Genomic DNA, 56,229 nt, shown 5'->3' with positions numbered 1-56,229 from the left:
GCTCCCGCAGCGTCGGGAGCCCCGCCTTCGCCTGCCGCAGGTCCAGGGCGAACAGTGACGCACCGAGCTGCGAGGCCACGGTGGCCCGCAGCCGCAGGGCCCGTTCCGGGATGGCCGCCGCTTCCCGGCGCGCGAAGAGCAGCGCCACGACGACGAAGACGGCCGACAGCGCGGCGGCCACCGCCCAGCCGGGGGCCGGTCCGCCCGCGGCCTTCACGAGGGGCTGCGCGGCCCATCCCCACGGCCCCGACCACAGGTAAGCGGCACCGAGCCACGAGGGGTACCGCCCCTGGGCCACCGACACCGCCACGACGGCCGCCAGGAGGGCGACGGCCATCCCGGCCGCCCCGAAGATCCGGGCGCCGGAGCGCGCCATCAGCCGGTCCCGGCGCTCCACGGCGGCGCCCGCCGCGGTGCCGGTCAGCGCGGCCACCGCCCCGGCCCACGCCCCGGCCGCGGTCGCCGTGGGCCAGGACGAGGCGCCCGAGGCGTACACCAGGAATCCGAGGACACCGCCCCCGACCGCCCCCGCCGCGCCCGCCACCAGGGCGGACGTCATCAGCCGGGGCAGCAGCAGAGGTGCGCGCGGGATCGGCGCGGGCAGCAGCCAGGAGACCGTCGGCAGGTCGAGGAGCACCGGCCCGCGCCATACGGCGCCGCGCGCCATCAGCAGCACGATCAGCGCCACCACGATCGGCGCGGTCAGGGGCAGGCTGGTCAGGACGTGCGCGGCGACTGAGCCACGGTGCCCGCCCGCGCGGCCGACCCGGGCGGCCGAAATGAGCAGGGGAATCCCCCACGCCGCCCCGAAGAGGGCGATGGCGTAGAGCGCGAACGCCCCGCTCTTGCGCTTCTCCCGCCGGTAGTCGCTGCGCAGGGCACGCAGGTAGGCCAGCGTCTCGGCGGAGGTGTCGTCAGGCCCCTGCCCCTCTGCCGCGTCCGCGGTCGTGTTCCGTGTCAGCCCGGGGATCATCGGGAGCCACGTTCCGACGGCTGCTCCGGCGGTGCGGTGACCGGCACTCCCCCGTCGAGCGTGAGCACCCGGTCGGCGACCGCGGCCAGCGCGCCGTGGTGCGTGGCCAGCAGGACCGCGGTGCCGCGGTCCCGGTGGGCGGCCAGCCGCGCGGCCAGCTCCTGCCGCGCGTGACCGTCCAGACGCTGCTCGGGTTCGTCCAGGACGAGCAGATCATGCGGGCGTACGAAGGCGGCCGCCAGCAGCAGCGCCTGGGTCTGCCCCGACGACAGCGCCGAGGGCACCACGTCTCCGTGCCCGCCCAGGCGGTGCTCTTCCAGCACCTCCTGGACCGTGTCGTCGGCCTCGTCGCCGAGCCCGTGGGCGAGCGCCACCAGCATCAGGTGCTCGCGCACGGTCAGATCGGGGTAGTGCGCGCCGGGATCCATCACCGTGGCGACGCGGGCGCGCGTCACGGCGTCGTCCTCGTCGATCGGCGCGCCGTCGAACAGCACCTCACCCGAGGTCGGCCGTTCCCGTCCGGCGGCCAGCCGCAGCAGGGTCGACTTGCCCGAACCGTTGTCCCCCATGAGCACCACGCACTCCCCGGGCGCGACGTCCAGCGTGACCGAACGCAGCACCTCCCGGTCCCCGTAGGAGCGGCTGACGTCGTCCAGCCGCAGGAGTGCGGCATCGGTCTTCTCCGCCATGCGCGCCGTCACACGGATCCGTGCAGGTCGCCCGGGCCATCGAGCGCGCCGTCCCCGGCCGCCTCGTCCCCGGCCGCCTCGTACACCGACACATGGCGCTGGCTCTGCGGGCCGTACGGCTCGCCCTTCCAGCCGCCGAAACGGTCCACCAGACGCAGCCCGGCCAGCCGGGCCATCAGGTCGATCTCGGACGGCCACGCGTACCGGATGAGTTCCTGGGTCGGGCGCGGCTCCCCGCCGTCCACCACCGTGTGAATGACCAGGATCAGCTGCCGGTCACGCATCACATGGGTGCTGTCGATCATGACCGAGCGCGGGGAGAGGTAGCGCGTGCTGGTCTTCTCCCCCTCCTGCTGGTGGAAGGGGAGGGGGTCGAAGGCCTCGATGACCACCCGGCCGCCCTCGGCCAGCTGCTCCCGCATGCGGCGCATGCACTCCACCTGCTGATCGGCCGATGTCGGCGCGAAGAAGGTGTTGAGCGCGATGAACACGGTGTCGTAGGTCTCGCCGGTGGTGATCGCGGTGAAATCGCCCGCGGTGGTGACGACCTTCCCGTCCGGGTCCCGTTCCGCGAGCCTGGCGAGCATCTGCTCGGAACCGTCGATGCCGTGAACGGTCAGGCCGCGCTCCGCGAGGGGGATCGCTATGCGACCGTTCCCCACCCCGAGTTCCAGTACCCGCCCCGGCTCGGGGCTGAGCTTCGCGATGAAGTCGACTGTGTCGGCTATGTCCGGCGAAGCGACCGGATACATCTGGTCGTACACATCAGCCAAAGCGTCGTAGGTGACGCGCGATTCCATGGTGCCTCTTCCCCCGGCAACGGACAGGTCGTTCATGATCGACGCTACAACGCCCAGGTCAGCGGGTTCACAGCGGGCATGCCGTCAGGAAGGGAATTGGCCCGGGGAGTTGAGGCGGGGCCCCTATTCGTCGGCGGCGTCGCGGGACGGGGCGTCGTGGGACGGGGCGTCGCGGGTCAGGTGGGCGAACGCCTCCAGGTTGCGGGTGGATTCGCCGCGCGACGTACGCCAGGCGTACTCCTTGCGGATGGCGGTCGCGAAGCCCATCTCCAGCAGGGTGTTGAAGCTGCCGTCCGCGTTCTCCAGCACCGTGCCCAGCAGGCGGTCCAGCTCCTCCGGGGTGACGGAGGCGAGGGGGAGGCGGCCGACCAGGTAGATGTCACCGAGCTGGTCGATCGCGTAACTCACCCCGTACAGGCGGGTGTTGCGCTCCAGCAGCCAGCGGTGCACGGCCTCGTGGTTCTCGTCCGGGTGGCGGACGACGAACGCGTTGATCGAGAGCGAGTGGCGGCCGACCCGCAGGGAGCAGGTCGTCGACAGCTTCCGGGTGCCGGGGAGCTTGACGACGTACGTGCCGGCCTCCGGGCTCTCCCACTCAAGCTCGGCGTCGTTCAGCGTCCGCTCGATGACGGTGTGGGAGTCGGCCTGGGGGGTGGTGTCAGCCATGAGCCGATCGTAGGTGACGCCGGTCCCGCATCGCGGCCGCGCGGACCACGGCGTCAGCCAGGAACCGACCGCAGACGACGCCGGTCCCGCATCGCGTCCGTGTAGACCTCCGCGGTGGCCGCCGCGGCCGTGTCCCAGCCGAAGGACTGGGCGTGGTGGGCGGCGGCCGCGCCCATCCGGGTCGCCCGGCCCGGGTCGTCCGCGAAGGGGCGCAGGGCGCGGGCGTAGTCGGCGGGGTCGTGGCCGTCGACCAGGGTGCCGCTGACGCCGTCCCGTACCGCCACCGGGAGGCCGCCCACCGAGGCCGCGACCACCGGGGTGCCGCAGGCCTGGGCCTCGACCGCGACCAGGCCGAACGACTCGCTGTACGACGGCATCACCAGCACCGAGGCCGCCCGGTACCAGTCCGCCAGCTGGTCCTGCGCGACCGGCGGCTGGAAGCGGACGACATCGCTGATGCCCAGGCGCGCCGCGAGCTTGTGCAGCCGCTCGGGCTTCGCGAGGCCGGTGCCGCTCGGCCCGCCCACCACGGGGACCACGATCCGCTCGCGCAGCGACGGCTGCTCCTCCAGGAGGTGGGCGACCGCGTGCAGCAGGATGTCCGGGGCCTTCAGCGGCTGTATGCGGCCCGCGAAGAGGGGTATCAGCGCGTCGGGCGGCAGCCCGAGCCGGGCCCGGGCCGCGGCGCGGCCGTCGGCGGGGCGGAACCGGTCCAGGTTCACCCCCGGGTGGACGACGGCGGTCAGGTCGCGGTCCGCCCCGTAGTGGCGCACCAGCTCCTCCGCCTCCTCGGCGGTGTTCGCGATCAGCCGGTCGGCGGCGCTGACGATCTGCTGCTCGCCGATGACGCGGGCGGCCGGTTCGGGGGTGTCGCCGGTGGCGAGGGCGGCGTTCTTGACCTTGGCCATGGTGTGCATGGCGTGCACCAGCGGCACCCCCCACCGCTCGGCGGCCAGCCAGCCGACGTGGCCGGAGAGCCAGTAGTGGGAGTGGACGAGGTCGTAGTAGCCCGGCCGGTGCCCGGCCCACGCCTGCATCACCCCGTGCGTGAACGCGCACAGCTGCGCGGGCAGCTCCTCCTTGGCCAGCCCCTCGTACGGGCCCGCGTCCACGTGCCGTACGAGCACGCCCGGCGTCAGCTCGACGGTCGGGGGGAGGGTGCCGGTGGTGGCCCGCGTGAAGATCTCCACCTCGATGTCGATGGCGGCGAGGCGGCGGGCCAGCTCGACGATGTACACGTTCATCCCGCCCGCGTCGCCGGTGCCCGGCTGATGCAGCGGCGAGGTGTGCACACTGAGCATCGCGATGCGGCGCGGACGCCGTGGGATGCGCCGAAGTCGCTGGTGGGGCGGGCCGCCGAAGGGCGTATGGGCGCGGCCACGCAGGCCGCCGAGCCGGGACGCGTGCTGGCTCACCGCGCGATACCTCCTTCTTCGGGGCGAGCTTCCCCTGCCAGCCGTCAACACCGGAACTCTTCGTTCCATTTCCGTTTTGCCAAAGTGTGACGTTCAGGGAGCGTTCGCGGGCCGTCCGAGGTAGCCACGCGCGGTCAGAACCCGCCCACGCACCGCATAGGCTGCTGGCCATGTATGCCCGCGTGCCTCCGCCGATCCGCCCCATCGGATCGGCCACGCGCGGGACCACCAACCCCAACCGGCTGCGGCGCATGGACCGGTGGATCGCCGCCGCCCACGGACCCGCGCTGCGCCGCGCCGAGACGGCGGTGGCCGTCGACCTCGGCTACGGGGCCGCGCCCTGGACCGCCGTGGAACTGCTGCAGCGGCTGCGCACGGTGCGGCCCGGCGCCCTCGTGGTCGGGGTGGAGATCGACCCGGCGCGGGTCGCCGCCGCGCGGCCGTACGAGCGGGACGGGCTCGCCTTCGCGCACGGCGGGTTCGAGGTACCCCTGCCGGGCGGCGTGCGGCCCGTGCTCATACGGGCGGCCAACGTGCTGCGCCAGTACGACGAGGACGAGGTCGCCGGCGTCTGGCGGCGGTTGTGCGCGCGGCTGGCGCCCGACGGCGTGCTGGTGGAGGGCACCTGCGATGAGGTCGGGCGACGGCACGTCTGGGTCGCGCTCGGCCCGGCAGGCCCCCGTACGGTGACCTTCGCCGCCCGGCTCGGATCCCTGGAACGCCCCTCCGACCTGGCCGAACGGCTCCCGAAAGCGCTCATCCACCGCAATGTGCCGGGCGAACCGGTGCACACCTTCCTCCGCGACTTCGACCGCGCCTGGGCCGCGGCCGCCCCGTACGCGGCCCTGAGCGCCCGCCAGCGCTGGATCCGCAGCGCCCAGGCACTGCACGCGGCGGGCTGGCCCCTGACGGACGGCCCCCGGCGGTGGCGGCAGGGCGAGGTCACGGTCCGCTGGGAGGCGCTGGCCCCGCGCGGCACCTGACCCGCCCTCGCGCGTCAGGGGGCTTCGCGGGTGCGGGTGAAGACCCGTTCGCGGGCCTCCTCCGTCGCCGTCGCCACCGCTCCCAGCAGGACCGCGTCCTCGCCCAGGGTGCTGGCGCGGACCCTGGGGCGGAGGGGGCCGATGCGGTGGAGGGTCGTGGTCACCGGGCGCAGCAGCAGGTCCGCGCCGCCGCCGAGGCCGCCGCCCAGGACGACGAGGTCCGGGTCGAGGACGGCGGCGACGGCGGCGATCACGTGGGCCAGCCGCTCCGCCTCCTGCCGCACGGCCGCCACCGCCGGTTCGACGCCCTCCCGCGCCGCGTCGAAGACGTCCTTGGCGGAGCCGGGGTGGGCCATGCCCAGTTCGCGCGCGGTACGGACGACCGCGCCACCCGCCACCGCGTCCTCCACGCCGCGCCCCCCGTTCGGCGGCGTCGGCAGGAAGCCGATCTCGCCCGCCGCGCCGTGCGCGCCGGTGAAGAGGCGGCCGTCGGCGACGATGCCCATGCCCAGGCCCGTGCCGACCATGATGGAGACGAAGAGCCTGCTGCCCCGGCCCGCGCCGAAGGCGTACTCGCCGAGCGCCGCCAGGTTCGCGTCGTTGTGGACGGACAGCGGGGTGCCCAGTTCCTCGCGCATCCGGTCCAGCAGGCCCGCCCGCCCCCAGCCGGGGAGGTTCACCGCGTACCGAACCCGGCGCCGCTCCGGGTCGTACACGCCGGGCGCGCCGACGACCGTGTGCACGACCAGCGCCGGGTCCACCCCGGCGTCCGCGACGACCTGGCGGGCGGCGGCGACGGTGAGGTCGGCCATGGCGGCGGCGCTGCGGCCACGGTTGCGGACGTCGGAGCGGGCGACGACGGTCCCGTCCAGGTCGGCGGCGGCCACCCGCAGCCAGGAGCGGCCGATGTCCAGGCCGAGGACGTACCCGGCGGTCGGGTCCGGTTCGTACAGCACCGCCACCCGCCCGCGCTCCGGCGGCGCCTGCCGCCCCGCCTCCCGGACGAGTCCCGCCTCCTCCAGCGCTGCGAGCGCGGTGGAGACGGTCGGCTTGGACAGGCCCGTGTCGCGGGCGAGCTGGGCGCGGGAGGCGGGGCCACCGGCGCGGAGGCGGGCGAGGAGGAGGCGTTCGTTGTTGCTGCGCAGCCGCCGCCGGTTCCAGGGGCGGGGGTCGTCACCGGCCGCCGCGCGGGCATCGTCGTCGGTCAGCTCGTGCACGGCGGACCCCCTTCCCGTACTTCCCGGGCCCTTGACGCCATCAAGTAAGGCTCCTTAACTTAATCCATCCCACGGAGGTGGACATGTCCGGCACCGAGGGCGGATTCGTCCGCCGCATCGGCCTCTTCCAGGCCACCGCCATCAACATGAGCCAGATGTGCGGCATCGGGCCGTTCGTCACCATCCCGCTCATGGTCGCCGCCTTCGGCGGGCCGCAGGCCGTCGTCGGCTTCGTCGCGGGCGCCGTGCTCGCCCTCGCCGACGGGCTGATCTGGGCGGAGCTGGGCGCCTCGCTGCCCGGGGCCGGGGGCAGTTACGTCTATCTGCGCCAGGCGTTCCAGTACCGCAGCGGCAAGCTCATGCCGTTCCTCTTCGTCTGGACGGCGATGCTGTTCATCCCGCTGATCATGTCCACGGGCGTGGTCGGCCTCGTGCAGTACCTGGGCTACCTGTGGCCCGACATGACCCAGACGCAGGGGGATCTGGTCGGGCTCGGCGTCATCGCGCTCGTCGTCGGCCTGCTGTGGCGCGGGGTCGAGCACATCGCGCGGATCACGGCCGTGATGTGGTGCGTGATGATCGCCTCGGTGGTGCTCGTCATCGCCGCCGCGTTCAGCCACTTCGACCCGGGGCTGGCGTTCACGTACCCCGCGCACGCCTTCGACCTGGGCAGCGGCGCCTTCTGGACCGGCTTCGCGGCCGGGCTGACCATCGGCATCTACGACTACCTCGGCTACAACACGGCCGCGTACATGGGCGCCGAGATCAAGGACCCCGGCCGCACCCTGCCGCGCGCGATCGTCGCCTCCATCCTCGGCATCATGGGCATCTACCTGCTGCTCCAGATCGGCACGCTCGGCGTCGTCGACTGGCACGAGATGCTCGACCCGAACTCGGTCGCGTCCCAGTCCGTCGCCTCCGCGGTGCTGGAGGAGACCTGGGGGAAGACCGCGGCGGACATCGTCACCGTCCTCATCCTCATCACCGCCTTCGCGTCCGTCTTCGCCGGGCTGCTGGGCGGCTCGCGGGTGCCGTACGACGCGGCCCGCGAGCGCGTCTTCTTCCGCCCGTACGGCACGCTCCACCCCCGGCACCGCTTCCCGGTGCTGGGGCTCGCGACGATGGGCGTGGTGACCGCGGCCGGATTCCTCATCGGCCGCCACACCGATCTGGCCACGCTCATCCAGCTGCTGACGACCGTCATGGTGATCGTGCAGGCGCTGGCCCAGGTCCTCGCCGTCACCGTGCTGCGCCGCCGCCAGCCGACGCTGCGGCGGCCGTACCGGATGTGGCTCTATCCGGTGCCGAGCGTGGTGGCGCTGGTGGGGTGGCTGGTGATCTACGGCTACGCGGACAAGAACTCCCCCGGGCGGCACCCCATCGAATGGTCGCTGGCCTGGGTCGCGGCGGGGTGCGTGGCGTTCGTGCTGTGGGCGCGGGCGGAGAAGGTGTGGCCGTTCGGCCCCAAGGAGATCAGCGAGGACTACGTGGAAGACGCGGCCGGGGCTCCCGGGGGCGACCCAGGCGCGGCGGACACGCGGGGCGGCGCGGCGGCGGTGTGACGGCCGGGGGCGGCGCGGTGCGAGACGGCCGGGGCGGGCGGCTCGGCACCGGGGGCTTACACCGGCGCCTCCACGCCCGGCTCCGCTGCCAGCCCCGCCGCCAGGGCCCGTAGCCCCTTCTCGCTCGCCGATCCCTTCTCCGCCGTGTACGTGCACAGCACCTGGCCCGGGTCGGCGGGCAGCACGAGCGCCTCGTACGTCACCACCAGCGCGCCCACCTCCGGGTGCTGGTACCGCTTCGTACCGCGCATCCGCTCCCGCACCGCCTGCGCCTCCCAGCGCTGCCGGAACTCCTCGCTCCGTTCCCGCAGCTCATGGACGACCCGGCACAGCCGGGCGTTGCCCGGGGTGCGGCCGATCTCGGCGCGCAGACTGGCCACCGTTTCGTCGGCGACCTCGGACCAGTTCGGGTGCAGCTCCCGGGTCCGGGGGTCGAGGAAGATCAGCAAGGCGCCGTTGCGCTCGTCCTCCGCCATCTCGCTGAAGTCGAGGCCGATGCGGCCGCCGAGCCGGTTCCAGGCCAGGACGTCCATGCCCGGGCCGAAGACGAAGGCCGGGACCATACCGCCGTCCATCGCCTCCAGCAGCCGCAGGACCTCCGGCCGCACGCGCGGGCGCGGGTCCGGGGGCGCGCTGCCGTGCCGCCGCGGCAGGGTGATGTTGCGCAGATACGTGTGCTCGGACGGGGTCATCCGCAGCGCCCGCGCCAGGCCGTCCACGACCGAGTCCGAGACGGCCGGGGCCCGGCCCTGTTCGATGCGGGTGTAGTAGTCGACGCTGATCCCGGCCCGCTGCGCGACCTCCTCGCGGCGCAGGCCCCGCACCCGGCGCCGGACGACGCCCTCCGGCAGCCCCACCTCGGCCGGGTCGAGCGCGGCGCGCCGCGCCTTGAGGAACGCCTTGATCTCCGGTTCGGAATCGCCCATCGGTCCATTATCCCGGGGGTCTGCCCTGGGTGGTTCCGCCAGACCCAGGTTGGGTCGGGCCTGGTCCGGTACTCGTCACGACCGGAGGCTGTGTCCAGTTGCTCCGGACCCCCAGCGGAAGGCACCCCCATGAAGCGCAGGATTCTCGGCGGCACCGGCATCTCGGTCAGCGAATACGCCCTGGGCGCGATGATGTTCGGCGCCATCGCCAACCGGGACCACGACGACTCGGTACGGATCATCCACCGCGCCCTCGACGCGGGCATCAACTTCGTCGACACGGCCGACATCTACTCGCAGGGCGAGTCGGAGGAGATCGTCGGCAAGGCCCTCAAGGGCCGCCGCGAGGACGTCGTCCTGGCGACCAAGGCCCATGGCTCCATGGGCGACGACGACAACCACAGCGGGAACTCGCGTCGCTGGATCACCCGCGAGATCGAGAACAGCCTGCGCCGCCTCGGCACGGACTACATCGACCTCTACCAGATCCACCGCCCCGACCCGACGACCGATATCGACGAGACGCTGGCCGTCCTGTCCGACCTGGTCCGGGCGGGCAAGGTGCTGGCCGTCGGCTCGTCCACCTTCCCGGCGGAGCAGATCGTCGAGGCCCAGTGGACGTCGGAGCGGCGCGGCCACGTGCGGTTCCGCACGGAGCAGCCGCCGTACTCGATCCTGGCGCGGAGCGTGGAGGCGGCGGTGCTGCCGACCGCGCAGAAGTACGGGATGGGCGTGCTGAGCTGGGGCCCGCTGTCGGCGGGCTGGCTCTCGGGCCGCTACACGAAGGCGTCCGACATCGATCTGGCGGGCGGCAGCCGGGCGGCGATGGAGCAGTTCAAGTTCGACCCGTCGCTGCCGGAGAACGCGCGGAAGCTGGAGGCCGTCGGCGAGCTGAGCAAGCTGGCGTCCGACGCCGGGCTCTCGCTGCCGCACCTGGCGGTGGCGTTCGTACGGGCGCACCCCGCCATCACGTCGGTGATCATCGGGCCGCGCACGATGGAGCAGCTGGAGGACCTGCTCGCCGGGTCCGAGGCGGAGCTGAGCGCGGACGTCCTGGACCGCATCGACGAGATCGTGCCGCCGGGCACCGACCTCAACCGGGCGGACAGCTACTACGTACCGCCGTCGCTCGCCGACAAGACGCTGCGGCGGCGCTGACCCCGGCCCTGGCACCCGCACCGGCGCTGACGTGGTGTGCCCGGCCTGGGGCCGCGGCGCAGGGGCCGCGGTCGGTGATGTCCCCTACCCCGCCCCTTCCCGAAACCGGGGGCACAGCCCCCGGACCCCCGACCTCGCCAGGTCTACGGCGGCGGGCTCGCTCAGGGAGGCGTCAGCGCGGTGAGCACGAAACCGGGGGCACGACCACCGGGGCCCGCCAGGGCCTGGGGCGGCCGGGCGCCGGTCAGGGGGTGGGCAGGGCGGTGAGCAGGGCGTCTACGAGGGTGCGGTCGTGGTCGTAGGTGAGGCGGGTGCGGGCCGCGGGCGGGGGGAGCCAGAGCAGCCGGTCGACCTCACGGTTCGGCACGAACGTCTCGTCGGGGAGCGCCTCGGCGGCCCAGTAGCGGACCTCCTTCGGGCGGCCCCTGGCGACGTAGTGCAGGGTGGGCAGCTCCACGCCGGGCGTGCAGCCCATCCCGGTCTCCTCCACCACCTCGCGCACCGCGCAGTGCAGCGCGTCCTCGCCGCGCTTCAGCTTGCCCTTCGGGTGCGACCAGTCGTCGTAGCGGGGCCGGTGGACGAGGGCGATCTCCAGCCCGTCCCCCTGCCTGCCCTTCGGCCTGGGGCGCCAGAGCACACAGCCCGCCGCCAGCACGGTCGTCACGTCGTCCCGCGCATCACTCATCCGGCCGTCTCGCCTCCCCTCGCGTCCGTCTGGCGTCCGTCTGGCGTCCGTCGTCAGGAGGCCTGGCCCACGACCCGCCGCCATATCCGGCCGAACGCGAACCGGGCCGCCTCCACCTCGTGCCGCTGGTCCGCGTGCAGCACGCCGAGCGCGTACGCCGTCGCCGGGGCGATCCGCGGCGTACGGGCCGCCGCAGCCGCCGAGGCGGCCGCCTCGGCGGCGTCGCGGTGCCGCTCCAGCGCCTGCCCGGCGGCCAGCAGCCGGGTGGCCGTGGACGGCTCCGCGTCCGCCCCCGGCAGCTCTTCCAGCACCTCCAGCGCGTAACGCCGCATCCGCACCAGCCGCCGCACCTGATGCCACGGCGCGTCCTGCCGGTCGCTGGCGGGCGGCGAGTCGGCGGCGGGCGTCGCGGCGAGCCCGTGGACCAGCGCCTCCGCGTTGTACGGGTGCCCCGCACGGCCCAGCGGAAGCGCCTCCACCGCCTCCAGCAGCCGCCGGTTCGCCAGCTCGGCCAGTGGCGGCAGCACCTGCTCGGCGGGGCGCGCGGCGGTCGCCTCGTCGAGCGGCACCTCGGAGGCGAGGAGCGCGACGGTGTCGGCGACGGCGTGGAAGCGGGACGAGCCGAGCGCCTGGAGCGCGGCGGTGTGCGCCCGGGTCTTGGCCAGGGTGAGCTGACGTTCCAGCAGCGCCCCGGCACGGGCGGCCCCCACGGTCAGCGCCCCTCCCCGGGCCTCCTCCGGGTCCCCGGCCCGCTGGTGCGCCGTCGTGCGTTCCTCCCCGGCACCGGTACGCCCGTCGGCCGCCGCGCCACCGCGCCGGGCGGTACGGCCCGTACGGCCGGAGGCACCCACATCGCCGCTCGCCTGCGCCGCCGGGCCCGTCCCCTCCTCGTTCCCGGCGGGCTCCACGGTTCCGGCGGGCTCCGCGTCCTGCGCGGCGTGCGCGTCCTGCGCCGAAGGGGCGTCGCCCCACTCCTCGTACGGGCGGCGCGGCACCTCCGCGTCCCGGTCCTGGGCACCGGCCGGGCGGGCCGGACGGCCGCCCTGCGCCTCGTCCGGGCCCGGGCCGCCGCGGGTCGCGCGGGGCGACGGGTCCGGGGCTCCGGTGGCCAGGGAGACGCTGCGGCGAGCGGTGCGGGAGGAGCGCGGAGCCGCGCCGTCGACCCCCGCCGTGACCCCGCCGCGCGCGGTGCGAGCCGCGACGGTCGTGGACCCGGAGGCCCCCACAGCCTCCGGATCCACGCCGGTGGCCGCCGGTTCCCCGGGCGCCGCGTCCCCTGGCGGCGTCCGGTCCGGCGGGCCCCCCGCGCCCGAGAGCCGGTGCAGGGCGTCGCGTAGCCGGGCCAGCCGCCCGGCGTACGCGTGCTCCAGCGCCAGCGTCCCCGACAGCCACGCCAGCTCGGCGCGCAGCTCGTCGGACCAGGCCGTATCGGTGATCGGGCGGTAGACGGAGAGCGCGCCGCTGATCCGGCGCGCGGCCCGGCGCAGCAGGCGGGCGGCCTCGGCCGCCTCCTCGACGTCGGCGCCGCTCTCGCCGTGCAGCCGCAGGCTGCGCAGGAAGTCCCCGGCCTGGGTGTGCAGATAGGCCGACAGCACCTCGCCCGCGGTGGCGGGACCGGCGGTGGCAGGACCGGCGGCAGTCCCGTTCGCGGTACCGGTGACCGGCTCGGACGCCATCGCCACGGGCGGCTCCGTCACCCGGTCCGCCGCGTGCTTCGTCATGTCGTACCCCCCGGGACCCACGGCTGCTGCGGCGGCGGGGCGGGGCGGGATGCCGGGTGACCCGCCGCCCCCGGTAATCCCGACCAGCGGCAGGTCATGTCGTTGAACCACGCCGTCGCCTCCGGGCGTCTATGAGCATCTCCTGTACGTTCCGCAGCGGTGCTCCGTCCGCGTCCGTCGCATGCCGGGTCCAGCCGCCGTCCGAGCCCAGGTGCCAGGAGGAGGTGGAGTCGGACATGCCGGTCTCCAGCAGACGGGTGAGCGAGGCGCGGTGGCCGGAGTCGGTGACCCGCACCAGCGCCTCGATCCGGCGGTCCAGATTGCGGTGCATCATGTCCGCGCTGCCGAGCCACACCTCCGGCTCGCCCCCGTTCCCGAACGCGAAGACGCGCGAGTGTTCCAGGAACCGGCCCAGTATCGAGCGGACCCGGATGTTCTCCGACAGCCCCTCGACGCCCGGCCGCAGCGCGCAGATGCCGCGCACCCAGATGTCGACCGGCACCCCGGCCCGCGACGCCCGGTAGAGCGCGTCGATGACGACCTCGTCCACCATCGAGTTGACCTTGATCCGGACGAAGGCGGGCCGCCCGGCCCGGTGGTGGGTGATCTCCTTGTTGATGCGGGAGACGAGCCCGTCGCGCAGCGACTTGGGGGCGACCAGCAGCCGCCGGTAGTTCTCGCGCCGCGAGTAGCCGCTGAGCCGGTTGAACAGGTCGGAGAGGTCCGCGCCGACCTTGGGGTCGGCGGTGAGCAGCCCCAGGTCCTCGTACAGCCGGGCCGTCTTGGGGTGGTAGTTGCCGGTGCCGACGTGCGCGTAGCGGCGCAGCGTGTCGCCCTCCTGGCGGACCACCAGCGACAGCTTGCAGTGGGTCTTCAGCCCGACCAGGCCGTAGACCACGTGGCACCCGGCCTCCTCCAGCTTGCGCGCCCACTTGATGTTGGCGTGCTCGTCGAACCGCGCCTTGATCTCGACCAGCACCAGCACCTGCTTGCCGGACTCGGCGGCGTCGATGAGCGCGTCGACGATCGGCGACTTGCCCGACGTCCGGTAGAGCGTCTGCTTGATCGCGAGGACGTCCGGGTCGGCGGCGGCCTGCTCCAGGAACGCCTGCACGGAGGTCGAGAACGAGTCGTACGGGTGGTGCAGCAGCACATCGCGCTCGCGCAGCGCGGCGAAGATGTCGGGCGCGGAGGCGGACTCCACCTCGGCCAGGTCGCGGTGGGTGCCCGCGACGTACTTCGGGTACTTCAGCTCGGACCGGTCGGAGGCGGCTATCGCGAAGAGCGCGGTGAGGTCGAGCAGGCCGGGCAGCGGGTACACCTCGGCGTCGGAGACCTTCAGCTCGCGGACGAGCAGATCGAGGACGTACGGGTCGATCGACTCCTCGACCTCCAGCCGCACCGGGGGCCCGAAGCGGCGCCGCAGCAGCTCCTTCTCCAGTGCCTGGAGAAGGTTCTCCGTGTCGTCCTCCTCGACCTCCAGGTCCTCGTTGCGGGTCACCCGGAACATGTGGTGCGCGAGCACCTCCATGCCGGGGAACAGCTCCTCCAGATGCGCCGCGATCACGTCCTCCAGCGGCACATACCGGTGCGGGGAGGCCTCCAGGAACCGGGAGAGCAGCGGCGGAACCTTCACCCGCGCGAAGTGATCATGTCCGCTGACCGGGTTGCGGACCACCACGGCGAGGTTCAGCGACAGCCCCGAGATATAGGGGAACGGATGCGCCGGGTCCACCGCGAGCGGGGTGAGCACCGGGAAGATCTGCTGGCGGAAGAGGGTGAAGAGGCGGGACTGCTCCTTCTCCGTCAGGTCCGCCCAGCGGATCAGATGGATGCCCTCCTCGGCGAGCGCCGGGGCCACGTCCTGCTGGTAGCAGGCGGCGTGCCGGGCCATGAGCTCGCGGGAGCGGGTCCAGATCAGCTCCAGCACCTCGCGGGGCTGCAGCCCGGAGGCGGAGCGGGTGGCCACACCGGTCGCGATGCGCCGCTTGAGCCCGGCGACCCGCACCATGAAGAACTCGTCCAGGTTGCTGGCGAAGATCGCGAGGAAGTTCGCCCGCTCCAGCAGCGGGGTCGCCGGGTCCTCGGCCAGCTCCAGCACCCGCTCGTTGAACGCCAGCCAGCTGCGCTCACGGTCCAGGAACCGGTTGTGGGGCAGCTCGGTGCCGTCCGCGTCCGCGCCGCCGTCCTCTTCCTCGTAGGTGTCCGGATCGGCGTCGAGATCGGGATCCAGCGCCCGGACGGGCGGGGCGGCGACCGCGTGCGGACGGTGTGCCGCGATGGACCCGACCGACGGCTGGGGCTGGGGCTGCGGGACGTTGACCGGTGCCTGACCGCTGGACTCGTTCATGACCTCATTGTTCCGCGCCGCGAGGGAACGCGGCGTGGCGGAAGGCGGCGCGGGTGCGGCACGGAGCCTCCGGTTCGAGGGATCGGGTACAGCGAGCTGCATTCAGTGATGCTTGCAACCGAGATTGAACCGTCGGTAACGGAGACATGGCGCTTAGGAAATCGGGACTCGACCCGCAGGAGTCCCGACCGCCCCTCCCGAATCCCCCGTGCCTCCCCTGCCCTCAGGTTTCGGTTCGATACATCAGATCCGTCTCATGCGTGACAAAGCCGATCCGGTCGTAGACGGACACGGCGGCGAAATTGTCCGCGTCGACGTACAGCATCGCGGTCGGCAGCCCCCGCGCGGCCAGATGCCGGAGCCCGATCGCGGTCAGCGCCCGGCCCAGCCCCCCGCCCTGCGCGTCCGGCCGCACCCCCACCACGTACACCTCGCCGAGCCCCTCCTCGGCGTGCACCTTCGTCCAGTGGAAGCCGACGATCTCGCCCGCGCGCTCGGCCAGGAAGAACCCGGCGGGGTCGAACCACGCCTCGCCCTTGCGGTCGTCCAGGTCGCGCTGGGTGAGCGAGCCCTGCTCGGGGTGGTGGGCGAAGGCGGCGGCGTTCGCGGCCAGCCAGGCCTCGTCGTCCTCGCCGGGCCGGAAGGTCCGTACGGTCACGCCCTCCGGAAGCGTGGGCTCCGGGATGCCCAGCTCGTCCGGCGCCCCCAGCGGCCGCCGCATCTGCCGCAGCTCACGGAAGAGCGTCAGCCCCAGCACCTGCGCCAGATGGCGCGCCGAGGCGTGGCCGCCGTGCGCCCACACCCGCAGCCGCTTCCCGGACTCCTTGAGCAGCGTCACGCCCAGCGCCCGGCCGTGCCCCCGGCCGCGGTGCGCCGGGCGCACCACCAGCTCGGCGGCCGGGGCCTCCACCGGGTCGGTGTCCTCCAGCTGCGCGTAGCCGACCAGCTCCCCGCTCGGCTCGCGCAGCACCAGATGCCGCACCCCCTCCCGGCGCCCCCGCAGCTGCAACCGCCCCTGCTCGGACACCGCCTGCTGGCCGTCGGCGTGCGCCGCCTCGGCGATCAGCCGCAGCACGTCCTCCACCACGGCGGGCGCCAGTTCCTCCAGCACCTCGATCCGGCGGGCACCGGCCGTCTCGTTCACCACGTCATCCATGGGACCGAGCCTACGACCGCCCCTTCCCCGGCAAGCCGCCGGACTCCTCGCCCCTGTGCCGGGTCACCCGGTTGACCACCGGCAACCAGCTCGTAACCTCCATCCCCCTGCCCCGCTACGCGCGTTGACCGTAAGCTGCGGCCCACCAAACACCCACGGGGCACACAAGGGGACGACATGTCAGGGAGACTTGGGCGGCGCGGTGCGGCACGCCGGCTGGCCACGGGAGCCGCGGTGCTGGCCGCCGCGGCCGGGGTGCTGTCCACCGCGGTCCCGGCGGGGGCCGACGCCAAGGGCGCCCAGGAGGCAGGCTCCGAGCGGCACCGGCCCGCCCGCACCGTCGACGTACAGCTGCTGTCCTTCAACGACCTGCACGGCAACCTGGAGCCCCCGCAGGGCTCCTCCGGCACCGTCACCGAAGCCCAGCCGGACGGCACCACCAAGACCATCCCGGCAGGCGGCGCCGAATACCTCGCCACCGCGCTCCGCCAGGCCCGCAAGGGCCACGAGTACTCCGTCACCGCCGCCGGCGGCGACATGATCGGCGCGAGCCCGCTGATGTCCGGCCTCTTCCACGACGAGCCGACCATCGAGGCGCTCAACAAGCTCGAACTCGACGTCACCTCCGTCGGCAACCACGAATTCGACGAGGGCCGCACCGAGCTGACCCGCATGCAGAAGGGCGGCTGCCACCCCAAGGAGGGCTGCTACGAGAAGGGCAAGACCTTCAAGGGCGCCGACTTCCCCTACCTGGCCGCCAACGTCACCGACGAGAAGACCGGCAAGCCCGTCCTCAAGCCGTACACCGTCTGGCGCCACAAGGGCGTGAAGGTCGGCTTCATCGGCGTCACCCTGGAGGGCACCCCCGACGTCGTCACCGCCGAGGGCGTCAAGGGCCTGAAGTTCCACGACGAGGTCCAGACGATCAACAAGTACGCCAAGGAGCTGCAGCGCAAGGGCGTGAAGTCGATCGTCGCCCTCATCCACGAGGGCGGGCTGCCCGCCTCCGCCGCGTACAACGCCGACTGCGACAACGGCGGTGCGGGCAAGGGCATCTCCGGACCCGTAGTCGACATCGCGAAGAACGTCACCCCGAAGGTCGACGCCCTGGTCACCGGCCACACCCACCAGGCCTACGCGTGCACGGTCCCGGACCCCTCCGGCACCCCGCGCACCGTCACCTCCGCCGCCTCCTTCGGCCGCCTCTACACCGACACCACCCTCACCTACGACCGCCGCACGCACGACATCGTGCGCACCACGGTGAAGGGCGCCCACGCGGCGAACCACGTCGTCGACCGTGACCGTCCCAAGGCCGCCGACATGACGTCCCTCATCGGCCGCTGGAACAAGCTGGCCGCCCCCATCGCGGGCAAGCCCGTCGGCTACGTCTCCGCCGACATCAACGGCCGCGGCTCGGGCGCGTACGAATCCCCGCTGGGCGACGTCATCACCGACGCCCAGCTCGAAGCGCTCGCCCCGGACGGCAAGGGCGGCGCCCAGATCGCCCTGATGAACCCGGGCGGCATCCGCTCCGACCTCGCCCACAAGGCGTCCGGCGGCGAGGGCGACGGGGTCGTGACGTACGGCGAGGCGTTCACCGTGCAGCCCTTCACCAACATGATGAACGTCCTCGACCTGACCGGAGCCCAGCTCATCTCCGCGCTCCAGCAGCAGGTCAGCGGCTCCAACGAGGCCTCCCCCAAGATCCTCCAGGTCTCGAAGGGCCTCACCTACACCCTCGATCTGACCAAGTCCGGCAAGGACCGGATCGTCTCCGACACGGTGAAGCTGAACGGTGAGCCCATCGACCCCGCCAAGACCTACCGCGTCGCGATGAACGAATTCCTCGCGGGCGGCGGCGACGGCTTCCCCGCCTTCAAGGACGGCAAGAACAAGCTCGTCGGCGCCTCCGACCTGGAAGCCCTGACGGCCTACCTGGGCGCGCACTCGTCGGCGTCCGCCCCCCTGGACCCGCCGAAGGCGGACCGCATCACCATCGTGAAGTAGTGACGTAACCGCACCTGCGGCCCGGCCCGGCTTACGGACCGGGCCGCAGGCGTGTCTCAGCCCAGCATCTCCTCGATCAGATCCGCGGCCCGCGCCGTCCCGCCCTCGGCCCGCGCCTGATCCCGCAGGTCGGCCGCCCGCCGCGCCACCGCCTCGTCCGTGATGAGGTCGAGCAGCGCGGTGCGCAGCACCTCGGCGGTCGCGTCCGCCGTGTCGACGCGGCGGGCCACGCCGAGTTCGACGAGCCGGTCGGCGTTCATCGGCTGCTCGGCGCCCTGCGGTACGGCGATCATGGGCAGCCCGTAGTACAGGCCCTCACCGCTGCTGCCCATTCCGGCGTGGGTGAGGAACGCGTCGGCCTGCTCCAGGATGGAGAGCTGCGGCACCCACCGGTGGACCTCGACGCCTGCCGGGATGTGCCCCAGCTCCTCCGGGTCGACGTAACGGCCGATCTGCAGCACCACATGCCACCCGGGCAGCTCGCCGAAGGCGGCCAGGCACTCCCGGTAGAAGCCGGGCTGCCGGGTGAAGGCCGAGCCCAGGGAGACCAGCAGCACCTTCTCGGCACCGGCGGGACGTTCCCACCGGCCCTGGTCGGGGCGGTCGCCGAGACAGGGCCCGACGAACGTCACCACGTCCTCGTCCACCCGGTCGGCGTTCGGCTGCATGGCCCGGGGGATCACCGCGACCGCCCGCCCGGGCGGCCCGCAGAAGGCCTGCACATCGAGGGTCGTCGCCCCGCAGCCAGCCAGCCACGCGGCGAACTTCGTCTGGTACGCGTCGGCCCCCGGCAGCGCCATGAGGTGCGCCACGACCTCCTGTTCGTAGCCCTCCCAGGCGACGAAGGACGGCGAGAGCTGCAGCGCCGGACGCCCCTGCGCCTCGGCGAGGACCCGCCCGGTGTACGCGCCGATGTCGTACAGGTAGAGATCGGCGGGGTCGTTGTCGTACGCGGCGCGCAGCTGCGGCAGCGCCTGGATGGCGTCGTCCAGGAAGACGGTCATCGCGGCGATGGGGTCCTCGGGCCAGTCGTTGTCGGCGACGGGCAGGGTCGACTCGTACGGCACCAGCGCGGCGCCGGTCGGCTTGATGACGTCCGCCCGGCAGGCGTCATTGGCGTACGTCACGCGGTGACCGCGCGCCACCAGCTCCCGGATGACTTCGAGGCTGGGCAGAATGTGGCTGATGGCGGGAATGCCGACCATCGCGATATGAGCACGGCGACGGGACAAGAGAGATCACTCGATTCAGGTCTACGGCGAATGGGACACGTCGAACCGGCGCAGCGGCGATCTCACCGGTGCGCTGGAGGGAGCGGCGTGTCAGCCGTAGATCTGAAGAAACGAGTCCATGCGCGCACCGTACCCCGGCAACACGCCCCACCGCGCGCCTTTTTCGCGCCTCCCGCGCGCGGGCTCAGCACGCCATAAGTGCCCGCTCAGCGCCCGGTCTTAGGGTCACCCCTGCGACGGGCCGCCCGTTCTCCCCCTCTCCCGGCGGGCCGTCGCCCTCACACCGCCCCGGGAAATGCCCGGCTCTTTCCTTTCGCGCACGCGCACCTTTCCGGACTGAATGCGACGGCATTTCGCCACGGCCCCGCAAAGCAAGGCGGAAGACCCCGCAGGGTGCGCAAGGGACCCGAGAAGGCTCGCGGAAGGTCAGCAGAAGGCCCGCGGACGCGCCAGGACGGCCCAGAACGGCTCAGCGCGGCTCAGGACGGCCCGGGAGGGGCCGGACAGCAAAAGGGGCCGCTGGACCGTGCGAGACGGTCCAGCGGCCCCTCAGCCGCTCACAAGGTGACGCTTAGGCGTCCTTGCTCAGGTTCGGGCCTCCGCCGGCGGCGGACTCGATCGGCGGGGTGTCCGGCAGCGCCGACTTCTCCTCGCCGCGGAAGGTGAACTTCTTCTCCTCACCCTCGCCCTCGATGTCCACGACCACGATGTGGCCCGGACGCAGCTCGCCGAAGAGGATCTTCTCCGACAGCACGTCCTCGATCTCCCGCTGGATGGTCCGGCGCAGCGGCCGGGCGCCCAGCACGGGGTCGTAGCCCCGCTTGGCGAGCAGCTTCTTGGCGTCACCGCTGAGCTCGATGCCCATGTCGCGGTCCTTGAGCCGCTCGTCCACCTTGGTGGTCATGAGGTCGACGATCTGGATGATGTCTTCCTCGGTGAGCTGGTGGAAGACCACGGTGTCATCGACACGGTTCAGGAACTCGGGGCGGAAGTGCTGCTTCAGCTCCTCGTTGACCTTGGCCTTCATCCGCTCGTAGCCGGTCTTCACATCGCCCTGGGCGGCGAAGCCCAGGTTGAAGCCCTTGGAGATGTCCCGGGTGCCGAGGTTGGTGGTCATGATGATCACCGTGTTCTTGAAGTCCACGACCCGGCCCTGGGAGTCGGTCAGCCGACCGTCCTCCAGGATCTGCAACAGCGAGTTGAAGATGTCCGGGTGGGCCTTCTCGACCTCGTCGAAGAGGACCACGGAGAACGGCTTGCGGCGCACCTTCTCGGTGAGCTGGCCGCCCTCCTCGTAGCCCACGTATCCGGGCGGGGAGCCGAAGAGCCGCGAGACGGTGTGCTTCTCGCTGAACTCCGACATGTCGAGCGAGATCATCGCGTCCTCGTCGCCGAAGAGGAATTCGGCGAGAGTCTTGCTCAGCTCGGTCTTACCGACACCGGACGGGCCCGCGAAGATGAAGGAGCCGCCGGGGCGCTTGGGGTCCTTGAGGCCCGCACGCGTACGCCGGATGGCCTGCGAGAGCGCCTTGATGGCGTCCTTCTGGCCGATGACGCGCTTGTGCAGCTCGTCTTCCATGCGCAGCAGCCGGGAGGACTCCTCCTCGGTGAGCTTGAAGACCGGGATGCCGGTGGCCGTGGCCAGGACCTCGGCGATCAGCTCCTCGTCGACCTCGGCGACGACATCCATGTCGCCGGCCTTCCACTCCTTCTCCCGCTTCGCCTTCGCGGCCAGGAGCTGCTTCTCCTTGTCGCGCAGGCCCGCGGCCATCTCGAAGTCCTGCGAGTCGATCGCGGACTCCTTCTCCCGGCGCACGTCGGCGATCTTCTCGTCGAACTCGCGCAGGTCCGGCGGCGCGGTCATCCGGCGGATCCGCATCCGGGAACCGGCCTCGTCGATCAGGTCGATCGCCTTGTCCGGCAGGAAGCGGTCCGAGATGTAGCGGTCGGCCAGGGTGGCGGCCGCGACCAGGGCCGAGTCCGTGATCGAGACGCGGTGGTGCGCCTCGTAGCGGTCCCGCAGGCCCTTGAGGATCTCGATGGTGTGCGGCAGCGACGGCTCGGCGACCTGGATGGGCTGGAAACGGCGCTCCAGCGCCGCGTCCTTCTCCAGGTACTTGCGGTACTCGTCGAGCGTCGTCGCGCCGATGGTCTGCAGCTCGCCCCGCGCCAGCATCGGCTTGAGGATGCTGGCGGCATCGATCGCGCCCTCGGCGGCGCCCGCACCCACCAGGGTGTGGAGCTCGTCGATGAACAGGATGATGTCGCCGCGGGTGCGGATCTCCTTGAGGACCTTCTTCAGGCGCTCCTCGAAGTCACCGCGGTAGCGGGAGCCGGCGACCAGGGCGCCCAGGTCCAGGGTGTAGAGGTGCTTGTCCTTGAGGGTCTCGGGCACCTCGCCCTTGACGATGGCCTGGGCCAGTCCCTCGACGACCGCCGTCTTACCGACGCCGGGCTCGCCGATGAGGACCGGGTTGTTCTTGGTGCGGCGCGACAGCACCTGCATGACCCGCTCGATCTCCTTCTCGCGCCCGATGACCGGGTCGAGCTTGGATTCGCGGGCGGCCTGCGTGAGGTTGCGGCCGAACTGGTCCAGGACGAGCGAGGTCGAGGGAGTGCCCTCGGCCGGACCGCCGGCGGTGGCGGCCTCCTTGCCCTGGTAGCCGGAGAGCAGCTGGATGACCTGCTGCCGCACCCGGTTCAGATCGGCGCCCAGCTTCACGAGGACCTGGGCGGCGACGCCCTCACCCTCGCGGATCAGGCCGAGCAGGATGTGCTCCGTACCGATGTAGTTGTGACCGAGCTGAAGGGCCTCACGGAGCGACAGCTCCAGGACCTTCTTGGCACGGGGGGTGAAGGGGATGTGCCCGGACGGGGCCTGCTGGCCCTGACCGATGATCTCCTCCACCTGCTGGCGGACCGCCTCGAGCGAAATCCCGAGGCTCTCCAGGGCCTTAGCGGCGACACCCTCACCCTCGTGGATCAGGCCCAGGAGAATGTGTTCGGTGCCGATGTAGTTGTGGTTGAGCATCCGGGCTTCTTCCTGAGCCAGGACGACAACCCGCCGCGCGCGGTCGGTGAACCTCTCGAACATCGTTAATCGCTCCTCAGAGCGGTCAGAAAGATCGGGGACGATCCCCTCCCTGTCCTTCCGCATGCTAGTCCCGCAACCCGGGACAGCTCATTCCAACTGCCGACAACCGTCCGGATCGACCCCACTCTCACAGGGCGCACAGCAGATGGCCTCCTGCCCGAACAGCCGACAACTGCTCCAACCCGATGGTGCGAGACGATGTTCCCGCAGGCCAGGCATATACGCCCACCGTCACTACGCCGATGGCGAACGCCCCCTTCTCCCGACACGCGGACCGCCCCTCCCACTAGGGATGTCTTACCCGCAAGGACGGACACTCCATGCCCGGAGGGCCGGTTCCCTCCGCTACGGGCGAACAACCTTGCGCCCGTTCACCACCCCTGCACACCCCCATCCGATCACGCCGCGCGTCGATGCGCCTACGGGACGTAACCTTCGGGGAGGGAGACAGTTTCTCTGGGCATGATCTCCACCGCCGCGGCGCCGTGCGGCCGCTCACAGGACCGCCCGGCCCCCGGGTCGTGCTCACGGGAACCGGGCGCACCGGACCAGGGCGCCCCGGGGTGCGCGCGGTGGTACGAGCGGGAGCTGGGCTGGTCGACGACCGGCAGCGATCCCGTCGAGCTGCTCACGGGGGTGGCATTCGACGTACTGGAGCTGCCGGCCGCCGCCGGTTTCGCGCTGCTGCGGCGCGTACCGCGGACCGGTCCGGTCGCGGTGGAGGGCCCCTGGATGCGGCTGCTGGTGGCCGCGGGCGGCGCCGACGAGCTGCCGGGGCTGCTCGACTGGCTGGAGTGGGGCGGAATTCCGCTCGATCTGACCGCACTCGGCGCCGGCGGCCGGATCACCGCTCCGTGCCCCTCCGCCTCCTGGCCTCCACCCGGGGAACCCGGGGCGCCCGGCGGACGGTGCCCGCAGGAGGCCGCCGTCTGGCTGCGGCCTCCCGAGCCGGAGGGCGGGGTGGAGCCGACGCTGCCGGTGACAGGCTTCGGGGGCGATGGGGGCGCCCCCGATCTCGTACGGCTCGTGGGTGCGGCGGCCACGGAGTGCCACCGAGCCCGGTTGTTGCGCGCCCGGCCAGTGCCCGGACAGCGGCGAGCCGGGAAAGGGTGACGCGTTCAGCCGTTGGCCTTCTCGTACGCCTCACGAACGGTCGCCGGAACACGGCCGCGGTCGTTGACCTCGTAGCCGTTCTCCTTCGCCCAGGCGCGAATCTTCGCGGTGTCCTGGCCGCTGCCCGACGCCGCACGCGCCTTGCCACGGCCGCCGGAGGCCCGGCCGCCGGTGCGACGGCCGCCCTTGGTGAACGGCTCCAGGGCGTCACGGAGCTTGTCCGCGTTCACCGTGTTGAGGTCGATCTCGTAGCTCTTGCCGTCCAGCGCGAACGTCACGGTCTCGTCCGCCTCGCCGCCGTCGAGGTCGTCGACAAGAAGGACCTGAACCTTCTGTGCCATGGGGTTCCTTTCAGAGGAAACGGGGGGCTCGGGGGCACGGCGTTAGCCGCTGATGTCTCACCCCCCAGGTAATTACACTACGGGAGAATAGGAAACCGCTTTTCCCGGAAAAACACAAACCCTCCGGGAAGGTTCGACCGATCGACCATGAGGGAAGGCTGATGGAACCCGCTGTTCCGGAGCTATGTGATAGGGGCGCGATTCGGACATAGGGCCCGCGATCACAGTTGCAGAAGCATCCGGCTGTTGCCAAGGGTGTTCGGCTTCACCCGTTCGAGACCGAGGAACTCGGCGACGCCCTCGTCATAGGAACGCAGCAGCTCGCTGTAGACATCCCCGTCGACCGGCGTCTCGCCGATCTCCACGAAGCCGTGCTTGGTGAAGAAGTCGACTTCGAAGGTGAGGCAGAAAATGCGCCGCACGCCGAGCCAGCGCGCCGTCTGCAACAGCTTGTCGAGCACCAGGTGGCCTACACCACTCCCCTTGTGAGCGGGATCCACCGCGAGAGTACGAACCTCCGCGAGGTCTTCCCACATGACGTGGAGTGCCCCACAGCCAATGACCTCAGCGTCCTCGTCGCGCTCCGCGACCCAGAACTCCTGGATGTCCTCGTAAAGGGTCACCGTGGCTTTGTCGAGCAGGATGCGATCGCCCACGTAGGAGTCGATGAGCCGGCGCACGGCTCGTACATCGCCGGTCCGGGCTCGGCGGACAGTGACTACTTTTGATAGTGCAGAGGACATGGCCGGACGCTATCGCCCCGGCTCATCGCCCCGACTCACCGGGGCTCTCCCCGGGCTCACCGAGTTGTGCGACGCGCATGGCATCCCGCAGTGCATCTCGCTGCTCTTCGGACATCATCCCGAAGAACGCGACGAGGGCCGCCGCCGGGTTGTCACTGGTTGACCACGCTTCGTTCATCAGTGCGGCCGAGTAGGCGGCCCGGGTGGAGACCGCGGCATATCGATAGGCGCGGCCTTGCACCTCCCTGCGGAGCCAGCCCTTGTGATGGAGGTTGTCCATTACGGTCATGACCGTCGTGTAGGCGATCGAGCGTTCTCGCTGAAGGTCTTCCAGGACTTCTCGGACCGTGACCGGGCGGTTCCACTTCCACACCCGCGTCATGACCGCGTCTTCCAGCTCTCCCAATGGCCGAGGCACATGTGAATAATAGTGGGAGATGTGCCGAATGTTGGGGGATGTGTGCGGCGAAAGGCCGCACGCCCCGGGATGCGGGTGCATCCCGGGGCGTGCCGGTGAAGGTGCGGAGGCCGGTGTCAGGACGCGTCGCGGCCCGGTGTCTTACCGGCCGACGCCGTGCGGTCCGCCTCGGCGCGGGCGAGTGCCGCGTCCACCAGGTGGTCTTCTTTCGCCTTGTTGGCGCCACCCTGGCTCTTGATGATCGTCACGATCAGGAAGGTGAAGGCCACGGCCATCACCAGGGGCGGCACCAGCGCGGAGACGTAATCCATGGCTATCGGCCTCCTTATGCTCGATGCCCCCAGATTACGCGGCGCCCGCGTCGGCCTCCGCGCCGGGCCTGACCCCGGCACCGACCCCGGCACCGACCCCGGCACCGACCCCGGGGCCGCAGACACCGGGCCTCACCCCCGGGACGAGCCGGGACTCCTGATCCGGCGGCGGGGAGGGGCGGCGGCGCTTGGGCGGGAAGACCTCGGCGGGCGTCGGCACCGGCCGCTGCGGCCGTCCGGTGCCACGGCCGGGCTCACGCCGCTTCGGCTCCTCGCGGTCGCCACGGTCGGGGGCGGGGGTGGGCTTCTTGCGCGGCTCCCGCTTCGGCTCCTCGTCCTTCAGCACCGGCCCACCCGCTGATCCGGCCGTCCCGCTTCCGGTTCCGGCGCCGACGCCGATGACGCCACCCGGCAGGGCGCGTAGCCGGGCCTCCACGGGCCGGGCGTCCGGCGGGACGGCCACGGCACGCGTCGCGAGCCGGGCGCGTACGCAGCGCTCGGCCAGGCGCTCACAGTGGCTCAGCAGCGCGCGGCGGCGCTCGGCCTCACCGTCCGAGGCGGTGGCCCGGCACAGCGCGCGCAGCGCGGCCAGGTCCTCCGGGAGCGGCTCGTAACCGGCCGCCAGGGCGCCCTCGAGCTGCTCCAGATAGCCGACGGCGGCGCCGGGCAGGGCGGTGCGGTAGCGGGTCAGCTCGTCGAGCAGGAACGCTCGCAGCCGCCCGCCCTCGCGGACGGCCTCGTCCACGGCCTCGGCGAGCCGGAAACAGTCCTGGACCTCCTCCGCCCGGTCCGGGCCGCGGGGGCCGGGGGGAGTGACGGGTTCGGGTTGGAGGGCGATGGCGAGGGCGCGTCGGAGCACACGCAGCTCATCCGCACTGAACGCCATTCCGCCGCGGGATCCATAGGGCGTGGGCATGGGAGGACTTTAAGTGCTAAGCGGACAAATTTCGCTGAGCGGCGGGCGGTGCGGCGCGTTGCGGGGGCGGCCATTCGGCGGTGGCGGCCGGAGTACGGGCCCGCCCGCGCACCGGAGTCCGCCCGGCCCCCGGCAGACGGCTCCGCCGGAGCGAACGGGCTCCGGTCGGGCGCACTCCGCTTCTCGATGCCGAATTCGGCGGGGACGGCATTCCTCGACTACGTCTCGGCAGTCGGTGGAGTGGACTCACCGGCCGTACCGAATGAACAGTGCGCGGAATTCGTTTCGTATTGCCGCCAATACTGCCGAGTTCGCAGGTGAACGGTGTTTTCGCGGCGCGATCAGGCGCCGATCAGGCGCCGATCTGGCCGCACCGCGCCGGTCAGCCGCGCGCGACGTTGCGCTCGTAGACCAGCCGCAGACCGATGAGGGTGAGCCAGGGCTCGTGTTCGTCGATCACCGAGGCCTCGCCCAGCACCATCGGGGCGAGACCGCCGGTGGCGATGACCGTCACGTCCTCGGGGTCCTGGGCCAGCTCGCGCGCCATCCGCCGGACGATTCCGTCGACCTGGCCCGCGAAGCCGTACAGGATGCCGGACTGCATGGCCTCCACGGTGTTCTTGCCGATCACGCTGCGCGGGCGGGCCAGCTCGATCTTGCGCAGCTGCGCACCGCGCACGCCCAGCGCCTCGACCGAGATCTCGATACCGGGCGCGATCACCCCGCCCACGTACTCGCCGCGCGAGCTGACCGCGTCGAAGGTGGTCGCGGTGCCGAAGTCGACGACCACGCACGGGCCCTCGTACAGCTCGACGGCCGCCAGCGCGTTGATGATCCGGTCCGCGCCGACCTCCTTCGGGTTGTCCATCAGGATCGGCACGCCGGTCTTCACGCCCGGCTCGACCAGGACGGAGGGCACGTCGCCGTAGTAGCGGCGGGTGACCTCGCGCAGCTCGTGCAGGACGGAGGGGACGGTGGAGCAGATGGAGATGCCCTCGATGCCGTCGCCCAGCTCCTCGCCGAGCAGCGGATGCATCCCCATCAGGCCCTGGAGCAGGACGGCCAGTTCGTCGGCGGTGCGGCGGGCGTCGGTGGAGATCCGCCAGTGCTCGACGATCTCCTCCCCGTCGAAGAGGCCGAGGACGGTGTGCGTGTTTCCCACGTCGATGGTCAGCAGCATGGGCGACACCGCTTCCGGTCGGCCTCACGGCAGAGGGCGAGTTCTGGGGTGGGGGGCGGGGCGACGGTCAGCGGCACGGCGCTACACCGCCTCGGCGTCGCGCAGGTCCAGGCCGATGTCCAGGACCGGGGACGAGTGGGTGAGCGCGCCGACCGCCAGGTAGTCGACGCCGGTCTCGGCGTACGTACGGGCGTTGGCGAGCGTCAGGCGGCCCGAGGACTCCAGCGCGGCCCGGCCCGCGACCAGTCCGACCGCCTCGCGGGTGCGCTCCGGGGTGAAGTTGTCCAGCAGGATCAGATCCGCGCCCGCCTCCAGGACCGGCGGGATCTGGTCCAGGGTGTCGACCTCCACCTCGATCGGCAGGTCCGGGAAATCGGCCCGAACGGCGCTGAACGCCTGCGCCACGCCGCCCGCGGCGACCACGTGGTTGTCCTTGACGAGCGCCGCGTCCGACAGCGACATGCGGTGGTTGACGCCACCGCCGCAGCGCACCGCGTACTTCTCCAGGGCGCGCAGCCCCGGCGTCGTCTTGCGGGTGTCGCGGACCTTCGCCTTCGTCCCCTCCAGGGCGTCCGCCCAGGCGCGGGTCGCGGTCGCGATGCCGGACAGACGGCACAGCAGGTTGAGCGCGCTGCGCTCGCCGGTGAGCAGGTCGCGGGTGCGGGTGCGGACGCTCAGCAGCCGCTGGCCGGGCTCCACCCGGTCGCCGTCCTCCACGTGGCGCTCGACCTCGAACTCGTCCGTGCAGACGACGGACAGGATCGCCTCGGCGATCCGCAGCCCGGCCACGGTGCCCGCCTCACGGGCCGTGAAGTCGGCGGTGGCGAAGGCGTCCTCGGGGACGGTGGCGACGGTCGTCACGTCCACGCCCTGGTCGAGGTCCTCCTCGATCGCCATGTGCGCGATGTCCTCGACCTGGACGGGGTCGAGCCCGGCGTCGGCCAGCAGCTGGGCCAGGTCGGGGTCGAGGCCGCACTCCATCGGGTCGAGCCCGTACGCGCCGTCGTCGGCGCCGCCGCAGCCGCAGGAGCTGCCGCAGCCGCCGCCCTCGCCACCGCCGTCCGGGAGGCCGATCTGGAGCAGCGGAAGGGCCTGTGGGGGGCTCTGCTGGCGGTCGTCGGAGGTGCTGCTCACGGGTGGGACTCCGTCTCGGGTCGGGTGGTGGGTGAGGGGAACGCCGCGGAGTCCGTCGTACGGACGTCGAGCGAGCCGTCGGGGCCGAGGGTGACCAGGAGGTGGCGCTGCCACGCCGCGTCGTCCCGGTCGGGGCGGTCCTCCCGCCAGTGGCAGCCGCGGGTCTCCTCGCGCCGGAGCGCGGCGGCCACCAGGACCCGGGCGACGAGGAGGAGGTTCGTCGCCTCCCAGGTCTCGACGCCGGGCGCGGCCGTCTTGCCGTCGCGGTGCAGCGTCTCGACGGCGTCGTCCCGGACGCGGTCCAGCCGCTCGGCGGCATGGGCGAGGCTTCCGGCGGAGCGGAGGACACCGGCGCCGGTGGTCATGATGCGCTGGACGGCGTACCGGGCCTCGGGGGCGAGCAGGGCCCCTCCCCCGCCCTGCCCCGGCCTCGGCGCCGCGTTCTGTGGCGCGTTCTGTGGCGCGGGCTCCGGTATGGGGGGCTGCTCGACGATGGCGGCGGTGTCCGTGGTGGCAGCGACGGCCGGGATGCCCGAAGCGATGTCCGCCGCGATGCGCTCGGCGAAGACCAGGCCCTCCAGCAGCGAGTTGGACGCCAGCCGGTTCGCGCCGTGCACGCCCGTGCAGGCCGTCTCCCCGCACGCGTACAGCCCCGGCACCGTCGTACGCCCCCGCAGGTCCGTCCACACCCCGCCACTGGCGTAGTGCGCGGCGGGGGCGACCGGGATCGGCTGGGTGACCGGGTCGATGCCGTGGGTCCGGCAGGCGGCCAGGATCGTCGGGAAGCGGTGCTCCCACATCCGGGCGCCGAAGTGGCGGGCGTCCAGGTACATGTGCTCGGCGCCCTGCTCGCGCATCCGCCGCATGATGCCCTTGGCGACGATGTCACGGGGCGCCAGCTCGGCCAGCTCGTGCTGCCCCACCATGAAGCGCACCCCGTCCGCGTCCACCAGATACGCGCCCTCGCCGCGCACCGCCTCGGAGACCAGCGGCTGCTGCCCCTCGGCCTCCGGGCCGAGCCACAGCACGGTCGGGTGGAACTGGACGAACTCCAGGTCGCTCACCTCCGCCCCGGCGCGCAGCGCGAGGGCGACGCCGTCGCCCGTGGAGACGGCCGGGTTGGTGGTGGCGGAGAAGACCTGGCCCATGCCGCCCGTCGCGAGGACGACCGCGCGCGCGTGCACCGCGCCCACACCGTCCCGCGCGCCCTCGCCCATCACGTGCAGGGTGACGCCCGCGGCGCGGCCGGAGGCGTCCTTGAGGAGGTCGAGCACGAGGGCGTTCTCAACGGTGTCGATCCCGGCCTCGCGCACCGCGCCGACCAGGGCGCGGGAGATCTCCGCGCCGGTCGCGTCGCCGCCGGCGTGGGCGATGCGGCGGCGGTGGTGACCGCCCTCGCGGGTCAGCAGGATCTCGCCGGTGTCGTCGTCGGCGTCGAAGCGGGCGCCGGTGGCGATGAGCCGCCGCACGGCGTCGGGGCCCTCGGTGACCAGCATCCGCACGGCCTGCTCGTCGCACAGCCCGGCGCCCGCGACGAGCGTGTCGTCGAGATGCTGCCCGGGGGTGTCGCCGTCGCCGAGGGCGGCGGCTATGCCGCCCTGGGCCCAGCGCGTGGAGCCGTCGTCGAGCCGGGCCTTGGTGACGACGGTGACCTTCGCCCCGGCGGCGGCGCAGCGCAGCGCCACGGTCAGGCCCGCGACGCCCGAGCCGACGACCACGACGTCGGCCTCGGTGGCCCAGCCGGGCGCGGGGGCGCGCAGGGCGGTGGCCGGGGCCGTGACGCCGGACGCCCCGTGCACCGGCCCGTTTATCGGTCCGTTCATCGGTCCGTTCATCGGTCCGTTCATCGGTCCGCTCCGAACCACAGTCGGATGTTGTCGATCAGCCGGGTGGAGCCGACCTTGGCGGCGACGGCCAGGATCGCCTCGCCGGTGTGGTCCTCGGGGGCCTCGGTGAAGTCCTCCGGGTCGATCAGGTCCAGGTAGTCGGGGACGAGCGGGGGATCGAGGAGGGCGGCCTCCGCCAGCACCGCGCGCGCGGCGGCCCGTACGGCACCGGGCGAGCCGACCTGGGCGAGGCCGTCCGCGCCCCCGCCGGGGGGACTCTCGGCGCTTCCGGCGGACCGCGCCGCCGACAACCCCGCGTCACGCCCCGCGAACAGCGCCCTGTGCAGGGCCAGCGCGGTGGCCCGCTCCCGCGCCGAGAGGTAGCGGTTGCGGCTGGACAGGGCCAGCCCGTCGCCCTCCCGGACCGTGGGGACGCCGACGATCTCCACCGGGAAGTCCAGGTCCCGCACCATCCGGCGGACGAGCACCAGCTGCTGCGCGTCCTTCTCGCCGAAGAAGGCGACGTCCGGGCGGGTGAGGTGGAGCAGCTTGGCGACGACGGTGAGCATCCCGTCGAAGTGGCCGGGCCGGGAAGCGCCCTCGTACCCCGCGCCCATCGCTCCGGCGGCCATCCGTATGCGCGGTTCGCCGCTTCCGTACACCTCCTCGGCCGAGGGGGCGAAGACGATGTCCGCCCCGGCGGCGGCCGCGACCTCCAGGTCGGCGTCGAGCGTGCGCGGATAGCGGTCCAGGTCCTCGCCCGCGCCGAACTGCAGCGGGTTGACGAAGACGGTGACAGTGACGAGGCCCTCGGCGCCGACCCGGGCGCGCGCGGCGCGGATCAGCGCGGCATGCCCATCATGCAGCGCGCCCATGGTCATGACGACGGCCGTACGCCCCGGCACGGCGAAGTGCGCCAGCGCGGCGTCGAAGTCCGTGCGACTCCCGAACAGCTCCACATCCGGCTCCCCGGGGCTCGGCTTGGTCCACAGCTTCGGGCTCACGATCCCGCTCCTCCCCGGCCCCGGGCGTCCGAGATGTCCGACAGAACGCCCAGCAGGTTCTCCGCCAGCTCCGGCTTGAGCATCCCGTGGGCGAGCGCCCGGTCCGCCGTGGCACGGGCCATGGCGAGATACCCGGCGACGGCCTGCGGTGCGTGCCGCCGCAGCTCCTGGACGTGCGCGGCGACCGTGCCAGCGTCGCCGCGCGCGACCGGGCCGGTGAGCGCGGCGTCGCCGCTGCGCAGCGAGTTGTCGAGGGCGGCGCCGAGCAGCGGGCCGAGCATCCGGTCGGGCGCCTCGACCCCGGAGGCGCGCAGCAGCTCCATGGACTGGGCGACCAGGGTGACCAGGTGGTTGGCGCCGATGGCGAGGGCCGCGTGATACAGCGGACGGGACTCCTCCGCGACCCACTCGGGCTCGCCGCCCATCTCGATGACCAGCGCCTCGGCCGCCAGCCGCAGCTCCTCGGGGGCGGTGACGCCGAAGGAGCAGCCCGCGAGCCGCTGGACGTCGACCGGGGTGCCGGTGAACGTCATCACGGGGTGCAGCGCGAGCGGCAGCGCACCGGCCCGCAGGGCGGGCTCCAGCACGGCGGTGCCGTAGCGGCCCGAGGTGTGCACCAGCAGCTGGCCGGGGCGCACCGCGCCGGTCTCGGCGAGCCCCTGGACCAGCTCGGGCAGGGCGTCGTCGGGGACGGTGAGCAGGACCAGCTCGGCCCGCGCCAGCACCTCGGCGGGCGGGACGATCGGGACCTCGGGGAGCAGGGCGGCGGCCCGGCTCACGGAGGCGTCGGAGACGCCGGAGGCGGCGACGGGCCGGTGCCCGGCCAGCCGCAGCGAGGCGGCGAGCGCCGGACCGACACGACCGGCGCCGACCACGCCGACGGTGAGCCGGGCCGGGCGGTCCTGCGGCTCGGGAAGTGGTTGTGCGTTCACGCGACTGCGGCCTTCCGTTCCAGTCCTCAGGGGGTACCGGACGATTCCCCGCCATGCTACGCGAGTGTCCCCGAGGGGCCGGGGGTGTGCCAGGCCTGTGGATAACCGGCCTGTGGATAACTCCGGGGGTGACCTGCGCGTGGGTCATCATCGGGTCATGGCAGACATCGCGGATGCGGGGGGATGTGGTGGATGTGACGGACGCGGCTGACATGACGGGGGCGGTGGAGCCAGCAGATGCGGCAGATACGGCAGATGCGGCGCAACAGGCCGCGCGGGAGCGCAGGCTCGCGGCCTGGCACGGCTCCGAGCGGATGCTCGCGCGGGGCCCGCTGGAGCGTCGGATCGGCGAGCGGCTGGCGGATCTGACCGCCGCCGCCCCGGGCCTCGACGGCGCCCTCGGCGACTGGGTGGACATGTACGGGGACGGGGTCGTCGAAAAGCTGGAGCGGCGGGTCGCCGACCTGCTCGGCATGGAGGCCGCGGCCTTCTTCCCCACCGGCACCATGGCCCAGCAGGTCGCCCTGCGCGCCTGGGCCGGGCGCACCGGCAATCCGGCGGTGGCCGTCCATCCGCTGGCCCATCTGGAGGTGCACGAGCGGGACGCGTATCTGACGGTGAGCGGGCTGCGCGCGGTGCGGCCGACCAGCGCGCCCCGGCTGCCCACCGCCGCGGAGATCCGCGACCTGGAGGAGCCGTTCGGCACCCTCGCCCTCGAACTGCCGCTGCGCGACGCGGGCTACGTGCTGCCGGAGTGGGACGACCTGGTCGCCGTGGTGGAGGCCGCCCGGGAGCGGGAGGCCGTGGTCCACTTCGACGGGGCCCGGCTGTGGGAGTGCACCACGCACTTCGGGCGCGGGCTCCCGGAGATCGCCGCCCTCGCGGATTCGGTGTACGTGTCCTTCTACAAGTCGCTCGACGGCATCGCGGGGGCCGCGCTCGCGGGCCCGGAGACGCTGATCGCGGAGGCCACGGCCTGGCGCCACCGGTACGGCGGCCAGGTGTTCCAGCAGTGGCCCACGGCGCTCGCCGCCCTGGCCGGTCTGGACCGCGAACTGCCGCGGCTGCCGTCATATGTGGCCCATGCGGCCGTCGTGGCGCGGGCGATGCGCGAGGCGTTCACGGAAGCCGGGGTGGCCTGGTTCCGGGTGCGGCCGGAGGTGCCGCACACCCATCAGTTCCAGATGTGGCTGCCCTATCCGGCGCGCGTGCTGGACGAGGCGGGCATACGCCTGGCCGAAGAAACCCGGACGACGCTGTTCAGGCGCTGGTGGGAGGAGGGACCCCCAGGTCTGGCCGTCTCCGAGGTGACGGTGGCCGCGCCCGCGCTGGACTGGACGGCGGAGGACGTGAGGGAGGCGGTGGCGGCGTTCCTGACGCGAGTGCGCGCGGTACTGGCCGAGGACGGCACGGACGACGCCTGACGACCGGCCCCGCACACTGCTCGGCGCGCAGGCCGCGCCGCCTGGCGGCTCAGGCCGTGGTCTGGCACGAGGACGGGTCCGTGGCCCGGCGGGCGGGGGCGGCCCCGTGCGGCGCTCCGGCGGCCGAGCGCCGTGCGGGGCGTACGGTCTGGGCCGCCCGGGCCGTTACCGCTCGCAGCGCCCGCCGCAGGGCTTCGCGGCGCCGCCGGGCCGGGCGTTCGGCGACCACGGCCTGGAAGTCGCGGTACTCGCGCAGCGTCCGGAGGGCGCGCCAGTCGCCCTGGCCAGGGGCGGGCGGGGCGGGCTCACCACGTTGGGCGGCCCGGTACAGGTCGAGTGCGTACTGCTGAGTGACGGACATGGAAGGAGCTTCGGACGGCCCGCCGCCGCCCGTCACCTCGTTTGACGATCGCCGTCAAACGAGGTCGGGGCACGGCGCGGCCTGCCGCACCATAGGGGTCATGGCCAATGTCGTGGACATCACCGGGCTGCCGCCCGAGCGCATCATCTTCAGTCCGTCACCGCTCGCGGAACTGGGCGCGGCGCTGCACGTGCTGTCCGAGCCCGCCCACCACCCAGGGCAGCACGGCTGGGCCACCGCGACCGCCGCCTCCCTCAAGCCGGATCTCGCCGACCGGCTGTGCGAGGCGGACTTCCTGTGGGGCACGGCCCGCTCCGACCTGCTGCTGCCGTCCGCGCCCGGGGCGACGCTCACGGAGGATCTGGACGCGCTGGACCGCATCGACGACGAGGCGTTCGTGGCGGCCGCGTTCGAGATCAGCTGCTCCGCCTCGTACGACCGGCCGACGCCGTCGCCGCTGGTCGACCGGGGCGAGCAGGACCGGGTCCGGGACATGGCCCGGGCCCGCGGGCCTCGGCAACTGGCGTTCGTGGACCGCATGCTGGTCGACCCGGACGGGCTGCGGGTGTGGCTGCGGCGGCTGCTGGAGGACTGCGATGAGGCGTTCTTCGCGGACACCTGGCGGCGGGTGCGGGTCCAACTGGCCGCCGACGCCCGCCACAAGGGCGAGCTGCTGCAGCGCAAGGGGCTCGCGGAGGCGCTGGCGGCGGCCTCGGCCGCGCTGTCGCTGGAGCAGGGGGCGGATGGGCGGACGCGCGTCCTGGCCGACAAGCTGGCGGCGGGGCGGACGACGGCGGCCGGGCGCGGGCTGACTCTCATCCCGACGACGTTCGGCTGGCCGCATCTGCTGATGGTGCACGCGCCGGGCTGGCACCCGGTGATCCAGTACCCGGTCGCCGGTCCCGAACTCGCCTCGCCCGCCGCCCTGGAACTGGTCCAGCACCGGCTGGAGGCCCTCGCCCATCCGATGCGGATGCGGATCTGCCGTGCGCTGGCCCGGGGGCCGCACACCACGGGTGAGCTGGCCGAGGCGTACGCCATCACGCCACCGGAGGTCTCCCGGCACATCGCCGTCCTGAAGAAGGCCGGGCTTCTGCAGACCCGGCGGCGGGGGCGGTATGTCCTGCACCAGCTGGAGCTGTCGGCGGTGGCGCGGCTGGGGAGCGACTTCTTGGAGGGCGTCCTCCGGTAGGGGGTGGCGCTTCTCCCCCGCCCCGCCCCTTCCCGGAACCGGGGAACCCCCCGGGCTCCCTCGGCGGCGCCCAGCCGGTCCACGCCTGCGGGCCTCACGGGGCGGGACACGAGGAGGGGCGAGCGGCACCGGGGAACGCCACAGGCCGAAGGCCAGGAGCCCAGGGCCGGGAGCGGCCAGAGCCGGGGCGCCCAGAGCCGGGGCCGCCCCGGGGCTCCGCTCCGGGGCGACGTCAGCGGGGGGAGCCGCCTGCCCGGACCAGGCCTGTTTCGTAGGCCATGACCACCACCTGCACCCGGTCGCGGAGTTCCAGCTTGGTGAGGATGCGGCCCACGTGGGTCTTCACCGTGGCCTCGGACAGCACCAGGCGGCCCGCGATCTCGCCGTTCGAGAGGCCCTGGGCCACGAGCATCATCACCTCGCGCTCGCGGTCGGTGAGGCGCGCCAGCTCGGGGCGGGAGGGCGCGCCGGAGCGGTTGGCGCCCGTGCCCGGGAGCATGGGGGCGAAGCGGTTCAGGAGGCGGCGGGTGGTGCTGGGGGCGACGACCGCGTCGCCGCTGTGGACCGCGCGGATCGCGGCGAGGAGTTCGCCCGGCGGCACGTCCTTCAGCATGAAGCCGCTCGCGCCCGCCTTGAGGGCGGAGAAGGCGTACTCGTCCAGGTCGAACGTGGTCAGGATCAGGACGCGGGGCGATCCTTCTTGTTCGCAGACGCGCCGAGTCGCCTCCACTCCGTCCAGCTTCGGCATGCGGACGTCCATCAGGACGACGTCCACCTCGGTGGAGCGCACCGCCTCCAGCGCCTCCAGCCCGTCGCCCGCCTCCGCGACGACCTCCATGTCGGGCTGGGCGGCGAGCACCATGCGGAAACCGGTGCGCAGCAGCACCTGGTCATCGACGAGCATGACGCGGATCGACATCCGGTCGGGTCCCTTCCCTCGGCTCCCTCGGCGCGCGCTCCGTACGGGCGCTCACCGCGTTACGTACGCGCGGACGGGTGTCCGCTGCTCACCCCGACGCTTTCAGCGGCAGCAGCGCGCTGATGCGGAACCCGCCGCCCGGGCGCGGACCCGCGTCGAGCGTGCCACCGACCATGCCGACCCGCTCGCGCATCCCGATCAGCCCGTGGCCGCTGCCGTCCGCGCCGCCGTCCTCGTACAGCTCGCGCTGGGCGCCCCGGCCGTCGTCCTCGACCAACAGGCCGAGCCCGTCGTCGAAGTAGGTGATGCGGACACTGGCGCCGACGTCGGGGCCGCCGTGCTTACGGGAGTTGGTGAGCGCTTCCTGCACGATGCGGTACGCGGTCAGCTCCACGCCGCTGGGCAGCTGGCGCGGGCTGCCGACGACCTTGAAGTCCACCGGGAGCCCGGAGCCGCGCGCCTGCTCGACCAGTTCGTCGATCTGCTCGACGTCCGGCTGCGGCACGTAGTCGCTCGCCTCCCCCGGCTCCCCGGTGCGCAGCACGCCCAGCAGCCGCCGCATCTCGGCGAGGGCCTGGCGGCCGGTGCCGGAGATCGTCTCCAGTGCCTGCCGGGCCTGGTCCGGGGAGGCGTCGAGAACGTACGCGGCGCCGTCCGCCTGAACGACCATCACCGACACGTTGTGCGCGACGACATCGTGCAGCTCGCGCGCGATCCGGGCGCGCTCGGCGGCGACCGCGACCTTGGACTGCGCCTCGCGCTCCTTCTCCAGCCGGGAGGCGCGCTCCTCCAGCTGTTCGTAGTAGGCGCGGCGGGTGCGGATCGAGTCGCCGAGCACCCAGGCCAGGACGAAGGGGATGGTGACGAAGACCGTCGAGACGGCGGCCTCCCCCACCGACTCGTGTTCGTCGGGCCAGCGGACGGTGGCCAACGACGGGGCGCAGACCGCGGCGGCCAAGGCCAGCCGGGAGGTGCGGCGCCCGGCGTTGGACGCGACCGTGTAGACGATCACCAGCATCGCGAAGTCGACGATGTTGATCCTGACGTCCAGCGCGAGCTGTCCGAGGCCGCACACGATGACCAGCCCCAGCATCATCGCGGGGGCGCGGCGGCGCAGCGCGACGGCCGTGCACAGCGCCAGGGTGATCGGCACGGCCGCGAGCGGTGGTTCGTAGTCCGGGGTCGCCTGCACCAGCCACAGGAGACCGCAGCCGAAGAGGAGGACGCCCCAGAAGGTGTCCACCCCTGTCGGATGGCTGCGGAGGAAGTCGTAGAGGCGCTGCACGTCACCCAGAGTAGGCAGTGGGGGTACCCGGGCGGGTCAGCCCGAGGGGCGATCCGTATCCCCCCGCCCTACTCCCCAAGGTGGATACCGCTCCGCTTTAGCGTGGGGGTGTGGCGAGTGAACAGCGGGAATGGCGCGGTTGGCGGGAAGCGGCCGAACGGGCGCTGTACGGGACGGACGGCTTCTTCCGGCGGGCGGAGGGACCGGCCGGTCACTTCCGTACGTCGGTCCACGCCTCACCGCTGTACGCGCGCGCGGTCACGGAGCTGCTGCGGCGGGTGGACGAGGCGCTGGGGCGGCCGCCGGAGCTGGCACTGGTGGACCTGGGCGCGGGCCGCGGCGAGCTGCTGACCGGGGTGCTGGCGGCGGCCGCCGGCCTGCCGCACGGGCTGGCCGCGCGGCTGCGGCCGTACGCGGTCGAGCGGGCGGCGCGGCCCGCCGGGCTCGACGGGCGGGTGGAGTGGCGGGAGACGGTGCCGGAGGGCTTCACCGGCCTGCTGTTCGCCAATGAGTGGCTGGACAACGTCCCCGTCGACATCGCCGAGGCCGACCCTGACGGTGTCCCGCGCCGGGTCGAGGTCTCGGCGGCCGGTGACGGCGCCGAACGGCTCGGCGCCGAGGTGACCGGCGAGGACGCGGCGTGGCTGGACCGGTGGTGGCCGCTGGCGGGCGCCGAGCCGGGGCTGCGGGCCGAGATCGGCCGCCCGCGCGACACGGCCTGGGCCGGGGCCGTGCGCTGCGTGGGCGCCGGGCTCGCGGTGGCCGTGGACTACGCCCATGAGCGGGCCGCCCGGCCGCCCTTCGGCACGCTGACCGGCTTCCGGGACGGCCGGGAGGTGCGGCCGGTCCCCGACGGCTCCTGCGACATCACGGCGCATGTGGCGCTGGACGCGTGCGCCGCCGGGACGGACGCCCGTCTGATCCCCCAGCGCGACGCGCTGCGCCACCTTGGCCTCGACGCCGCCCGCCCGCCGCTCGCCCTGGCCTCCACGGACCCGGCCGCCTACGTACGGGCCCTGGGCGCGGCGGGCGAGGCGGCGGAGCTGCTGGCCCCGGAGGGCCTGGGCGGCTTCCACTGGCTGGCCCAGCCGGTGGACCTGCCGTACGGGTCCCTCCTCCCCTAGGGCCGGTCCAGCTGGTCCAGGGGCTGGACCCGGTTTCTGGACGGGGCGGGGGTCGAGACAAACTGTTCCCATGACGGAGACGACAGTCGGCATCGGCGGCGCGGCGGAAAGCACCGACATGGTGCTGAACATCGGCCCGCAGCACCCGTCCACCCACGGCGTGCTGCGGCTCCGGCTGGTGGTCGACGGGGAACGCGTGCAGCACGCGGAGCCGGTGATCGGGTACATGCACCGCGGCGCCGAGAAGCTGTTCGAGGCGCGCGACTACCGCCAGATCATCATGCTGGCCAACCGCCACGACTGGCTCTCCGCCTTCTCCAACGAGCTGGGCGTCGTGCTCGCCGTCGAGCGGATGCTCGGGATGGAGGTCCCGGAGCGCGCCGTATGGGTGCGGACGCTGCTGGCCGAGCTGAACCGGGTGCTCAACCATCTGATGTTCCTGGGCTCGTACCCGCTGGAGCTGGGCGGCATCACGCCGATCTTCCACGCGTTCCGGGAGCGCGAGGACCTCCAGCACGTCATGGAGGAGATCTCCGGCGGCCGGATGCACTACATGTTCAACCGGGTCGGCGGCCTCAAGGAGGACCTGCCGGTGGGCTGGCTCGGCCGGGCCCGCGCGGCCGTGGCCGAGGTGCGGTCGCGGATGGACGTGTACGACGGGCTCGTGCTCGGCAACGAGATCTTCCGGGGGCGCACCCGCGGCGTGGGCGCCCTCTCCGCGGAGGCCGTGCACGCCTACGGGGTCAGCGGCCCCATCGCCCGCGCCTCGGGCGTGGACTTCGACCTGCGGCGCGACGAGCCGTACCTGGCGTACGGGGAGCTGCAGGACACCCTCAAGGTCGTGGTGCGCGAGGAGGGCGACTGCCTCGCCCGCTTCGAATGCCTGCTGGAGCAGACGCACAACTCGCTGGCGCTCGCCGACGCCTGCCTGGACCGGCTGGCCGAGCTGCCGCCGGGGCCGATCAACCAGCGGCTGCCGAAGGTGCTCAAGGCCCCCGAGGGCCACACCTACGCCTGGACCGAGAACCCGCTCGGCCTCAACGGCTACTACCTTGTCTCCAAGGGCGAGAAGACGCCGTACCGGCTGAAGCTCCGCTCGGCCTCGTTCAACAACATCCAGGCGCTCACGGAGCTTCTGCCGGGGACGCTCGTCGCCGACATGGTGGCGATCCTGGGATCGCTGTTCTTCGTCGTCGGCGACATCGACAAGTAGAAGTGAGGCCTACGAGATCGCGCTGCGCAGCTCCTCGATCCCGATGGGCTCGTTCTCCTCGTGCGCGGTCAGGTCGATGACCTCGCCGACCGCGCCCTTCCGGGTCTCGGCGAGGGTCTCCGCGCCGATCACATCGGCGAGGTCCTCCTCGGCCTCCGGCTCGGGCTCCTGCTGCTTCGGCGGGGTCTTCTGGGTGCCGAAGTAGTCGAAGCCGCCCACCGAACGGGAGGCGGCCCGGCGTGCCGCGGCATACGGCACCACGGCGGAGGCGGCCGTACGAGCGTGGGGCGGCGGCACCGGGGAGCTGCCCGGGCCGTCACGCTCGTCGGCCGCCGGGCGCTTCCCCGGGACGCTTGCACCGTCCTCGTCCGGGTCCGCGGCCGCTCTTCCGGCCTTGCTGTCCTTCGCTTCCGCTTTCTCCTGGTCCTTGGCCTCGGCCTCGGCCTCGGCCTTCTCCCGCTCGACAGCCAGGGACCGTGATTCCGCTTCGGCCCGCTCCCGCTGCTGCCGCGCGCTGGCGACGAGGCGGCTGAGCGCCTCGTCGGCGCGGGCGTACGCGTTCAGGGCGAGAGCCTCGGACTCGGCGGACTCCGCCGACTCGGCGTCCGCGGCCGCCTCGTCGGACGGCTCCGCCGCGGTCAGCTCCTTCGAGGGGACCCCGGCCTCCAACGCGAGCCTGCGGCGCCCCTCCAGGGCACTGGCCCGCTCGGTCTCGGCCGTGGCGTAACGGCGCAGCAGCTCGGCGTGCTCGTTGCGCAGCCGGGCGAGTTCGGCCCGCTTGGCGCGCAGCCGGGTGTTGAGCGCGGTGCGCAGCTCGGCCGTCTTCTCGGCGTCCGCTTCCAGCTCCGCGATGCGCTCTTCGTACTTCATCTCCTGGCGGGCGGTCTCACTCGCGGCCTCCGCGACCCGGCGGCCGGCCGCGCGGTCCCAACGGCGTGTCAGGACCGAGCCGACGACCGCGGCGGCGGCCGCGGTCGCGGCGAGTCCACGAATCACGACCGTATCGCCGACCAGCCAGGCACCGGCGGCGCAGGTTATTGACGCGGCTGCGACCGACAGAGGGGGAAGTAGCCTGTGCAGGGGTGGGGATTGGCGGTGGCGTCCACGTGGCATGGGCCGAAACTTACCGTGCGTACGGCTGGTTTGGGGGGTCGGCAGGCCAGATCCGTTGTCAATCCGTTGGCAAACTACTTCACGAGACCCTTCTCCTTGAGGTAGTCGGCCGCGACATCGGCGGGCTTGAGCCGCTCGGCGTCAACCTTCTTGTTGAGTTCGGTGAGATCGGCCGTGGTGAGCACGCGGCCGAGCTTGTTCAGCGCGTTTTCGATCTTGGGTGAACCGGCGGACTTCGCATTCACCACGGGAAGTACGTTGTCGGCATTCTGCAGATTTTTGTCGTCGTCGAGCAGGACAAGTCCGAACTGGTCCAGCGTGGCGTCCGTGGTGGTGGTCAGGACCATCTGGTCCTTGCCGTCCTTGACCGCCTGCTTGGCCTGCACGCTGCCGATGTCCAGCGGGTCGATGCCCGCGATGTCGATGCCGTAGCGCTTCTCCAGACCGGGCTGGCAGAACGGCCGCTTCGGGCATTCGTCGCCCGCCGCCAGCTTGACCTTCTGTCCGGACTTCCCCAGATCGGAGAGCGTCTTGAGGTCATGCTCCTTGGCGAACTTCCGGCTCACCGCGAAGGCGTTCTGGTCGACCGCCTCGCCCGCGTCCAGCACCTTGAGTCCGCGCGGCTCGGCGAGCTTCTTCAGCGCCTTCACCGTGTCGTCCACGTCGGACGAGGCCACGGGCTTGGCATTCGGCCCGTTCTTCTTCTGGTTGAGGAATTCGGCGAGCGTCGCCGCGTACTCCGGTACGACATCCATCTGGCCCTTCTCCAGGGCCGGTTCATACAGTTCGCGGGTGTCGACCGTCTTGAGGGAGGTCGAGTAACCGGCGTTCTCCAGCAGCCCCGCGTACAGCTCCGCGAGGACCTTCGACTCGGCGAAGGACGCGGTTCCGATCACCAGCGATCCCTTGCCGGGCGCGCCGGAACTGTCGCCGCCGGACTTCTCCAGGCTGTCGCCGCCGCACGCGGTCGCGCCGACCGCCAGCGCCACGGCGCTCGCCGCCGCCCCCGTCACTCTCAAGAACGTGTTCATGGTTTCCCCATCCATAGATATGTACGCGCGGTTCGGATCAGCGATACGACATCAGCGATACGACATCGGCGTGACGACGTCAGCGTGACGACGTCAGCGCGGGCGCCTTGGGCGCCTGGTCGGCGGGCGGGCGGCGGAACGCGGCCGACCGCCGCCCCGTCTTCCGCCGCATCGGGTCCAGCGCCAGCCCGAGGGCGACGAACGCGCCCTCGACCAGCAGCGCGAGCGCCGCGACCAGCACCGCCCCGGCCACCACCTGGGGCGTGTCGGTGAGCCGGAAACCCGCCGTGATGATCCGGCCGAGCCCGCCGCCGCCGGGCAGCGCCGCCAGTGTCGCGGTGGCCACGACCTGCACGGCGGCGGTCCGTACGCCCGTCATGATGAGCGGGAACGCGAGGGGCAGTTCGACCCGGCGGATCAGCTGGCCGCCCGTCATGCCCATGCCCCGGGCCGCCTCCACGACCTCCCGGTCCGCCTCGCTCACCCCGACGTACGCGTTGGTGAGCAGCGGCGGGATGGCGAACAGTACCAGCGCGATGATCGTGGGCCACTGGCCGTGCGAGCCCAGCGGGCTGAGGAGCAGCAGCACCAGCACGGCGAAGGTGGGCACGGCCCGGCCCGCGTTGGAGATGTTGACCGCGATCGCGCCGCCCTTGCCGATGTGGCCGAGCAGGACGGCGACCGGCAGCGCGACCGCGCACGAGATCGCCAGGCAGACGAACGTCAGGAACAGATGCTGGCCGAGCCGGGTCCACACCCCGTCGGCGCCCTGCCAGTGCGACCCGGTGGCCAGCCAGTTCCACGCCTCGCCGATGACGCCCATCAGGCCCTCCTCCTCTTACGCGCCCAGGGCGTCAGCACCCGCTGGACGCCGAGCAGCAGCACGTCCGCCACGACCGCCAGCGCCACGCACAGCACCGAGGCGGTGAGCACCTGCGCCTTGAAGAAGCTGTGCATGCCCTCGTAGATGAGGTTGCCGAGCCCCCCGTAGCCGATGATCGCGCCGACCGTGGTGAGCGAGACGGTGGAGACCGTGGTGATGCGCAGCCCGGCCATCAGGGCGGGCAGCGCGAGCGGCAGTTCGACGCCGAAGAGCAGCCGCAGCGGCCCGTACCCCATGCCGCGCGCGGCCTCCCTGGCGTCCTCCGGCACGGAGGCGAGGCCCGCCATGATGTTGCGCACCAGGATCGTGAGCGAATAGAGCACCAGACCCGTGACCACGACCGCCTGGGACACCCCGAAGACGGGCAGCAGCAGCGAGAACATCGCGAGCGACGGCACCGTGTAGAGGATCGTGGTCAGCCCCAGCACCGGGCCTGCCACGCCCTGCCTGCGGCGGGCCAGCAGCGCGAGCGGAAAGGCGATCACGAGGCCGATCGCGACCGACGCGAGGGTGATCCCGACATGCTGCAGCGTCGCGTCCGTCAGCTCCTGACCGCGCGTGCGCACATACTCGCCGCATATCCATTCGTTACTGATCAGACAGTTCTGGTCCGCCATACGCTCACCTCCCCCGGGCACGTGGTCGTCCAATTCCTGGGTGACCCTATCCCCGGGAGATGACAATCTCGTCCGATCGCCACACAACAGCAACAATGTCTGCCACGAATGCGGCAACAATGGGGAGCCATGATCCGTTTCGAGCATGTCACCAAGCGCTACGCCGACGGCACGACCGCCGTGGACGATCTGTCCTTCGAGGTCGCGGAGGGTGAGCTGGTCACGCTCGTCGGACCCTCGGGGTGCGGCAAGACCACCACGATGAAAATGGTCAACCGGCTCATCGAGCCGACCTCCGGCCGGATTCTGGTGGAGGGCGAGGACATCGCCGAGACCGATCCGGTCGCGCTGCGCCGCCGTATCGGCTACGTCATTCAGCAAGTCGGCCTCTTCCCGCACAAGACCGTGCTGGAGAACACCGCCACCGTGCCGCATCTGCTGGGGTGGCAGCGGAAGAAGGGGCGGGACCGGGCCGCCGAGCTTCTCGATCTGGTCGGACTCGACCCTTCCGTATATGGCGACCGCTATCCCGACCAGCTCTCCGGCGGCCAGCGGCAGCGGGTCGGGGTGGCGCGGGCGCTGGCGGCGGACCCTCCGGTGCTGCTGATGGACGAACCCTTCGGGGCCGTTGACCCGGTCGTCCGCGAACATCTGCAGACGGAATTCCTGCGGCTTCAGTCGCAGGTGCGGAAAACCGTGCTTTTCGTAACGCACGACATAGAGGAGGCGGTGCGGCTCGGCGACCGCATCGCGGTGTACGGCTCCGGGCGCATCGAACAGTTCGACACCCCGGCGGCGGTGCTGGGCGCACCCGCCTCGCCGTACGTGGCCGACTTCGTCGGCGCGGACCGCGGACTCAAGCGGCTCTCGGTGACCCCCATCGAACCCGGCGACCTCTGGCAGCCCCCGGTCGTCCACCTCGACGACCCGCTCACCAAGGCGGCCGCCCGGCTGGCCTCGGACGGCGCCCGCTGGGCCGTCGTCCTGGACGACGCGGACAACCTGCACGGCTGGATCCCGGCGGACGCGGCCGACGGCTCGGAGGGGACGGTCCGGGACCACGCCCGCCGGATGGAGGCGTGGCTTCCGGTGGGGGCGGCGCTCAAGCAGGCGTTCAGCACGATGCTCCAGCACGACGCGGGCTGGATCGCCGTCCTGGACGGCGAACGCTTCCTCGGCGTCCTCACCCCGGCCCGCCTCCACGAGGCCCTGCGCCGCTCGATCGACGCGGACGCGGGCGGCATCGCCCGGGGCGAGGTCGACCTCCAGACGATCACCGACGCGTAGCGACGGCGCGCTCAGTCGGCGTGGAGGCGGGTGCCCAGCCATTCCAGGGTGGGAGCCACCTCGCGCTTCCAGGTGTTGAAGTTGTGGCCCCCGGTGCCGAGGATGATCGACGAGATGCGGGTCGGCTCGCCGCGCCGGTTCAGCTCGCGGACCTTCTCCACGAACCGCATCGTCGCCCGGTAGTTCTTCTCCCCGCGCTCGCTGCTGCTCACCAGCAGCGAGACCGGCGGGGCGGGGCGGTGGCCGAGGCGCCACATGAGGTTGTTCTCGCGCTCCAGCTGGCGGCTGCCGCCGAAGAGGTCGCCCGTGGTCGCGTCGAGGGGGGCCTTGTAGAAGGGGGACAGCCCGGCGGCGGCGGAGAACGCGCCGGGGTGGCGCATCGCCATCTTCAGGGCGCAGTAGCCGCCGGTGGAGTTGCCGACGACACCCCAGTTACGGGCCTGGGCGCCCACCCGGTAGTGCTCGGAGACGGCCTTCGGAACGTCCTTGGTGAAGAAGGTCTCGGTCTGCGGCCCGCCGGGGACGTCCATGCACTCCGTATCCCGTGGCGGCACCACGGTCGGCCGCATCATGACCAGGATGGTCGGCTGCATTCTCCCCTCTTTGACCAGCTTCTGGGACTTCTGGGGGTATTTCAGGCCATTGATGAGGGCCTCGGTGGTGCCCGGGTAGCCGGTCAGCACGAGGGCCGCCGGGAACTTCCGTTCGGCGTACCGGGGCTGGAAGTACTCCGGCGGCAGATAGATGTAGCCGGGGCTGGCGATCCGCGAGACCGGCCCCCGGAAGTTCACCTTGTCGACGCGCCCGCCGGTCTCCGGCGACGAGCCGCCGGAGACGTTGAGCTTGCGGCTCTCGGTGACCTTCACCCGGGTGCCGGGGGTGTCGTGGTCCACCACCACTCCCATCTCGTCCTCGGTCCCGAACAGGTCGGCCCAGGAGCCGTAGAAGCCGAAAGACTGATTGGCGAACAATCCAAAAGCCGCGAACACCGCCACCTGAGTTGCCGCTAGCATGCCGACCCGGCCGAGCACGGCGGACACCCCGCGTCCGGCCAGCCGCGGCCACAGCCATATCGTGGCCGTGAACAGCAGCAGCGCCGCGACGACAGCCATGATCACGACGTTGTTGCTCGTGAGACCCATCACTATCTTTCTGCCGGGCGGCCGGTCCTCCGTACCGCGGGGGCGCCATCCGGCGGGAGCCGGGGGCGGAACCCCGCCGCCTCGAAGCGCATCTAGATAGACGCAAATCGTGCGGAAGCTGCGTCAGAGAACCAAAGATCCTTTGACCGAAGCGACGGGAATGCGAATGTCTGACAGTCCAGATGCCGAAAAGTCCGGAGGGGTTCCCAACCGGATACGGCGCGTGCTGCGCGGGCCGCGTCCGGAGACGGTGCCCACGGCCGTCGGCACGGCCTGCACGCTGATCGGGCTCGTGGACATCGTTTTCCCGCGGCTGCGGCACAGCAAGGTGCACGCGCTGGCGGAGGTGCTGCCCGGCGCGGTCAGCTCCCTGGCCGCCGCGGCGTCGATCGTGGTCGGGCTGCTGCTGCTCATGCTGGCGCACGGCCTGAAGCGCCGTAAGCGCCGCGCCTGGGTCGCGGCGGTGGTGCTGCTGCCGGTCGGCGCGGCGGCCCAGCTGCTGTACCGGCACTCCGTCCTCGGCACCGTCTTCTCGCTCGTCCTGATGGGCGTGCTGCTGCGCTACCGCCGCGAGTTCGCCGCCCTGCCCGACCCGCGCAGCCGCTGGATGGCGCTGGCCAACTTCGTGGCCATGGGCGGGGTGAGCCTCGGCGTCGGGATGCTCATCGTGCGGTCGCACCCGGACACCATCGAGGGCGCGCCGTCGCTGGCGGCGCAGCTGCAGCACGTGCTGTGGGGGCTGATCGGCTTCGAGGGGCCGGTCAGCTACCGCGACGGCGCGGACTACACGGTCGGCTACTCGCTGGGCGCGCTCGGCCTGCTGACCGTCGCCACCACCGCGTACCTCGCCTTCCGCCCCGAGCACCCGGCTGCCCGGCTGACCGCCTCCGACGAGGAGAAGCTGCGGGAGCTGCTCGCCACCCACGGGCGCCGTGACTCGCTCGGCCACTTCGCGCTCCGCCGCGACAAGGCGGTGATCTTCTCGCCGAGCGGCAAGTCCGCCGTCTGCTACCGCGTGGTCTCCGGGGTCATGCTCGCCAGCGGCGACCCGGTCGGCGACGTGGAGGCGTGGCCGGGCGCGATCGCCGCGTTCATGGAGGAGGCGCGGGCGCACTCCTGGACCCCCGCGGTGATGGGGTGCAGCGAGACCGGCGGCGAGGTGTGGACCCGGGAGACCGGGCTGGACGCGCTGGAACTGGGCGACGAGGCGATCGTGGACGTCGCGGACTTCACCCTCTCCGGACGCGCCATGCGCAACGTACGCCAGATGGTCAAGCGCATCGAGCGGGCCGGTTACGAGACGAGGGTGCGGCGCGTCGCCGACCTCGGCCCGGACGAGCTGGAGGCCGTCCGGCGCGCCTCGGAGGACTGGCGGGGCACCGACACCGAACGCGGCTTCTCGATGGCGCTGGGCCGGATCGGCGACCCGGCGGACGGCGAGTCCGTGATCGCCACCGCCCACAAGGCCGCCGAGGACGGCGTCGAGGAGGGTCCGTACGGGGATCTGAAGGCCGTCCTGCACTTCGTGCCCTGGGGCCCGGACGGCATGTCGCTGGACCTGATGCGGCGCGACCGGAGCGCCGACCCGGGCATGAACGAACTGCTGATCGTCGCCGCCCTGCAGGCCGCCCCGGCCCTGGACGTCACCCGGGTGTCGCTGAACTTCGCGATGTTCCGCTCGGCGCTGGCCCGCGGCGAGAAGCTGGGCGCGGGCCCGGTGCTGCGCGGCTGGCGGGGGCTGCTGGTGTTCCTGTCCCGCTGGTTCCAGATCGAGTCGCTGTACAAGTTCAACGCCAAGTTCCGGCCGCGCTGGGAGCCGCGCTTCGTGGTCTTCCGCAACACCCGGGACCTGCCGCGCATCGGGCTGGCCGCCATGCAGGCCGAGGGGTTCGTCTCGCTCGCGCTGCCCCGGCTGCTGCGCCGCGGGCGGCGCGCCGAGCCCAGGCCCTGCGCACACCAGGCCCCGGCCCGCCGCCGCGAACTGGAGCAAGCCGCCTAGGGAGCGCCCTGCCCTCCACCCCGCCCCCCGCGTCCCGCGTCCGGACTGCCGGTACGTCTAGCCTTAAGGTCATGAGGACGTTGCGCGAGCGGGGCCGAGTGACCGGACTGCCGGAATGGGACCGGTGTGCGGTCATGGGCGTGGTGAACGTCACGCCCGACTCCTTCTCCGACGGCGGCCAGTGGTTCGACACCGAGCTGGCCGTCAAGCACGGGCTCGACCTGGTCGCGGCCGGGGCCGACCTGGTGGACGTCGGAGGCGAGTCGACCAGGCCGGGCGCGGCGCGCGTCGACGAGGCCGAGGAGCTGCGCCGGGTGGTCCCGGTCGTGCGGGAACTGGCCGCGGCAGGGGCCCTGATCAGTGTGGACACCATGCGGGCCACGGTCGCCGAGCGGGCGATCGAGGCGGGCGCGCGGCTGGTCAACGATGTGAGCGGCGGCCGCGCGGACCCGGCGATGGTCCCGGCGGTGGCCGCGGCCGAGGTGCCCTTCGTGGTGATGCACTGGCGCGGCCAGTCGATCGACATGAACAACCGGGCGGTGTACGAGGACGTGGTCGGCGAGGTCGTCGCCGAGCTGCGCACCAGCGTGGAGGCGGCCGTCGCGGGCGGTATCGCCCCGGAGCGGATCGTGCTCGACCCGGGGCTGGGCTTCGCCAAGGACGCCGAGCACGACCTGGCGCTGGTCGCCCATCTGGCCGCGCTGCGCGGGCTCGGCCGCCCGCTGCTGGTGGCGGCCTCCCGGAAGCGGTTCCTGGGCCGCGTCCTGGCGGGGGACGGAAACGCCCCGCCGCCCGCCCGGGAGCGGGACGCCGCGACCGCCGCGGTGACCGCGATCGCGGCCCGCGAGGGCGCGTGGGCGGTCCGGGTGCACGAGGTACGGGCGAGTGCGGACGCGGTGCGGGTGGCCCGGGCCATCGAGGTGGCCGGGGCCGCGCACCTGGAGAACGTGGCGAACGCGGCGGGAGCGCTGTGACTTCTCTTACGGACAACGAGCGAGTGGCGCTGGTGAACACCGCGCTGTACGAGGCCATGGAGCAGGGCGACCACGGGGCGCTGGACCAGCTGTGGCTGGACTCCACGGACACCGATGTGTCCTGTGTGCACCCGGGCTGGCCGGTGCTGCGCGGCCGGGGCGAGGTGCTCCGTTCCTACGCGCTGATCATGGCGAACACGGACTACATCCAGTTCTTCCTGACCGACGTCGAGGTGTCGGTGATGTCCGACACCGCGCTGGTGACCTGCACCGAGAACATCCTCAGCGGCGCCCCGGCCGAGGAGGAGGGGCAGCTGGGCCCGCTGGTCGGCCAGCTGGTGGTGGCCACGAACGTGTTCCGGCGCACCGACGACGGCTGGAAGGTGTGGTCGCACCACGGCTCCCCGGTGCTCGCGGAGCGTGACGACGAGGGCCCGGAGGGTCCCGAGGACGACGACCGGCTGATGCCGGGCTGAGTCCCTGAGCCGCGGCCCGCGATGGCTCGAATGGGTCCCGTTCGAGCCGTGCGAGGTGCGGGTAGGTGAAGGTGGCGCGGGACGGTGGGAGCCATCTGCCGCGACCCCGTGGGCATGTGCCGCCGACATTCGCAGGTAGATTCGAGGAGGTTCCCCGCCGACGGCAGGGGGTCACTGGTGCGTTCCGGACCGGCCGGGGCGTGCCCGCGTAACCGACGACCAGCAGGAGTGATTCGGGTGGATCGTGTCGCGCTGCGCGGCCTGAGGGCTCGTGGGCACCACGGTGTGTTCGCGCGGGAGCGCGAGGAGGGCCAGACGTTCGTCGTGGACCTCGTGCTCGGCCTGGACACCCGTCCCGCCGCCGCCGACGACGACCTGACCAAGACCGTCCACTACGGCGTGGTGGCGGAGGAGGTCGTGGAGGTGGTGCGGGGCGAGCCGGTCGAGCTGATCGAGACCCTTGCCGAACGGATAGCGGACACCTGCCTGAAGCATGATGTGGTGCGCGAGGTCGAGGTCGTCGTCCACAAGCCGCAGGCCCCGATCACCGTTCCCTTCGACGATGTCACCATCACCATTACCCGGAGCCGAGTATGAGCAGCAGCGACCCGACCGTGCAGCCCGTTCCCGCCTCCGTGGTGGAGAAGGTGGATGCCGCCGATGTGACCCTGTCCAACCCCAAACGGGCAGTGATCTCCCTCGGCAGCAACCTGGGCAACCGCCTGGAGACCCTCCAAGGCGCGGTGGACGCGCTGGAGGACACCCCGGGCCTGCGGGTCAAGGCCGTTTCCCCGGTGTACGAGACGGAGCCGTGGGGCGTGGAGCCGGGCACCCAGTCGACGTACTTCAACGCGGTGGTGCTGGTGAAGACCACCCTGCCGCCGTCCTCGCTGCTGGAGCGCGGCCACGCCATCGAGGAGGCGTTCGAGCGGGTACGGGACGAGCACTGGGGTCCGCGCACCATCGATGTGGACATCGTGGCGTACCAGGACGTGGTCTCCGACGACCCGCTGCTCACCCTGCCGCATCCCCGTGCCCACCAGCGTGCCTTCGTCCTGGTGCCGTGGAACGACGTGGACCCGCAGGCCGAGTTCCCCGGGCGCGGCGCGGTCTCGGCCCTGCTGGACGAGGTGGGCGGAGACGGCGTCCAGGTCCGCGCGGACCTGGAACTGCGACTGCCCGAATAGACGTTGACCAAGAGACGTTGACCATTAGACGTTGACCAGTTGACCAGACGTTGATGTGTGGAGGGGCGACCGCTCGGTGAGGCAACTTCGGATCGGGGTGCTGGTCGGGCTGTTCGCCGTGGCCGGTGTGGTGTCGTGGGCTGGGTCCCGGCTGTGGGACACGCTGGGCTCGCTGCCGAGCGTTCCGGTGGCGGCGCCGATCGTGCTGGCCCTGATCGCGGTCGTGCTGGTCGCGACCGCGATCTCGCTGCGGTCGCGGCTGCGCGCCCAGCGGGACCGGGAGCCGGACGCGAAGGGCGTGGACCCGATGGTGGCCGCCCGCGCGGTGGTTTTCGGCCAGGCGAGCGCGCTGGTGGCGGCGCTGGTCTCGGGGATGTACGGCGGGGTCGGCGTCTTCCTGGCCCTGGAGCAGCTGGACGTACCGGCCCGGCAGGACCAGGCCATCTACGCGGGCGCTTCGGTGCTGGCCGGGGCGGGTGTGGTGGCCGCCGCGTTCTTCCTGGAGCGGGTCTGCAAGCTGCCGGAGGACGACGACGAGAACGGCCGCGGCCCGGGCGCCTCGGCCCGCGCCTGAGGCGCCTGAGCCGCCCGCAGGGGCTCTGAGGGCGCTCAGAGGGCCGTCAGCGGGCCATGATGAGGCTCATCGCCTCAGCCCGGGTGGCTGAATCGCGCAGCTGGCCGCGGACGGCCGAGGTGATGGTCTTGGCACCGGGCTTGCGCACCCCGCGCATCGTCATGCACATGTGCTCGCACTCGACCACGACGATCGCCCCGCGCGGTTCCAGTATCCGCATCAGCGAGTCGGCGACCTGGGTGGTCAGCCGCTCCTGGACCTGGGGGCGGCGGGCGAAGACGTCCACCAGCCGGGCCAGCTTCGACAGCCCGGTGATCTTGCCGTCGTGGGACGGGATGTAGCCGACGTGGGCGACCCCCACGAAGGGCACCAGATGGTGCTCGCACGAGGACATCACCTCGATGTCCTTGACCAGCACCATCTCATCGTGGCCGAGATCGAACGTCGTGGTCAGGACGTCCTCGGGCTCCTGCCGCAGCCCCGCGAAGATCTCCTTGTACGCACGGGCCACCCGCCCCGGCGTCTCCCGCAGCCCCTCCCGGTCCGGGTCCTCGCCAACGGCGATCAGAAGCTCACGAATCGCGTTCTCGGCTCGCTTCTCGTCGAACACGCCGAGGGTGCTCTCGCCGTCCAGCGTCACCGGGTCCGTCATGGAGCTGCCTCGTTCCTTGTGCACAAAATGCGGAATGCCGCGCCCCCAAGGCTAAAACCTGGGTGACGCGGCATTCATTCCGGGTCCTTCCCGGGGCGTGAGGGCCCCGGGAAGGCCGGTATCAGCTCTCGGAGCCGGAACCCGACTCTTCGGACTGCTCGGCGCCGTCCTCGGGCGTGGTGGCCTTGGTGAGCGAGGCCGCCGAGGTGGGCTGGGCACCGTTCGCCGGGGCCAGCTCCCGAGGGGAGAGCACCGGCGGGCGGGTGGAGGGCGTACGCCGCGAGGAGCCGGTCCACGCCGGGCGGGCCGGACGCTTGTGGATCGCGGCGAAGATCTCGGCGATCTCCTCCTTGTTCAGCGTCTCCTTCTCCAGCAGCGCCAGCACCAGGTTGTCGAGGACGTCGCGGTTCTCGACGAGGATCTCCCACGCTTCGTTGTGCGCGGCCTCGATGAGCTTCTTGACCTCCTCGTCCACCAGTGCGGCGACCTCTTCCGAGTAGTCACGCTGGTGGGCCATCTCACGGCCCAGGAACGGCTCGGAGTTGTCGGAGCCGAACTTGATCGCGCCGAGCCGCTCGGTCATGCCGTACTGCGTGACCATCGCGCGGGCCGTCGCGGTCGCCTTCTCGATGTCGTTCGAGGCGCCCGTGGTCGGGTCGTGGAAGACCAGTTCCTCGGCCGCCCGGCCGCCCATCATGTAGGCGAGCTGGTCCAGCATCTCGTTGCGCGTGGTCGAGTACTTGTCCTCGTCCGGCAGGACCATGGTGTAACCCAGGGCCCGGCCTCTGGAGAGGATCGTGACCTTGTGCACGGGATCGCTGTTCGGAGACGCCGCCGCGACCAGGGCGTGACCGCCCTCGTGGTACGCGGTGATCTTCTTCTCCTTGTCGCTCATGATCCGGGTCCGCTTCTGCGGTCCGGCCACGACTCGGTCGATCGCCTCGTCCAGATAGTGGTTGTCGATCAGCTTCTTGTCGCCGCGGGCCGTCAGCAGGGCGGCCTCGTTCAGCACGTTCGACAGATCGGCACCGGTGAAGCCGGGGGTACGGCGGGCGACGGCCGACAGGTCGACGTCCGGCGCGACCGGCTTGCCCTTCTGGTGAACCTTGAGGATCTCCAGACGGCCCTGCATGTCCGGGCGGTCGACGGCGATCTGCCGGTCGAAACGGCCGGGGCGCAGCAGCGCCGGGTCCAGGATGTCCGGCCGGTTGGTGGCGGCGATCAGGATGACGCCGCCCTTCACGTCGAAGCCGTCCATCTCCACGAGCAGCTGGTTCAGCGTCTGCTCGCGCTCGTCGTGTCCGCCGCCCATGCCCGCGCCGCGGTGCCGGCCGACGGCGTCGATCTCGTCGACGAAGACGATGGCCGGGGCGTTGGTCTTGGCCTGCTCGAACAGGTCACGGACCCGGGAGGCACCCACACCGACGAACATCTCGACGAAGTCGGAACCGGAGATCGAGTAGAACGGGACGCCCGCCTCGCCCGCGACGGCGCGCGCGAGCAGGGTCTTACCCGTACCGGGCGGGCCGTACAGCAGCACACCCTTGGGGATCTTGGCACCGACGGCCTGGAATTTCGCCGGCTCCTGCAGGAACTCCTTGATCTCCTGGAGTTCCTCGACCGCCTCGTCCGACCCCGCCACATCAGTGAAGGTCGTCTTCGGCGTGTCCTTGGTGATCAGCTTGGCCTTCGACTTCCCGAAGTTCATCACCCGGGAGCCGCCGCCCTGCATCTGGTTCATCAGGAACAGGAAGACCACGACGATCAGCACGAACGGGAGCAGCGAGAGCAGAATCCCGACGAACGGGTTCTGCTTCGAAGTCGACACGTTGTACCCGTCGGGGATCCCGCTGTCCTTCTGGGCATTCGCCTGAAGGGTCCTGGCGAGATCGACACCCTGGTCACCGATGTAGGTCGCCTGGAGCTTCTTGCTCCCCGAGACCTTGGCGACATTGTCCTTGAGTTCGACCTTGATCTTGTGCTCGTCGCCGGTCGTCAGCTCGGCGGACTGGACCTGGTTCCTGTTGATCGCCTTGACGACCTGGCTGGTGTCCACCGACTTGTAGCCGCCGGACGAGCCGACGACCTGCATCAACACGACCACGGCGAGGACGGCCAGCACGATCCACATGACCGGCCCACGGAAGTAGCGCTTCACGTCCATCCATACGGGGCGAAACCGCCCCGTCCCTCCTGCCACAGTGAGGCACGGCAGCCCTGGAGGGGCGCCTGTGCGTGCGGTGTATTGCGGTGTATTTAGTGGTGTATGAGCTGTGTAATCCTCAGTCTCGAAAAAGACTGACCTTCGGACGGTACCCCAGCATTGTCACCCGACGCCGCCGTGGAGCGTTAACACATCCGCCTTCCCCTGCTCCAACGGCGGAAAACCGCGCCAGGTTCCCAGGGGGAGGCGGTGCGTCTCAGCCGCCGTAGACGTGCGGGGCCAGGGTCCCGACGAACCGCAGGTTGCGGTACTTCTCCGAGTAGTCGAGGCCGTATCCGACGACGAACTCGTTCGGGATGTCGAAGCCGACCCACTTCACGTCGATGGCGACCTTGGCCGCCTCCGGCTTGCGCAGCAGCGTGCACACGTTCAGTGAGGCGGGCTCGCGGGACCCCAGGTTCGACAGCAGCCAGGACAGCGTCAGGCCGGAGTCGATGATGTCCTCGACGATCAGGACGTGCTTGCCCTTGATGTCGGTGTCCAGGTCCTTGAGAATCCGCACCACGCCCGAGGACTGGGTGCCCGCGCCGTACGACGACACGGCCATCCAGTCCATCGTGACAGGCGTCGAGAGGGCTCGCGCCAGGTCCGCCATCACCATCACCGCGCCCTTGAGGACGCCGACGATGAGCAGGTCCTTGCCCTCGTATTCGGCGTCGACGCGGGCGGCCAGCTCGGCCAGCTTCGCGTTGATCTCTTCCTCGGTGATGAGGACCGACTTGAGGTCGGTGCCCATGTCCTTGTCGTCCACCCGCGCCACTCTCGTTCGACGTAACCGGCTCATCTGGCTCGGGCGGATCAGCCCTGCCGGATGACCAGTCTGCCACCCTCCCGGCGGACTTCGACGCGGCCGGGGAGGTTGATGGCCCGCTGACCCCGCCAGCCGGTGATCAGCCGGTCGACTTCCTCGATGTGACGGGCGAAGAGCGAACCGGCGGGCGCGCCCGCGGCGATGGCGGCGCGGCGCAGCACCCGGCGGCGCACGGCGGGGGGCAGGCCGTGCAGCCCGACGGTGTCCAGCTCGACGGAGTCCGGCTCACCGGACCCGGCCCCGGGGGCGGGGGCCGGGGCGGTGCGCAGGACGTCGGCCTCCGCGCGGGCGGCCCAGGCGTCGAGGGCGTCGGCGTCGTCGCGGGAGAGCTGGGCGGTGCGGGCGAGGGCCTCGACGACGCCCTTGCCGAGGGCCTTCTCCAGGACCGGCAGGGCCTCGTGGCGGACCCGGGAGCGGGTGTAGGCCGGGTCCACGTTGTGCGGGTCGTCCCAGACGGGCAGCGCCTGGACCAGGCAGGCCTGGCGGACGGTGTGCCGGTCGAGCTGGAGGAAGGGGCGGCGGTAGCGGCCGCCGGTGCCGGAGACGCGGGCCATGCCGGACAGCGAGCGGGTGCCGGAGCCGCGGGCGAGGCCCAGCAGAACCGTCTCGGCCTGGTCGTCGCGGGTGTGCCCGAGCAGCACGGCGGCGGCGTCATGGCGCTCGGCGGCGGCGTCGAGGGCGGCGTAGCGGGCGTCCCTGGCGGCGGCCTCGGGGCCGCCGTCCCGGCCGACGGACACGGCGATGGACTCGACGGGGGCCAGGCCCAGTTCCCGCATCCGCTCGGCGACCTCGGCGGCGCGCAGGTCGGAGCCCGGCTGGAGGCCGTGGTCGACGGTGACGCCTCCGGCGCGCAGGCCGAGCCGGGGGGCTTCGAAGGCGAGCGCGGAGGCGAGGGCCATGGAGTCGGCGCCGCCGGAGACGGCGGCGAGCACGAGGGGGCGGGCCTCACGGGGGACGGAGCCGCGGGGCGCGGGCGCCTGGGCCGGGGAGCCGGGGGGAGCCGGGGACGGCGGCGCGGTGGCGGAGGTGGCCGGGGAGTCGACGAGGACGTCGTGGAGGACGCGGCGGACCGCCAGGCGTATCGCGGCGACCGCTGGATGGGGACCCATGTCCGTTTCCCATCTGTCATGCGAGGGGGTGCCTCGGGGGGCGTACGAGAGTGTCGTTACGCGGGGAGCTTCGTCAC

At 72.2% G+C, this 56,229-nt stretch carries 51 protein-coding genes (1 of these 51 only partly in view); 16 read left to right on the top strand and 35 right to left on the bottom strand.

The annotated features are described in order from the left end of the window. The 5 genes from ACZ6CL_RS07995 to mshA all read right to left on the bottom strand — a co-directional run. Positions 1-973, bottom strand: the 5' portion of a protein-coding gene (locus ACZ6CL_RS07995) for a DUF6297 family protein (RefSeq protein WP_468932580.1). It extends 704 nt beyond the left edge of the window; the window shows 973 of its 1,677 coding nt (coding positions 1-973); its start codon is at positions 971-973; its stop codon lies beyond the left edge, outside the window. Further along, positions 970-1,662 carry an ABC transporter ATP-binding protein gene (locus tag ACZ6CL_RS07990; RefSeq protein WP_468933324.1) on the bottom strand — a complete coding sequence of 231 codons (693 nt, stop codon included), beginning with the start codon at positions 1,660-1,662 and terminating at the stop codon, positions 970-972. Before ACZ6CL_RS07990 ends, ACZ6CL_RS07995 begins: the two co-directional genes overlap by 4 nt. 8 nt (positions 1,663-1,670) lie before the next feature. After that, complete coding sequence (locus ACZ6CL_RS07985) at positions 1,671-2,462, bottom strand: class I SAM-dependent methyltransferase (protein ID WP_468932578.1); 792 nt, start codon at positions 2,460-2,462, stop codon at positions 1,671-1,673. 123 nt (positions 2,463-2,585) lie between these two features. Further along, positions 2,586-3,128 (bottom strand): type III secretion system chaperone family protein, encoded by a 543-nt coding sequence (locus ACZ6CL_RS07980; RefSeq protein WP_468932575.1) that lies wholly within the window; start codon positions 3,126-3,128, stop codon positions 2,586-2,588. A 53-nt stretch (positions 3,129-3,181) separates the two neighbouring features. Next, positions 3,182-4,543, bottom strand: coding sequence for a D-inositol-3-phosphate glycosyltransferase (mshA, locus tag ACZ6CL_RS07975; RefSeq protein WP_468932574.1), 1,362 nt, complete (start codon positions 4,541-4,543; stop codon positions 3,182-3,184). A gap of 170 nt (positions 4,544-4,713) precedes the next feature. On the opposite strand from mshA, the gene ACZ6CL_RS07970 reads away from it, so the two are divergent. Continuing rightward, positions 4,714-5,526 (top strand): methyltransferase domain-containing protein, encoded by an 813-nt coding sequence (locus tag ACZ6CL_RS07970; protein ID WP_468932572.1) that lies wholly within the window; start codon positions 4,714-4,716, stop codon positions 5,524-5,526. Positions 5,527-5,540: 14 nt separating this feature from the next. On the opposite strand, the gene ACZ6CL_RS07965 is transcribed toward ACZ6CL_RS07970, so the two are convergent. Beyond that, positions 5,541-6,734 carry an ROK family transcriptional regulator gene (locus ACZ6CL_RS07965; protein ID WP_468933322.1) on the bottom strand — a complete coding sequence of 398 codons (1,194 nt, stop codon included), beginning with the start codon at positions 6,732-6,734 and terminating at the stop codon, positions 5,541-5,543. A 92-nt stretch (positions 6,735-6,826) separates the two neighbouring features. Between ACZ6CL_RS07965 and ACZ6CL_RS07960 the strand changes: the two genes are divergently transcribed. Beyond that, the gene (locus ACZ6CL_RS07960; protein ID WP_468932569.1) at positions 6,827-8,305 is read left to right on the top strand and encodes an APC family permease; all 1,479 of its coding nucleotides are present in this window, start codon (positions 6,827-6,829) and stop codon (positions 8,303-8,305) included. 56 nt (positions 8,306-8,361) lie between these two features. Here ACZ6CL_RS07960 and ACZ6CL_RS07955 read toward each other — a convergent pair whose 3' ends face one another. Next, a complete protein-coding gene (locus ACZ6CL_RS07955) occupies positions 8,362-9,231 on the bottom strand; it encodes a helix-turn-helix transcriptional regulator (protein ID WP_468932567.1) in 870 nt (289 codons plus the stop codon). Positions 9,232-9,360: 129 nt separating this feature from the next. Between ACZ6CL_RS07955 and ACZ6CL_RS07950 the strand changes: the two genes are divergently transcribed. Beyond that, complete coding sequence (locus ACZ6CL_RS07950) at positions 9,361-10,389, top strand: aldo/keto reductase (RefSeq protein ID WP_468932565.1); 1,029 nt, start codon at positions 9,361-9,363, stop codon at positions 10,387-10,389. Between the two features lie 244 nt (positions 10,390-10,633). Here the strand turns inward: ACZ6CL_RS07950 and ACZ6CL_RS07945 are convergent, their stop codons facing one another. The 4 genes from ACZ6CL_RS07945 to mshD form a co-directional block, all read right to left on the bottom strand. Continuing rightward, positions 10,634-11,074: an NUDIX hydrolase gene (locus ACZ6CL_RS07945; RefSeq protein ID WP_468932562.1), complete on the bottom strand. Its 441-nt coding sequence runs from the start codon at positions 11,072-11,074 to the stop codon at positions 10,634-10,636. A 53-nt stretch (positions 11,075-11,127) separates the two neighbouring features. Then, entirely contained in the window at positions 11,128-12,795 is a 1,668-nt protein-coding gene (locus ACZ6CL_RS07940) for a CHAD domain-containing protein (protein WP_468932560.1), read from the bottom strand. Between the two features lie 94 nt (positions 12,796-12,889). Continuing rightward, positions 12,890-15,145 carry an RNA degradosome polyphosphate kinase gene (locus ACZ6CL_RS07935; protein WP_468932558.1) on the bottom strand — a complete coding sequence of 752 codons (2,256 nt, stop codon included), beginning with the start codon at positions 15,143-15,145 and terminating at the stop codon, positions 12,890-12,892. A 223-nt stretch (positions 15,146-15,368) separates the two neighbouring features. Then, positions 15,369-16,301, bottom strand: a complete 933-nt coding sequence (gene mshD / locus ACZ6CL_RS07930; protein ID WP_468932556.1) for a mycothiol synthase — start codon at positions 16,299-16,301, stop codon at positions 15,369-15,371. A gap of 177 nt (positions 16,302-16,478) precedes the next feature. On the opposite strand from mshD, the gene ACZ6CL_RS07925 reads away from it, so the two are divergent. Then, positions 16,479-18,311 carry a bifunctional metallophosphatase/5'-nucleotidase gene (locus tag ACZ6CL_RS07925; RefSeq protein ID WP_468932555.1) on the top strand — a complete coding sequence of 611 codons (1,833 nt, stop codon included), beginning with the start codon at positions 16,479-16,481 and terminating at the stop codon, positions 18,309-18,311. 56 nt (positions 18,312-18,367) lie between these two features. On the opposite strand, the gene ACZ6CL_RS07920 is transcribed toward ACZ6CL_RS07925, so the two are convergent. Together ACZ6CL_RS07920 and ACZ6CL_RS07915 are read right to left on the bottom strand one after the other, a co-directional pair. Then, positions 18,368-19,516, bottom strand: a complete 1,149-nt coding sequence (locus ACZ6CL_RS07920; protein ID WP_468932553.1) for a macrolide family glycosyltransferase — start codon at positions 19,514-19,516, stop codon at positions 18,368-18,370. Positions 19,517-20,114: 598 nt separating this feature from the next. Continuing rightward, positions 20,115-22,637, bottom strand: coding sequence for an ATP-dependent Clp protease ATP-binding subunit (locus ACZ6CL_RS07915; protein ID WP_468932551.1), 2,523 nt, complete (start codon positions 22,635-22,637; stop codon positions 20,115-20,117). Between the two features lie 462 nt (positions 22,638-23,099). Between ACZ6CL_RS07915 and ACZ6CL_RS07910 the strand changes: the two genes are divergently transcribed. Then, a complete protein-coding gene (locus ACZ6CL_RS07910; protein WP_468932549.1) occupies positions 23,100-23,750 on the top strand; it encodes an SCO3374 family protein in 651 nt (216 codons plus the stop codon). 5 nt (positions 23,751-23,755) lie between these two features. Here the strand turns inward: ACZ6CL_RS07910 and ACZ6CL_RS07905 are convergent, their stop codons facing one another. From ACZ6CL_RS07905 to ACZ6CL_RS07860, 10 genes are all read right to left on the bottom strand, one after another. Beyond that, entirely contained in the window at positions 23,756-24,091 is a 336-nt protein-coding gene (locus tag ACZ6CL_RS07905; RefSeq protein ID WP_009716898.1) for a histone-like nucleoid-structuring protein Lsr2, read from the bottom strand. A gap of 221 nt (positions 24,092-24,312) precedes the next feature. Continuing rightward, a complete protein-coding gene (locus ACZ6CL_RS07900; protein WP_468932545.1) occupies positions 24,313-24,834 on the bottom strand; it encodes an amino-acid N-acetyltransferase in 522 nt (173 codons plus the stop codon). 22 nt (positions 24,835-24,856) lie between these two features. Continuing rightward, positions 24,857-25,252: a BlaI/MecI/CopY family transcriptional regulator gene (locus tag ACZ6CL_RS07895; RefSeq protein ID WP_009716896.1), complete on the bottom strand. Its 396-nt coding sequence runs from the start codon at positions 25,250-25,252 to the stop codon at positions 24,857-24,859. A 116-nt stretch (positions 25,253-25,368) separates the two neighbouring features. After that, positions 25,369-25,563, bottom strand: a complete 195-nt coding sequence (locus tag ACZ6CL_RS07890) for a hypothetical protein (protein ID WP_468932542.1) — start codon at positions 25,561-25,563, stop codon at positions 25,369-25,371. Positions 25,564-25,597: 34 nt separating this feature from the next. Further along, entirely contained in the window at positions 25,598-26,479 is an 882-nt protein-coding gene (locus ACZ6CL_RS07885) for a hypothetical protein (protein ID WP_468932539.1), read from the bottom strand. Positions 26,480-26,861: 382 nt separating this feature from the next. Next, positions 26,862-27,659: a type III pantothenate kinase gene (locus ACZ6CL_RS07880; RefSeq protein WP_398305060.1), complete on the bottom strand. Its 798-nt coding sequence runs from the start codon at positions 27,657-27,659 to the stop codon at positions 26,862-26,864. An 81-nt stretch (positions 27,660-27,740) separates the two neighbouring features. Beyond that, entirely contained in the window at positions 27,741-28,793 is a 1,053-nt protein-coding gene (nadC, locus tag ACZ6CL_RS07875; RefSeq protein WP_468932537.1) for a carboxylating nicotinate-nucleotide diphosphorylase, read from the bottom strand. Next, positions 28,790-30,616, bottom strand: coding sequence for an L-aspartate oxidase (locus tag ACZ6CL_RS07870; RefSeq protein ID WP_468932534.1), 1,827 nt, complete (start codon positions 30,614-30,616; stop codon positions 28,790-28,792). The genes nadC and ACZ6CL_RS07870 overlap by 4 nt, the downstream gene beginning before the upstream one ends. A gap of 20 nt (positions 30,617-30,636) precedes the next feature. Then, the gene (panC, locus tag ACZ6CL_RS07865; protein WP_468932533.1) at positions 30,637-31,623 is read right to left on the bottom strand and encodes a pantoate--beta-alanine ligase; all 987 of its coding nucleotides are present in this window, start codon (positions 31,621-31,623) and stop codon (positions 30,637-30,639) included. Next, a complete protein-coding gene (locus ACZ6CL_RS07860) occupies positions 31,620-32,555 on the bottom strand; it encodes a Rossmann-like and DUF2520 domain-containing protein (RefSeq protein WP_468932530.1) in 936 nt (311 codons plus the stop codon). Before ACZ6CL_RS07860 ends, panC begins: the two co-directional genes overlap by 4 nt. A 212-nt stretch (positions 32,556-32,767) precedes the next feature. Here ACZ6CL_RS07860 and ACZ6CL_RS07855 point away from each other — a divergent pair, with 212 nt between their 5' ends. Further along, positions 32,768-33,979 (top strand): threonine aldolase family protein, encoded by a 1,212-nt coding sequence (locus tag ACZ6CL_RS07855; RefSeq protein ID WP_468933319.1) that lies wholly within the window; start codon positions 32,768-32,770, stop codon positions 33,977-33,979. Positions 33,980-34,028: 49 nt separating this feature from the next. On the opposite strand, the gene ACZ6CL_RS07850 is transcribed toward ACZ6CL_RS07855, so the two are convergent. Beyond that, on the bottom strand, positions 34,029-34,340 hold the full coding sequence (locus ACZ6CL_RS07850) for a hypothetical protein (protein ID WP_468932528.1): 312 nt from the start codon (positions 34,338-34,340) through the stop codon (positions 34,029-34,031). A 100-nt stretch (positions 34,341-34,440) separates the two neighbouring features. Between ACZ6CL_RS07850 and ACZ6CL_RS07845 the strand changes: the two genes are divergently transcribed. Next, positions 34,441-35,532, top strand: a complete 1,092-nt coding sequence (locus ACZ6CL_RS07845) for a DUF5937 family protein (RefSeq protein ID WP_468932526.1) — start codon at positions 34,441-34,443, stop codon at positions 35,530-35,532. A gap of 232 nt (positions 35,533-35,764) precedes the next feature. Here the strand turns inward: ACZ6CL_RS07845 and ACZ6CL_RS07840 are convergent, their stop codons facing one another. Further along, positions 35,765-36,451: a response regulator gene (locus ACZ6CL_RS07840; protein ID WP_468932523.1), complete on the bottom strand. Its 687-nt coding sequence runs from the start codon at positions 36,449-36,451 to the stop codon at positions 35,765-35,767. 88 nt (positions 36,452-36,539) lie between these two features. Further along, on the bottom strand, positions 36,540-37,736 hold the full coding sequence (locus tag ACZ6CL_RS07835; RefSeq protein ID WP_468932520.1) for a sensor histidine kinase: 1,197 nt from the start codon (positions 37,734-37,736) through the stop codon (positions 36,540-36,542). Between the two features lie 110 nt (positions 37,737-37,846). Here ACZ6CL_RS07835 and ACZ6CL_RS07830 point away from each other — a divergent pair, with 110 nt between their 5' ends. Both ACZ6CL_RS07830 and ACZ6CL_RS07825 read left to right on the top strand, forming a co-directional pair. Continuing rightward, positions 37,847-38,860: an SAM-dependent methyltransferase gene (locus ACZ6CL_RS07830; RefSeq protein ID WP_468932517.1), complete on the top strand. Its 1,014-nt coding sequence runs from the start codon at positions 37,847-37,849 to the stop codon at positions 38,858-38,860. 70 nt (positions 38,861-38,930) lie between these two features. Beyond that, positions 38,931-40,073: an NADH-quinone oxidoreductase subunit D gene (locus ACZ6CL_RS07825; RefSeq protein ID WP_468932515.1), complete on the top strand. Its 1,143-nt coding sequence runs from the start codon at positions 38,931-38,933 to the stop codon at positions 40,071-40,073. Positions 40,074-40,082: 9 nt separating this feature from the next. Here the strand turns inward: ACZ6CL_RS07825 and ACZ6CL_RS07820 are convergent, their stop codons facing one another. The 4 genes from ACZ6CL_RS07820 to ACZ6CL_RS07805 form a co-directional block, all read right to left on the bottom strand. Next, on the bottom strand, positions 40,083-41,186 hold the full coding sequence (locus ACZ6CL_RS07820; protein WP_468932513.1) for a hypothetical protein: 1,104 nt from the start codon (positions 41,184-41,186) through the stop codon (positions 40,083-40,085). A gap of 74 nt (positions 41,187-41,260) precedes the next feature. Then, positions 41,261-42,217: an ABC transporter substrate-binding protein gene (locus ACZ6CL_RS07815; protein ID WP_468932510.1), complete on the bottom strand. Its 957-nt coding sequence runs from the start codon at positions 42,215-42,217 to the stop codon at positions 41,261-41,263. A gap of 79 nt (positions 42,218-42,296) precedes the next feature. Beyond that, a complete protein-coding gene (locus ACZ6CL_RS07810) occupies positions 42,297-43,040 on the bottom strand; it encodes an ABC transporter permease (protein WP_468932508.1) in 744 nt (247 codons plus the stop codon). Further along, positions 43,040-43,717 (bottom strand): ABC transporter permease, encoded by a 678-nt coding sequence (locus ACZ6CL_RS07805; protein ID WP_468932506.1) that lies wholly within the window; start codon positions 43,715-43,717, stop codon positions 43,040-43,042. The genes ACZ6CL_RS07810 and ACZ6CL_RS07805 overlap by 1 nt, the downstream gene beginning before the upstream one ends. Positions 43,718-43,846: 129 nt before the next feature. On the opposite strand from ACZ6CL_RS07805, the gene ACZ6CL_RS07800 reads away from it, so the two are divergent. Then, entirely contained in the window at positions 43,847-45,004 is a 1,158-nt protein-coding gene (locus ACZ6CL_RS07800) for a betaine/proline/choline family ABC transporter ATP-binding protein (protein ID WP_468932503.1), read from the top strand. An 11-nt stretch (positions 45,005-45,015) separates the two neighbouring features. Here the strand turns inward: ACZ6CL_RS07800 and ACZ6CL_RS07795 are convergent, their stop codons facing one another. Then, on the bottom strand, positions 45,016-46,146 hold the full coding sequence (locus ACZ6CL_RS07795) for an alpha/beta hydrolase (protein WP_468932500.1): 1,131 nt from the start codon (positions 46,144-46,146) through the stop codon (positions 45,016-45,018). A gap of 166 nt (positions 46,147-46,312) precedes the next feature. On the opposite strand from ACZ6CL_RS07795, the gene ACZ6CL_RS07790 reads away from it, so the two are divergent. The 6 genes from ACZ6CL_RS07790 (at position 46,313) to ACZ6CL_RS07765 (ending at position 51,356) form a co-directional block, all read left to right on the top strand. Continuing rightward, on the top strand, positions 46,313-48,145 hold the full coding sequence (locus ACZ6CL_RS07790; RefSeq protein ID WP_468932497.1) for a phosphatidylglycerol lysyltransferase domain-containing protein: 1,833 nt from the start codon (positions 46,313-46,315) through the stop codon (positions 48,143-48,145). A gap of 71 nt (positions 48,146-48,216) precedes the next feature. Next, a complete protein-coding gene (folP, locus tag ACZ6CL_RS07785; RefSeq protein ID WP_468932495.1) occupies positions 48,217-49,119 on the top strand; it encodes a dihydropteroate synthase in 903 nt (300 codons plus the stop codon). Next, a complete protein-coding gene (locus ACZ6CL_RS07780) occupies positions 49,116-49,595 on the top strand; it encodes a nuclear transport factor 2 family protein (RefSeq protein ID WP_468932492.1) in 480 nt (159 codons plus the stop codon). The genes folP and ACZ6CL_RS07780 overlap by 4 nt, the downstream gene beginning before the upstream one ends. A 237-nt stretch (positions 49,596-49,832) precedes the next feature. Further along, on the top strand, positions 49,833-50,192 hold the full coding sequence (gene folB, locus ACZ6CL_RS07775) for a dihydroneopterin aldolase (protein ID WP_468932489.1): 360 nt from the start codon (positions 49,833-49,835) through the stop codon (positions 50,190-50,192). Further along, a complete protein-coding gene (gene folK / locus ACZ6CL_RS07770; protein ID WP_468932486.1) occupies positions 50,189-50,782 on the top strand; it encodes a 2-amino-4-hydroxy-6-hydroxymethyldihydropteridine diphosphokinase in 594 nt (197 codons plus the stop codon). Before folB ends, folK begins: the two co-directional genes overlap by 4 nt. A 76-nt stretch (positions 50,783-50,858) precedes the next feature. Beyond that, positions 50,859-51,356 carry a DUF3180 domain-containing protein gene (locus ACZ6CL_RS07765; RefSeq protein WP_468932483.1) on the top strand — a complete coding sequence of 166 codons (498 nt, stop codon included), beginning with the start codon at positions 50,859-50,861 and terminating at the stop codon, positions 51,354-51,356. 46 nt (positions 51,357-51,402) lie between these two features. Here ACZ6CL_RS07765 and folE read toward each other — a convergent pair whose 3' ends face one another. From folE to tilS, 4 genes are all read right to left on the bottom strand, one after another. Beyond that, a complete protein-coding gene (gene folE, locus ACZ6CL_RS07760; protein ID WP_468932480.1) occupies positions 51,403-52,008 on the bottom strand; it encodes a GTP cyclohydrolase I FolE in 606 nt (201 codons plus the stop codon). Positions 52,009-52,129: 121 nt separating this feature from the next. Further along, on the bottom strand, positions 52,130-54,172 hold the full coding sequence (ftsH, locus tag ACZ6CL_RS07755) for an ATP-dependent zinc metalloprotease FtsH (protein ID WP_468932477.1): 2,043 nt from the start codon (positions 54,170-54,172) through the stop codon (positions 52,130-52,132). 256 nt (positions 54,173-54,428) lie between these two features. Continuing rightward, a complete protein-coding gene (gene hpt / locus ACZ6CL_RS07750; RefSeq protein WP_468933317.1) occupies positions 54,429-54,968 on the bottom strand; it encodes a hypoxanthine phosphoribosyltransferase in 540 nt (179 codons plus the stop codon). Positions 54,969-55,030: 62 nt separating this feature from the next. After that, entirely contained in the window at positions 55,031-56,152 is a 1,122-nt protein-coding gene (gene tilS, locus ACZ6CL_RS07745; RefSeq protein ID WP_468932474.1) for a tRNA lysidine(34) synthetase TilS, read from the bottom strand. Between the last annotated feature and the right edge of the window lie 77 nt (positions 56,153-56,229).

The organism is Streptomyces sp. NPDC041200, assembly GCF_055591805.1.
The sequence above is the reverse complement of the archived record's forward strand: the minus strand, read 5'-3'. Positions and strand labels throughout refer to the sequence as shown.

Coding starts and splice junctions, on each gene's coding strand:
- ACZ6CL_RS07990 (WP_468933324.1), bottom strand. CDS start 1,662: ATGGCGGAGAAGACCGATGCCGCACTCCTGCGGCTGGACGACGTCAGC.
- ACZ6CL_RS07985 (WP_468932578.1), bottom strand. CDS start 2,462: ATGGAATCGCGCGTCACCTACGACGCTTTGGCTGATGTGTACGACCAG.
- ACZ6CL_RS07980 (WP_468932575.1), bottom strand. CDS start 3,128: ATGGCTGACACCACCCCCCAGGCCGACTCCCACACCGTCATCGAGCGG.
- ACZ6CL_RS07970 (WP_468932572.1), top strand. CDS start 4,714: ATGTATGCCCGCGTGCCTCCGCCGATCCGCCCCATCGGATCGGCCACG.
- ACZ6CL_RS07960 (WP_468932569.1), top strand. CDS start 6,827: ATGTCCGGCACCGAGGGCGGATTCGTCCGCCGCATCGGCCTCTTCCAG.
- ACZ6CL_RS07955 (WP_468932567.1), bottom strand. CDS start 9,231: ATGGGCGATTCCGAACCGGAGATCAAGGCGTTCCTCAAGGCGCGGCGC.
- ACZ6CL_RS07950 (WP_468932565.1), top strand. CDS start 9,361: ATGAAGCGCAGGATTCTCGGCGGCACCGGCATCTCGGTCAGCGAATAC.
- ACZ6CL_RS07945 (WP_468932562.1), bottom strand. CDS start 11,074: ATGAGTGATGCGCGGGACGACGTGACGACCGTGCTGGCGGCGGGCTGT.
- ACZ6CL_RS07940 (WP_468932560.1), bottom strand. CDS start 12,795: ATGACGAAGCACGCGGCGGACCGGGTGACGGAGCCGCCCGTGGCGATG.
- ACZ6CL_RS07935 (WP_468932558.1), bottom strand. CDS start 15,145: ATGAACGAGTCCAGCGGTCAGGCACCGGTCAACGTCCCGCAGCCCCAG.
- mshD (WP_468932556.1), bottom strand. CDS start 16,301: ATGGATGACGTGGTGAACGAGACGGCCGGTGCCCGCCGGATCGAGGTG.
- ACZ6CL_RS07925 (WP_468932555.1), top strand. CDS start 16,479: ATGTCAGGGAGACTTGGGCGGCGCGGTGCGGCACGCCGGCTGGCCACG.
- ACZ6CL_RS07920 (WP_468932553.1), bottom strand. CDS start 19,516: ATGGTCGGCATTCCCGCCATCAGCCACATTCTGCCCAGCCTCGAAGTC.
- ACZ6CL_RS07915 (WP_468932551.1), bottom strand. CDS start 22,637: ATGTTCGAGAGGTTCACCGACCGCGCGCGGCGGGTTGTCGTCCTGGCT.
- ACZ6CL_RS07910 (WP_468932549.1), top strand. CDS start 23,100: ATGATCTCCACCGCCGCGGCGCCGTGCGGCCGCTCACAGGACCGCCCG.
- ACZ6CL_RS07905 (WP_009716898.1), bottom strand. CDS start 24,091: ATGGCACAGAAGGTTCAGGTCCTTCTTGTCGACGACCTCGACGGCGGC.
- ACZ6CL_RS07900 (WP_468932545.1), bottom strand. CDS start 24,834: ATGTCCTCTGCACTATCAAAAGTAGTCACTGTCCGCCGAGCCCGGACC.
- ACZ6CL_RS07890 (WP_468932542.1), bottom strand. CDS start 25,563: ATGGATTACGTCTCCGCGCTGGTGCCGCCCCTGGTGATGGCCGTGGCC.
- ACZ6CL_RS07885 (WP_468932539.1), bottom strand. CDS start 26,479: ATGCCCACGCCCTATGGATCCCGCGGCGGAATGGCGTTCAGTGCGGAT.
- ACZ6CL_RS07880 (WP_398305060.1), bottom strand. CDS start 27,659: ATGCTGCTGACCATCGACGTGGGAAACACGCACACCGTCCTCGGCCTC.
- ACZ6CL_RS07870 (WP_468932534.1), bottom strand. CDS start 30,616: ATGAACGGACCGATAAACGGGCCGGTGCACGGGGCGTCCGGCGTCACG.
- ACZ6CL_RS07855 (WP_468933319.1), top strand. CDS start 32,768: ATGACGGGGGCGGTGGAGCCAGCAGATGCGGCAGATACGGCAGATGCG.
- ACZ6CL_RS07850 (WP_468932528.1), bottom strand. CDS start 34,340: ATGTCCGTCACTCAGCAGTACGCACTCGACCTGTACCGGGCCGCCCAA.
- ACZ6CL_RS07845 (WP_468932526.1), top strand. CDS start 34,441: ATGGCCAATGTCGTGGACATCACCGGGCTGCCGCCCGAGCGCATCATC.
- ACZ6CL_RS07840 (WP_468932523.1), bottom strand. CDS start 36,451: ATGTCGATCCGCGTCATGCTCGTCGATGACCAGGTGCTGCTGCGCACC.
- ACZ6CL_RS07825 (WP_468932515.1), top strand. CDS start 38,931: ATGACGGAGACGACAGTCGGCATCGGCGGCGCGGCGGAAAGCACCGAC.
- ACZ6CL_RS07820 (WP_468932513.1), bottom strand. CDS start 41,186: ATGCCACGTGGACGCCACCGCCAATCCCCACCCCTGCACAGGCTACTT.
- ACZ6CL_RS07815 (WP_468932510.1), bottom strand. CDS start 42,217: ATGAACACGTTCTTGAGAGTGACGGGGGCGGCGGCGAGCGCCGTGGCG.
- ACZ6CL_RS07810 (WP_468932508.1), bottom strand. CDS start 43,040: ATGGGCGTCATCGGCGAGGCGTGGAACTGGCTGGCCACCGGGTCGCAC.
- ACZ6CL_RS07805 (WP_468932506.1), bottom strand. CDS start 43,717: ATGGCGGACCAGAACTGTCTGATCAGTAACGAATGGATATGCGGCGAG.
- ACZ6CL_RS07800 (WP_468932503.1), top strand. CDS start 43,847: ATGATCCGTTTCGAGCATGTCACCAAGCGCTACGCCGACGGCACGACC.
- ACZ6CL_RS07795 (WP_468932500.1), bottom strand. CDS start 46,146: ATGGGTCTCACGAGCAACAACGTCGTGATCATGGCTGTCGTCGCGGCG.
- ACZ6CL_RS07790 (WP_468932497.1), top strand. CDS start 46,313: ATGTCTGACAGTCCAGATGCCGAAAAGTCCGGAGGGGTTCCCAACCGG.
- folP (WP_468932495.1), top strand. CDS start 48,217: ATGAGGACGTTGCGCGAGCGGGGCCGAGTGACCGGACTGCCGGAATGG.
- folK (WP_468932486.1), top strand. CDS start 50,189: ATGAGCAGCAGCGACCCGACCGTGCAGCCCGTTCCCGCCTCCGTGGTG.
- folE (WP_468932480.1), bottom strand. CDS start 52,008: ATGACGGACCCGGTGACGCTGGACGGCGAGAGCACCCTCGGCGTGTTC.
- ftsH (WP_468932477.1), bottom strand. CDS start 54,172: ATGGACGTGAAGCGCTACTTCCGTGGGCCGGTCATGTGGATCGTGCTG.
- hpt (WP_468933317.1), bottom strand. CDS start 54,968: ATGGGCACCGACCTCAAGTCGGTCCTCATCACCGAGGAAGAGATCAAC.
- tilS (WP_468932474.1), bottom strand. CDS start 56,152: ATGGGTCCCCATCCAGCGGTCGCCGCGATACGCCTGGCGGTCCGCCGC.